The sequence below is a fragment of the Streptomyces yongxingensis genome (assembly GCF_055597465.1).
Genome location: NZ_CM145717.1, coordinates 7,255,860 through 7,313,530, shown reverse-complemented (window position 1 = coordinate 7,313,530; position 57,671 = coordinate 7,255,860). Strand labels below are relative to the sequence as shown.

The 57,671-nt window shown below is 71.0% G+C and carries 46 protein-coding genes and 4 tRNA genes (2 of these 50 cut by a window edge); 7 read left to right on the top strand and 43 right to left on the bottom strand.

The window, feature by feature from the left end:
* The 14 genes from ACZ6TD_RS31050 to ACZ6TD_RS30985 all read right to left on the bottom strand — a co-directional run.
* Nucleotides 1–69 carry the beginning of a ComEA family DNA-binding protein gene (locus ACZ6TD_RS31050; protein WP_471343421.1) on the bottom strand. 1,059 nt of this gene lie to the left of the window's left edge, so only the first 69 of its 1,128 coding nucleotides appear in the window; it begins with the start codon at nt 67–69; its stop codon lies off the left edge, out of view.
* Nucleotides 70–189: 120 nt separating this feature from the next.
* On the bottom strand, nt 190–1,035 hold the full coding sequence (locus ACZ6TD_RS31045) for a DegV family protein (RefSeq protein WP_471343420.1): 846 nt from the start codon (nt 1,033–1,035) through the stop codon (nt 190–192).
* A 146-nt stretch (nt 1,036–1,181) separates the two neighbouring features.
* Nucleotides 1,182–1,916, bottom strand: a complete 735-nt coding sequence (locus ACZ6TD_RS31040) for a hypothetical protein (protein ID WP_471343418.1) — start codon at nt 1,914–1,916, stop codon at nt 1,182–1,184.
* A 117-nt stretch (nt 1,917–2,033) separates the two neighbouring features.
* Nucleotides 2,034–4,910, bottom strand: coding sequence for a leucine--tRNA ligase (leuS, locus tag ACZ6TD_RS31035; protein ID WP_471343416.1), 2,877 nt, complete (start codon nt 4,908–4,910; stop codon nt 2,034–2,036).
* A 277-nt stretch (nt 4,911–5,187) separates the two neighbouring features.
* Nucleotides 5,188–5,260: transfer RNA gene (locus tag ACZ6TD_RS31030), tRNA-Ala, on the bottom strand.
* A gap of 101 nt (nt 5,261–5,361) precedes the next feature.
* Nucleotides 5,362–5,595: a hypothetical protein gene (locus ACZ6TD_RS31025; RefSeq protein WP_030835565.1), complete on the bottom strand. Its 234-nt coding sequence runs from the start codon at nt 5,593–5,595 to the stop codon at nt 5,362–5,364.
* A 242-nt stretch (nt 5,596–5,837) separates the two neighbouring features.
* The gene (locus ACZ6TD_RS31020; RefSeq protein WP_471343414.1) at nt 5,838–6,239 is read right to left on the bottom strand and encodes a hypothetical protein; all 402 of its coding nucleotides are present in this window, start codon (nt 6,237–6,239) and stop codon (nt 5,838–5,840) included.
* Between the two features lie 131 nt (nt 6,240–6,370).
* A tRNA-Ala gene (locus ACZ6TD_RS31015) sits at nt 6,371–6,443 on the bottom strand.
* Between the two features lie 72 nt (nt 6,444–6,515).
* On the bottom strand, nt 6,516–7,169 hold the full coding sequence (locus ACZ6TD_RS31010; RefSeq protein WP_471358202.1) for a histidine phosphatase family protein: 654 nt from the start codon (nt 7,167–7,169) through the stop codon (nt 6,516–6,518).
* Complete coding sequence (gene rsfS, locus ACZ6TD_RS31005; protein WP_471343413.1) at nt 7,166–7,606, bottom strand: ribosome silencing factor; 441 nt, start codon at nt 7,604–7,606, stop codon at nt 7,166–7,168. The genes ACZ6TD_RS31010 and rsfS overlap by 4 nt, the downstream gene beginning before the upstream one ends.
* A gap of 195 nt (nt 7,607–7,801) precedes the next feature.
* Complete coding sequence (locus ACZ6TD_RS31000) at nt 7,802–9,589, bottom strand: LCP family protein (RefSeq protein ID WP_471343411.1); 1,788 nt, start codon at nt 9,587–9,589, stop codon at nt 7,802–7,804.
* 10 nt (nt 9,590–9,599) lie between these two features.
* Complete coding sequence (gene nadD, locus ACZ6TD_RS30995; protein ID WP_060944022.1) at nt 9,600–10,211, bottom strand: nicotinate-nucleotide adenylyltransferase; 612 nt, start codon at nt 10,209–10,211, stop codon at nt 9,600–9,602.
* A 59-nt stretch (nt 10,212–10,270) separates the two neighbouring features.
* Nucleotides 10,271–10,438 (bottom strand): hypothetical protein, encoded by a 168-nt coding sequence (locus ACZ6TD_RS30990; protein ID WP_471343410.1) that lies wholly within the window; start codon nt 10,436–10,438, stop codon nt 10,271–10,273.
* Nucleotides 10,439–10,565: 127 nt separating this feature from the next.
* Entirely contained in the window at nt 10,566–10,718 is a 153-nt protein-coding gene (locus ACZ6TD_RS30985) for a hypothetical protein (protein WP_044575378.1), read from the bottom strand.
* Between the two features lie 103 nt (nt 10,719–10,821).
* On the opposite strand from ACZ6TD_RS30985, the gene ACZ6TD_RS30980 reads away from it, so the two are divergent.
* Entirely contained in the window at nt 10,822–12,078 is a 1,257-nt protein-coding gene (locus tag ACZ6TD_RS30980) for a M48 family metallopeptidase (RefSeq protein ID WP_471343409.1), read from the top strand.
* 97 nt (nt 12,079–12,175) lie between these two features.
* On the opposite strand, the gene ACZ6TD_RS30975 is transcribed toward ACZ6TD_RS30980, so the two are convergent.
* The 5 genes from ACZ6TD_RS30975 to proB all read right to left on the bottom strand — a co-directional run bounded on the left by ACZ6TD_RS30975 (nt 12,176) and on the right by proB (nt 17,383).
* Complete coding sequence (locus ACZ6TD_RS30975; protein WP_471343407.1) at nt 12,176–13,258, bottom strand: SCO2583 family membrane protein; 1,083 nt, start codon at nt 13,256–13,258, stop codon at nt 12,176–12,178.
* Between the two features lie 116 nt (nt 13,259–13,374).
* The gene (locus ACZ6TD_RS30970) at nt 13,375–14,001 is read right to left on the bottom strand and encodes an SCO2584 family spore wall biosynthesis protein (protein WP_471343406.1); all 627 of its coding nucleotides are present in this window, start codon (nt 13,999–14,001) and stop codon (nt 13,375–13,377) included.
* Between the two features lie 106 nt (nt 14,002–14,107).
* Entirely contained in the window at nt 14,108–15,406 is a 1,299-nt protein-coding gene (locus tag ACZ6TD_RS30965; protein WP_471343405.1) for a glutamate-5-semialdehyde dehydrogenase, read from the bottom strand.
* Between the two features lie 91 nt (nt 15,407–15,497).
* Nucleotides 15,498–15,959, bottom strand: a complete 462-nt coding sequence (locus ACZ6TD_RS30960; protein WP_471343404.1) for a hypothetical protein — start codon at nt 15,957–15,959, stop codon at nt 15,498–15,500.
* 272 nt (nt 15,960–16,231) lie between these two features.
* Nucleotides 16,232–17,383 carry a glutamate 5-kinase gene (gene proB, locus ACZ6TD_RS30955; protein ID WP_471358198.1) on the bottom strand — a complete coding sequence of 384 codons (1,152 nt, stop codon included), beginning with the start codon at nt 17,381–17,383 and terminating at the stop codon, nt 16,232–16,234.
* Nucleotides 17,384–17,724: 341 nt separating this feature from the next.
* Between proB and ACZ6TD_RS30950 the strand changes: the two genes are divergently transcribed.
* The gene (locus ACZ6TD_RS30950) at nt 17,725–19,812 is read left to right on the top strand and encodes a hypothetical protein (protein WP_471343403.1); all 2,088 of its coding nucleotides are present in this window, start codon (nt 17,725–17,727) and stop codon (nt 19,810–19,812) included.
* A gap of 197 nt (nt 19,813–20,009) precedes the next feature.
* Here ACZ6TD_RS30950 and obgE read toward each other — a convergent pair whose 3' ends face one another.
* The 17 genes from obgE to ACZ6TD_RS30865 all read right to left on the bottom strand — a co-directional run bounded on the left by obgE (nt 20,010) and on the right by ACZ6TD_RS30865 (nt 44,828).
* Nucleotides 20,010–21,443, bottom strand: a complete 1,434-nt coding sequence (gene obgE / locus ACZ6TD_RS30945; protein ID WP_471343401.1) for a GTPase ObgE — start codon at nt 21,441–21,443, stop codon at nt 20,010–20,012.
* Nucleotides 21,444–21,584: 141 nt separating this feature from the next.
* A complete protein-coding gene (rpmA, locus tag ACZ6TD_RS30940; protein WP_020871349.1) occupies nt 21,585–21,842 on the bottom strand; it encodes a 50S ribosomal protein L27 in 258 nt (85 codons plus the stop codon).
* Between the two features lie 14 nt (nt 21,843–21,856).
* On the bottom strand, nt 21,857–22,177 hold the full coding sequence (gene rplU / locus ACZ6TD_RS30935) for a 50S ribosomal protein L21 (protein ID WP_037945965.1): 321 nt from the start codon (nt 22,175–22,177) through the stop codon (nt 21,857–21,859).
* Between the two features lie 240 nt (nt 22,178–22,417).
* The gene (locus ACZ6TD_RS30930) at nt 22,418–26,605 is read right to left on the bottom strand and encodes an Rne/Rng family ribonuclease (RefSeq protein ID WP_471343399.1); all 4,188 of its coding nucleotides are present in this window, start codon (nt 26,603–26,605) and stop codon (nt 22,418–22,420) included.
* A 222-nt stretch (nt 26,606–26,827) separates the two neighbouring features.
* Nucleotides 26,828–27,604 (bottom strand): TIGR03936 family radical SAM-associated protein, encoded by a 777-nt coding sequence (locus tag ACZ6TD_RS30925; protein ID WP_471358195.1) that lies wholly within the window; start codon nt 27,602–27,604, stop codon nt 26,828–26,830.
* Between the two features lie 212 nt (nt 27,605–27,816).
* Nucleotides 27,817–29,739 carry a TIGR03960 family B12-binding radical SAM protein gene (locus ACZ6TD_RS30920; RefSeq protein WP_471343398.1) on the bottom strand — a complete coding sequence of 641 codons (1,923 nt, stop codon included), beginning with the start codon at nt 29,737–29,739 and terminating at the stop codon, nt 27,817–27,819.
* A 71-nt stretch (nt 29,740–29,810) separates the two neighbouring features.
* The gene (locus tag ACZ6TD_RS30915) at nt 29,811–31,448 is read right to left on the bottom strand and encodes a CYTH and CHAD domain-containing protein (RefSeq protein WP_471343397.1); all 1,638 of its coding nucleotides are present in this window, start codon (nt 31,446–31,448) and stop codon (nt 29,811–29,813) included.
* Nucleotides 31,449–31,518: 70 nt separating this feature from the next.
* Nucleotides 31,519–32,721: a rod shape-determining protein RodA gene (rodA, locus tag ACZ6TD_RS30910; protein WP_471343396.1), complete on the bottom strand. Its 1,203-nt coding sequence runs from the start codon at nt 32,719–32,721 to the stop codon at nt 31,519–31,521.
* Nucleotides 32,718–34,862 carry a penicillin-binding protein 2 gene (gene mrdA, locus ACZ6TD_RS30905; RefSeq protein ID WP_471343394.1) on the bottom strand — a complete coding sequence of 715 codons (2,145 nt, stop codon included), beginning with the start codon at nt 34,860–34,862 and terminating at the stop codon, nt 32,718–32,720. The genes rodA and mrdA overlap by 4 nt, the downstream gene beginning before the upstream one ends.
* Before the next feature lie 114 nt (nt 34,863–34,976).
* Nucleotides 34,977–35,687, bottom strand: coding sequence for a rod shape-determining protein MreD (mreD, locus tag ACZ6TD_RS30900; protein WP_471358193.1), 711 nt, complete (start codon nt 35,685–35,687; stop codon nt 34,977–34,979).
* 6 nt (nt 35,688–35,693) lie between these two features.
* Nucleotides 35,694–36,638 carry a rod shape-determining protein MreC gene (gene mreC, locus ACZ6TD_RS30895; RefSeq protein ID WP_471343393.1) on the bottom strand — a complete coding sequence of 315 codons (945 nt, stop codon included), beginning with the start codon at nt 36,636–36,638 and terminating at the stop codon, nt 35,694–35,696.
* Between the two features lie 143 nt (nt 36,639–36,781).
* Complete coding sequence (locus ACZ6TD_RS30890; protein WP_037946248.1) at nt 36,782–37,801, bottom strand: rod shape-determining protein; 1,020 nt, start codon at nt 37,799–37,801, stop codon at nt 36,782–36,784.
* Nucleotides 37,802–38,122: 321 nt separating this feature from the next.
* Nucleotides 38,123–38,536, bottom strand: a complete 414-nt coding sequence (gene ndk / locus ACZ6TD_RS30885; protein WP_137977951.1) for a nucleoside-diphosphate kinase — start codon at nt 38,534–38,536, stop codon at nt 38,123–38,125.
* 74 nt (nt 38,537–38,610) lie between these two features.
* A complete protein-coding gene (locus ACZ6TD_RS30880; protein ID WP_413809500.1) occupies nt 38,611–38,964 on the bottom strand; it encodes a DUF4233 domain-containing protein in 354 nt (117 codons plus the stop codon).
* A gap of 1 nt (nt 38,965) precedes the next feature.
* Nucleotides 38,966–40,471 carry a bifunctional tetrahydrofolate synthase/dihydrofolate synthase gene (gene folC / locus ACZ6TD_RS30875; RefSeq protein ID WP_471343388.1) on the bottom strand — a complete coding sequence of 502 codons (1,506 nt, stop codon included), beginning with the start codon at nt 40,469–40,471 and terminating at the stop codon, nt 38,966–38,968.
* Between the two features lie 54 nt (nt 40,472–40,525).
* Nucleotides 40,526–41,986, bottom strand: a complete 1,461-nt coding sequence (locus ACZ6TD_RS30870; RefSeq protein WP_471343386.1) for a peptidoglycan D,D-transpeptidase FtsI family protein — start codon at nt 41,984–41,986, stop codon at nt 40,526–40,528.
* Between the two features lie 208 nt (nt 41,987–42,194).
* The gene (locus tag ACZ6TD_RS30865) at nt 42,195–44,828 is read right to left on the bottom strand and encodes a valine--tRNA ligase (RefSeq protein WP_471343383.1); all 2,634 of its coding nucleotides are present in this window, start codon (nt 44,826–44,828) and stop codon (nt 42,195–42,197) included.
* Nucleotides 44,829–44,946: 118 nt separating this feature from the next.
* Here ACZ6TD_RS30865 and ACZ6TD_RS30860 point away from each other — a divergent pair, with 118 nt between their 5' ends.
* The 3 genes from ACZ6TD_RS30860 to ACZ6TD_RS30850 are packed head-to-tail and all read left to right on the top strand — an operon-like array spanning nt 44,947 to nt 47,830.
* Nucleotides 44,947–45,891, top strand: coding sequence for a hypothetical protein (locus ACZ6TD_RS30860; protein ID WP_471343381.1), 945 nt, complete (start codon nt 44,947–44,949; stop codon nt 45,889–45,891).
* 51 nt (nt 45,892–45,942) lie between these two features.
* Nucleotides 45,943–46,932 (top strand): hypothetical protein, encoded by a 990-nt coding sequence (locus ACZ6TD_RS30855; protein ID WP_471343380.1) that lies wholly within the window; start codon nt 45,943–45,945, stop codon nt 46,930–46,932.
* A gap of 58 nt (nt 46,933–46,990) precedes the next feature.
* Nucleotides 46,991–47,830, top strand: a complete 840-nt coding sequence (locus ACZ6TD_RS30850) for a hypothetical protein (RefSeq protein ID WP_471343379.1) — start codon at nt 46,991–46,993, stop codon at nt 47,828–47,830.
* A 106-nt stretch (nt 47,831–47,936) separates the two neighbouring features.
* Here the strand turns inward: ACZ6TD_RS30850 and clpX are convergent, their stop codons facing one another.
* The 5 genes from clpX to ACZ6TD_RS30825 form a co-directional block, all read right to left on the bottom strand.
* Nucleotides 47,937–49,223: an ATP-dependent Clp protease ATP-binding subunit ClpX gene (gene clpX / locus ACZ6TD_RS30845; RefSeq protein WP_037945935.1), complete on the bottom strand. Its 1,287-nt coding sequence runs from the start codon at nt 49,221–49,223 to the stop codon at nt 47,937–47,939.
* A 182-nt stretch (nt 49,224–49,405) separates the two neighbouring features.
* Nucleotides 49,406–50,062, bottom strand: coding sequence for an ATP-dependent Clp protease proteolytic subunit (locus ACZ6TD_RS30840; RefSeq protein WP_471343377.1), 657 nt, complete (start codon nt 50,060–50,062; stop codon nt 49,406–49,408).
* 61 nt (nt 50,063–50,123) lie between these two features.
* Nucleotides 50,124–50,726 (bottom strand): ATP-dependent Clp protease proteolytic subunit, encoded by a 603-nt coding sequence (locus ACZ6TD_RS30835; protein WP_171072767.1) that lies wholly within the window; start codon nt 50,724–50,726, stop codon nt 50,124–50,126.
* 291 nt (nt 50,727–51,017) lie between these two features.
* Nucleotides 51,018–52,457, bottom strand: a complete 1,440-nt coding sequence (tig, locus tag ACZ6TD_RS30830; protein WP_471343376.1) for a trigger factor — start codon at nt 52,455–52,457, stop codon at nt 51,018–51,020.
* A gap of 155 nt (nt 52,458–52,612) precedes the next feature.
* Nucleotides 52,613–52,689 (bottom strand) — tRNA-Pro (locus ACZ6TD_RS30825).
* 178 nt (nt 52,690–52,867) lie between these two features.
* On the opposite strand from ACZ6TD_RS30825, the gene ACZ6TD_RS30820 reads away from it, so the two are divergent.
* Nucleotides 52,868–52,941 (top strand) — tRNA-Gly (locus ACZ6TD_RS30820).
* A gap of 131 nt (nt 52,942–53,072) precedes the next feature.
* On the opposite strand, the gene ACZ6TD_RS30815 is transcribed toward ACZ6TD_RS30820, so the two are convergent.
* Nucleotides 53,073–53,267, bottom strand: a complete 195-nt coding sequence (locus ACZ6TD_RS30815) for a hypothetical protein (protein ID WP_037945927.1) — start codon at nt 53,265–53,267, stop codon at nt 53,073–53,075.
* A 616-nt stretch (nt 53,268–53,883) separates the two neighbouring features.
* On the opposite strand from ACZ6TD_RS30815, the gene ACZ6TD_RS30810 reads away from it, so the two are divergent.
* Entirely contained in the window at nt 53,884–55,065 is a 1,182-nt protein-coding gene (locus ACZ6TD_RS30810; RefSeq protein ID WP_471343375.1) for an acyltransferase family protein, read from the top strand.
* 84 nt (nt 55,066–55,149) lie between these two features.
* On the opposite strand, the gene ACZ6TD_RS30805 is transcribed toward ACZ6TD_RS30810, so the two are convergent.
* Nucleotides 55,150–57,671, bottom strand: partial view of an ABC transporter permease gene (locus tag ACZ6TD_RS30805; protein ID WP_471343374.1) — the 3' portion only. 10 nt of this gene lie beyond the right edge of the window; the window shows 2,522 of its 2,532 coding nt (coding positions 11–2,532); the start codon falls outside the window, past its right edge — the gene reads right to left on this strand; the stop codon is at nt 55,150–55,152.

The window sequence follows — 57,671 nt, the reverse complement described above, 5'->3', positions numbered from 1 at the left end:
GCCCGCCCCGCCGTCGCGGCGGCGGCCGCGCCCCGGGCCCGTGGTTACTGTGCGTGATCGTGACCTCATGCCACCTGACGGTAGGCACATGGAGCCGATCGCGCCGGTCCGCATCAATTTCCGGGGATAACCCCCGCGTTGTGGACAACTCCGTCACCCCGCCGAGTGAAGGGCCGCCCCCACCCTCCGCTACCGCGGAGAGACCACCGCCCCCAGCAGACCCGGCCCGGTGTGCGCCCCGATCACCGCGCCCACCTCGCTCACATACAGCTCCGCGAGCCCCGGCACCCGCTCCCGCAGCCGCTCCGCGAGCGCCGTCGCCCGTTCGCCCGCCGCCAGGTGCTGCACCGCGATGTCCACCGGGCTCCGGCCGGCCCGCTCCACCACGATCTCCTCGAGCCGGGCGATGGCCTTCGAGACGGTGCGGACCTTCTCCCGCAGCTCGATCCGCCCCTCGTCGAGCTGGAGCAGCGGTTTGACCGCGAGCGCCGAGCCGAGCAGGGCCTGGGCCGCGCCGATGCGGCCGCCGCGCCGCAGGTAGTCGAGGGTGTCGACGTAGAAGTAGGCGGCCGTGCCGTCGGCCCGCTTCTCCGCCGCCGCCACGGCCTCGTCCAGCGTGCCGCCGCCCTCCGCCGTCTCGGCCGCCGCCAGCGCGCAGAAGCCGAGCGCCATCGCGACCATTCCGCTGTCCACCACCCGCACCGGAACGGGCGCGTCCTGTGCCGCGAGCACCGCCGCGTCGTAGGTGCCGGAGAACTCGGCCGACAGATGCAGGGAGACGATGCCCGTCGCGCCCTCCTCGGCGGCGGCCCGATAGGCGGCCGCGAACATCTCCGGACTGGGCCGGGACGTCGTCACCGGCTTCCGCTTCTGCAACGCCTGCGCGAGGGACCGGGCCGAGATCTCGGTGCCCTCCTCCAGGGCCCGGTCTCCGAGCACCACCGTCAGCGGCACGGCGGTGATGCGGTGCCGCTCCATCGCATCCTGCGGCAAGTACGCCGTGGAATCGGTCACGATCGCGACATGGCGGGACATGACTGGGAGGTTATCGGGGGATGGCGCCTGCCGACAGCGCGACCCCACCGGATGATCAATTGCCTTGCCGATCATGCCCTGTTCAGACGTGACTCAGATCCTGTTCTCCGACCGGGTTCGTTCCGGGGTTCCGGGGTTCCGGGGTCTCAGGCCGTGTTCTCGGGACGGGGGGACTGCTGCCAGGGCTTCTGCCACGGCTGGGGCTCCGTATTCGACCTCGCCCCGAGCGACGGCCGGGGCGACTCCGGCTCCTGCCCCGCCGCGGGCCCAGGTCGCGCCCCCACGTCGGGTCCAGGTCGTGAACCCGCGTCGGGCGCCGTCCACGGCTCCTCAGGCTCCGCCGCCGTCCAGTGCCGCAGCGCCCCCGCCTCCATCTCGATCTCGCGGCCCAGCGAGTCCAGATCGTCGTGCGCCATCCGATGCGTCCGCTCCTGCACCGCCCAGCGCAGCGAGTCGGCGGAGTGGGTGATCCGCTGCGTACGCTCCCGCATCTCGGGCAGCAGGGCGGCGAGCCGGGACCTGTCGGGCTCCTGCTCCAGCCGCTTCAGATCCGCTTCCAGGTCCAGCGCATGGGCGCTCAGCCGCTGGAACAGGCCCAACGACTCCGACAGGGACCGGTCTTGCGGGGCGGCCGCCTGCAGCGCCTGCCCGGTGGCGCGCATCGAACCGCGCAGGGAGAGCCGCAGCTGGGCGAGCTCACCGGCCGCGCCCGGCTGGGCGAGCTGCCGGGCCCGGAGTCTGGTCTCCTCCACCGTGACGCGCGCCTGGTGCACCGTACGGTCGATACCGCGCTTGGCCGCCCTGACCGCGCGAACAGCCCCGTAGACCCCCGCCAGCATGATCAGAACGAAAAGCGTCAACAGGATCCAGATGGCTTCCATGTGCGCTCCTTGGGGCGGCGGTCACGGCACGGTGGCGGTCGTCCTCTCAGCGTAAACGCGCCGGGCGGGCCAGAGGTTCCGGACGAACCCCCAACCCGCCCACACGGGAAAAGCCGATCAGGCCGGAACGATGTTCACCAGCTTCGGCGCGCGCACGATGACCTTACGGATGCCCGCGCCGTTCAGCGCCGCCACGACCGCCGGGTCGCCCAGCGCCAGCGCCTCCAAGTCCTCGTCCGAGACCGAGGGCGCGACCTCCAGCCGGGCCTTGACCTTGCCCTTGACCTGCACCACACAGGTGACGGTCTCGTCCACGACGTACTCCGGATCGGCGACCGGGAAGGACTCGTGGACGACCGACCCGGAGTGGCCCAGCCTGCGCCACAGCTCCTCGGCGACATGCGGGGCCAGCGGCGAGATCAGCAGCACCAGCCCCTCGGCCACCGAGCGGGGCACCTCGCGCACCTTGGTGACGTGGTTGTTCAGCTCGGTGATCTTGGCGATGGCGGTGTTGAAGCGCAGGCCCTCCATGTCCTGCCGGACGCCGTCGATCGCCTTGTGCAGGGCGCGCAGCGTCGCCTCGTCGGGCTCGGTGTCGACGACGGTGACCTCTCCGGTGCTCTCGTCGACGACATTGCGCCACAGCCGCTGCAGCAGCCGGTACTGGCCGACCACGGCGCGGGTGTCCCAGGGCCGCGAGACGTCCAGCGGGCCCATGGCCATCTCGTACAGCCGCAGCGTGTCGGCCCCGTACTCGGCGCAGATCTCGTCCGGCGTGACGGCGTTCTTCAGGGACTTGCCCATCTTGCCCAGCAGCCGGGTGACCTTCTCACCGTCGTACCAGTAGGCGCCGTCCCGCTCCTCGACCTCGGCGGCCGGGACGGCGATACCGCGGCTGTCCCGGTAGACATACGCCTGGATCATGCCCTGGTTGTACAGCTTGTGGAACGGCTCGACCGAGGAGACGTGCCCCAGGTCGAACAGCACCTTGGACCAGAACCGGGCGTACAGCAGATGCAGCACCGCATGCTCGGCGCCGCCGACGTACAGGTCGACACCGCCGTGCGGCTGCCCCTCGCGCGGCCCCATCCAGTAGCGCTCGGCCTCGGGGTCGACCAGCCGCTCGCTGTTGTGCGGGTCCAGGTAGCGCAGCTCGTACCAGCAGGAGCCGGCCCAGTTGGGCATGGTGTTGGTCTCGCGGCGGAACGGCCGCGGCCCGCGCCCGTCGCCCAGGTCCAGCACCACGTTGACCCACTCCTCGTTCCGGGACAGCGGGGTCTCCGGGGAGGTGTCGGAGTCGTCCGGGTCGAAGGTGCGCGGCGAGTAGTCCTCGACCTCGGGCAGCTCCAGGGGCAGCATCGACTCGGGCAGGGCGTGGGCCACGCCCTCCTCGTCGTAGACGATCGGGAAGGGCTCGCCCCAGTAGCGCTGCCGGCTGAACAGCCAGTCGCGCAGCCGGTAGTTGACGGTGCCCTCGCCGATGGAGCGGGACTCCAGCCACTCGGTGATGCGCGCCTTGGCCTCGACGACGCCCAGCCCGTCCAGCGATACGGACTCCCCCGTCGAGTTGACGATCTTCGCGTCGTACGAGACGAAGGCGTCGTCCCAGGTGGACGGGTCGGTGCCGCGATCGTCCGAGGGCTCGACGACACAGCGCACGGGCAGCTCGAAGGCGCGGGCGAAGGCGAAGTCACGGCTGTCGTGGGCCGGGACGGCCATGATCGCGCCGGTGCCGTAGCCCATCAGGACGTAGTCGGCGATGAAGACCGGCACCCGCTCACCGCTGACCGGGTTGACGGCGTACGCGCCGGTGAAGACGCCGGTCTTCTCCTTGACCTCGGCCTGCCGCTCGACGTCGGACTTGGCCGCGGCCTGCTTGCGGTAGGCGTCGACGGCCTGGGCCGGGGTGGCGTGGCCGCCGGTCCAGACGTCGTGGGTGCCCTCGGGCCAGGCGGCCGGGACGATCTCGTCCACCAGGCCGTGCTCGGGCGCCAGGACCATGTACGTGGCGCCGAACAGGGTGTCCTGGCGGGTGGTGAAGATCGTGATCTTGGCGTCGGGGTGCTCGGCCACCGGGAAGTCGACGCGGGCGCCCTCGCTGCGGCCGATCCAGTTGCGCTGCTGCAGCTTGATGGCCTCGGGCCAGTCCAGCTCGTCCAGGTCGTCCAGCAGCCGGTCGGCGTAGGCGGTGATGCGCATGTTCCACTGGCGCAGCTTGGCCTTGAAGACCGGGAAGTTGCCGCGCTCGGAGCGGCCGTCCGCGGTGACCTCCTCGTTGGCCAGCACGGTGCCCAGGCCGGGGCACCAGTTGACGGGCGCGTCCGAGGCGTAGGCCAGGCGGTAGCCGCCCAGGATGTCGGCGCGCTCGGACTCGGTCAGCTCGGCCCAGGGGCGGCCGTCGGGGGTGGTGCGCTCACCGGAGGCGAACTGCTGGACCAGGGTGTCGATGGGGCGCGCCGTCCTCGCCTCCGGGTCGTACCAGGAGTTGAAGATCTGCAGGAAGATCCACTGGGTCCACTTGTAGTAGTCCGGGTCGATCGTCGCGAACGAGCGGCGCTTGTCGTGGCCCAGGCCCAGCCGGCGCAGCTGGCGCCGCATGTTCTCGATGTTGGCCTCGGTGCTGACCCGCGGGTGGGTGCCGGTCTGCACCGCGTACTGCTCGGCGGGCAGGCCGAAGGCGTCGAAGCCCAGGGTGTGCAGGACGTTGTGGCCCGTCATGCGGTGGTAGCGGGCGAACACATCGGTGGCGATGTAGCCCAGCGGATGGCCCACGTGCAGTCCCGCGCCCGACGGGTACGGGAACATGTCCATGACGAATTTCTTGGGCCGGGCGACGGCCTCGGCGTCGCCGGCCAGGTCGCCGCCCGGGTTGGGCGCCTCATACGTGCCGTGCGCGTCCCAGAAGTCCTGCCAGCGGGCTTCGATGTCGGCGGCCAGGGCGGCCGTGTAGCGGTGCGGCGCGGCCACCTCGGCCGCGGCGTTGGTCTCGCTCATGGTCCTCAAAGCTCCATCGGTCGTCTCTGCCTGCGGCAACGCAGCGGATCCCTGCTTCCGAAACAAAAAGACCCCTCGCACAGGAGGGGACGCCGCGCTGATGCCGACCGGAGCTGTACTCGGTCGGTACTGATCAGCGCGGCCCGCTAAGCAGAAGGCGTACGGCACGCATGGAGCCAGGTTACCGCAGGGCGCGGACGGGCCGCACGGAGGTGATGACCCTCGTCACACGACACGAAAGGCGAGCCGCCCTTACGGACGACCCGCCTCCTTGATGTGGAGCTAAGGAGAATTGAACTCCTGACCTCCTGCATGCCATGCAGGCGCTCTACCAACTGAGCTATAGCCCCAGGTCTCGCTCCGCCCGGTTTCCCCGGCGGCGACGCCTACATTACACGGATGCCCCGGCCTTCCGCCAAATCGATGAGCCGGAGGCCGGAGCAGATCCCCGTTACGCCGTCGCGAACGAGTAGAAACGCTTCAGCGTGCAGTGCTCGTCGAGGAGCCGACCGTAGATCGGCTCCCCTTCGAGCTCACGGTAGGTCTCGATGGGATCGCCCCTGATGATCAGCGCCCGCGCGCACTCCGCACACCAGTACTGGTAGTCGGAGTTGAGCGGCTCCATGTCGCGGACGATCGGTGTGCCGGTGCCGCACCAGTCGCACTTCCGGCTGTGGGCTCCCATCTCACTCAGCTCCAGCTATGGCCGCAGGCCGTACACACGTAGGAAACACCGCCGTTGTCACCGAGGACCTGTGCCACGTGTCCGGAGCCGCAGGACGGGCACACGATGCCCGCTCGTGCCCTGCGGGACGGGTCCTCGATCGCGTCGAGGATGCTGGTCCGCATCCCACCTGCCCTCCCCATCGGACGTGTCGGCCCCATCCCCCTCCGGCCGTCCGATTCTGCCACGGGACGACGCGCAGGTCAGCGGAGATGCCCCACTCGTCTCACCAGACTCATCAGTACTCCGCACAGCGCGGCCCCGGCCAAGGCGACGCAGGTCACCCACAGGGCGTCCGCGGAGGCACCCGCACTGGGCACCGTATCGTCCGCCGCGCCCGGGAACACCGCCCCGAAGACCGCGACCCCGGTGAGCAGGCCGAGTTGAGCCGCCGTCACCAGCACCCCGCTGGCGTCCGCCGAGACGGCCGCCAGCAGGAATCCGCCCGGGACGGTGGCGGCGTGCCAGCGGCCGGGCAGCCGCTGCCAGTTGAGGCCCACGACGCCGAACGCGACCGCCGTGGGGACGAACGTCAGCCCCGCTCCTGCCCGAGCACCAGCGGCACGGTCACCTTCTCGGTCGTGAGCGGCTGAGCCTTGGTTCACCCAGGTGGCATGGCGGCGCAAGGCGCTCTCCGTACTGCGGGAGGAAAGAGCCGCGGCCGAGACACGGGCCGGAAGCGGCGCGGAAAGCAGCGATCCCGCCTCCCTCTGAGGGAGACGGGATCCTGGTCCTGTGGAGCTAAGGAGAATTGAACTCCTGACCTCCTGCATGCCATGCAGGCGCTCTACCAACTGAGCTATAGCCCCGCTCTTCTCCGCGCCGGAGCGCTTCGAACGAGAAGGAGCATAGCCGGTGACCTGCCGGGAAAGGAAATCCGCTCAGTCGTCGTCGCCGAGCACCGGCTCGGGCAGCGATCCGGCGTTGTGCTCCAGGAGCCGCCAGCCCCGCGCGCCCTCGCCCAGAACGGACCAGCAGCAGTTGGACAGGCCGCCCAGCGCCTCCCAGGTCCGGGGCTCCAGACCGAGCAGCCGGCCGATGGTGGTGCGGATCGTGCCGCCGTGGCTGACCACCACGAGCGTGCCGCCGTCCGGCAGCTTGTCGGCGCTCTCGAGCACCACCGGCGCCGCCCGGTCGGCGACCTCGGTCTCCAGCTCACCGCCGCCGCGCCGGATCGGCTCCCCGCGCTTCCACGCCGCGTACTCCTCGCCGAAGCGCTCGATGATCTCCTCGTGGGTCAGCCCCTGCCACTTACCCGCGTAGGTCTCCCTCAGGCCCGCGTCATGCGCGACCGACAGACCCGTGACGGCGGACAGCTCGGAGGCCGTGGCCGCCGCACGCTTCAGATCGGAGGCGACGATCGCGTCCGGCTTCAGGGCGGCCAGCAGCCGGGCCGCGCGGTGCGCCTGCGCGACACCGGTGTCGGTCAGCTCGATGTCCAGGGAGCCCTGGAAACGGCGCTCTATGTTCCAGGCCGTCTGGCCGTGGCGCCACAGGACGATGCGGCGGCCACGGACGCCTTGGGTGCCGTTCAGCTCAGCTCACCGCCCGCGCCGCCGTCCGGGCCCTGCGCCTGCGCGTACTCCTGCGCCTTGCCGCGGGTGGCCTCGGCGTCGGCCGGGAGCTCCAGCTGCGGGCAGTCCTTCCAGAGCCGCTCCAGGGCGTAGAACACCCGCTCCTCGCTGTGCTGGACGTGCACCACGATGTCCACGTAGTCCAGCAGCACCCAGCGGGCCTCGCGGTCGCCCTCGCGACGCACCGGCTTGGCGTCCAGTTCCTTGTTCAGCCGCTCCTCGATCTCGTCGACGATCGACTTGACCTGGCGGTCGTTGGGCGCCGAGGCCAGCAGGAAGGCGTCGGTGATGGAGAGCACATCGCTGACGTCGTACGCGATGATGTCGTGCGCGAGCTTGTCGGCGGCCGCCTGGGCGGCGGCGTTGATGAGCTCGAGGGAGCGGTCCGTGGCGGTCACAGGCAAGGCTTTCGGTCGGTGGTACCTCGAAGGTCTGGCTGCCCCCAGGGTCTCACGCCCCACCGTCACGCCGGGCGGCCGAGGAACGACCGCCCGGAGTGCCCGGGGAGAACGCCGGGAGTACCCCGGGGGAACGCCCGGGGTGCCATGGAGTGGCCTGGGGTGCCCCAGCGCCCCCGCGGCCCGGACTACGCCTCAGCCCGTGGCGTCGTAGTCCGGGCCGAGGAGGACCGTGATGTCCGCGTTGGCCGCGCCCTTGCCCTTCCGCACCGCCGTCTCCGGCAGCCCGAGCGTCTTGGCGACCTCCTTGGCCTGGCCCGCCTGGGCGGCGTCCGCGTAGGTCACCCGCGAGGCCGACTGCGCATCGCCCCCCTCGGTGGCCGTGACGACCGTAAAGCCGCCGTTGACCAGCGCCACCCGCGCGGCGCTCGACGCGTCCTTGGGGCCTCCTGCGTTGGTCACGCTGACCCGGGGCGCGGTGTTCTTGTCGGAGTTCTTGACCGTGCCGCCCAGGATGTCCTTGACCACGTGGTCGGTCGCCTGGCTGCTGAGCGTCCCGTCCGGCTGGACCGGCAGCATCGCGGTGTCGTACGCGCCGCTCTTGGCCTGCCCGGCCAGCTTCGCCAGCGACGCGCCCAGCTGCTGCTCGGACAGCGACGGGTCGGGGATCTGGGCCAGCGACTCCACGGTGCTGGTGGCGCCCTTCGCATCGCTGGAGAGCTTCTTCAGGGCCGCGTGCATGACCTGCCCGAACCGCGCGAGCTGCTTGGACTGTGCCTCGCCGGGCGCGCGGTAGGTGGCGTACGCCACGGCCGCCTGGCCGCTCACGATCTGGTCCTTGCCCCGCTTGACCAGGGGGTCCTCGCCCTTCTGGGGGCTGGGGACGGTCGCGTCGGTGTCGAGGCTGATCCCGCCGATCAGCTCGACCAGGTTCTCCAGATACGGCGTGTCCAGCCGCCAGGTGCCCTGGATCTTCGACCCCAGCAGGGTGCTCAGGGAGTCCCGGGTGGAGTCGGAGCCCTCGTCGGTCACGGACTTGCCGAGCGTGGTCGAGGCGCCGTCCTCGGTGGAGACGGCCAGCGAGTTCGGCAGCAGGACGGTGGTGCCCTTCTTGGTGGTCTCGTTGTCCACCAGCAGGGCCGTGGAGGTGCGGCCGCCCTTGGTCTCGCGCAGATGGACGACGATCACATCGCGCTTCTGCGGACCGCCCGCGGCCGCCTGGTCCTGAGCGTCGTCGGAGAGCCCCGGGAGCTTGCCCGCGTACCAGAGGTAGCCGACCCCGCCCGCCGCGGCGAGGACCAGGACCACGACGAGCGCGACGAGCCGGTTGCGGCCCTTACGGCGGCGTTCGTCACGGCGCTCGGAACGGGTCTCGGCGAACTTCAGCCAGTCGATGACGTCGTCGGATTCCTCGTCCTGCTCCTCGACGAAGGAGAACTGCTCGGTGTGGTACTCCTGCTGATCGGCACCCCCGGGACGCTTCCGCTCAGCGGACCGGGGCCCGGCGGAACGGGCCTCCTCGGCCGGAGGCGCCTCGGACCCGGGGCGCAGCTGCTCCGGGCTCAGCTCCTCGTAGGGGTTGGACTCGGGGCGGGGCTCCTCGCGCTGCGGGGGGACGGTCGGGGCGGCGGCCGCCTGCGGGTAGCCGTAGTCGTAACCCTGCGGTGACTGTTGTTGGTACTGCTGCTGGTGTTGCTGCTGTTGCTGTTGCTGAGCGTACGGGTCGTAGCTCTGCGTCTGGGTGTGCTGCTGCTGGTACTGGTGGTGCTGCGGCTGGCCGTAGGGGTCGTAGCCGTACCCGTCGTGTTGCTGCTGTTGCTCCCCGTACTGCGCCTGCTGCTGCGCGTACGGGTCGTAACTCTGCTGCTCTTCCGCCTGCGGCTGGTAAACCGGACGCCCATAGGCGTCATAGCCGTAGATCTGCGGCTCCTGGCCATACGGGTCCTGTGCGTACGGGTCGTACGGATCCTGCCGGTCGTTCACCGGTACCCCTTCAGCAGTCGTGCCGGTACAGCTCGCGCTTGTCGATGTAGCGCACCACGCCGTCCGGCACCAGGTACCAGACGGGGTCGCCATGAGCGACCCGCGCCCGGCAGTCCGATGACGAGATCGCCAGAGCCGGAACCTCCACCAGCGACACCCCGCCCTCCGGCAGCCCCGGGTCGGCCAGTATGTGCCCGGGTCTGGTCACCCCGATGAAGTGGGCCAGCGAGAAGAGCTCTTCGGCGTCGCGCCAGGTGAGGATCTGGGCGAGTGCGTCGGCCCCGGTGATGAAGAACAGATCGGCGTCACCGTTGAGCGCCCGCAGTTCCCGGAGCGTGTCGGTGGTGTAGGTGGGCCCGCCGCGGTCGATGTCGATACGGCTGACCGAGAACTGCGGATTCGAGGCGGTCGCGATGACCGTCATCAGATAGCGGTCCTCAGCCGGGGAGACCTTCTTGTGACTCTTCTGCCAGGGCTGCCCGGTCGGCACGAACACCACCTCGTCGAGGTGGAACTGCGAGGCCACCTCGCTCGCCGCGACCAGGTGGCCGTGGTGGATCGGGTCGAACGTCCCGCCCATCACACCCAGTCGCCGCTTGCCGGACCCTTTCTGCTCTTCCATGCGTGCAGACCCTACTGGGCCCGGCCCGGAGCCGGGGCCCATAGGGGCAATCGCCCAGGTCAGCGGTCCCGGTTGAAGCGCGTGGTGATCCACAGCAGCAGGAAGAGGATCACCAGGGCCGCACCGCCGGTCATGAAGGGGCTGATGCTCGGGTGGGTGTCGGTGTGCTCACCGCCCTCGGACGCGAGCGTGGTCAGGGCGGCATGTGCGGTGCTGAAAGGGGTCATCGCGGCAGTACCTATCCGGGTCTAGGCGTCACAACACGTCGGCCACATCGTATGCGAGGCGGTTTTCGGTCCCGATGTCCGTCCTGCTGATGGCAGCCCCACTCGTATCAGTCCTGCTCGTATCCGCTCAGTCCTGCTTGTAACCGCGGAGCAGGAACCAGGCGAGCAGGGCGGCGCCCACCACGCCGACCACGATGACGATGCGCAGCAGCGCTCCCGGGCCGTCGTTGCTGTGGGAGGTGGCGGCGAGGGCTTCGGTGAGGCCAGTCATTTCGGGCATGTCTCCACGCTAACCCCCAGGCGCTCAGGGCCTAGGCTGGGGGCCGCCGGACGAGGGCCCTGACCGGGCGCCCCGCCGAGCGGGCAATCAACGAGGGGGCGACATGAGCGACATCCACGAGACCGGTGGTGGAAACGGGACGGGAGACGCCCGGGAGCATGTGCCCGGCCGGGAGCGGCGGCGGTTCCCCGGGATCTCCTCACGGGCGTACGAACATCCGGCGGACCGCTCCGCGCTGGTCGCGCTGCGCAAGCTGACCGGCTTCGACACCGTCTTCAAGGCGATGAGCGGTCTGCTGCCCGAGCGGAGCCTGCGGCTGCTCTACCTGTCCGATTCGGTGCGGGTCAGCGAGCGGCAGTTCGCCCATCTCCACGACATGCTGCGGGACGCCTGCTACATCCTGGACCTGGAGCGGGTCCCGGCCATGTACGTCACCCAGAACCCGCAGCCGACCGCGATGTGCATCGGCATGGACGCGCCGATCATCGTGATCTCCACCGGTCTGGTCGAGCTGCTCGACGAGGAGGAGATGCGGGCGGTCGTCGGCCACGAGGTGGGCCATGCACTGTCGGGGCACTCGGTCTACCGGACGATACTGCTCTTCCTCACCAACCTCGCCATGAAGGTCGCCTGGATTCCGCTCGGCAATGTGGCGGTGCTGGCGCTGGTCACGGCGCTGCGGGAGTGGTTTCGCAAGTCGGAGCTGTCGGCGGACCGGGCCGGGCTGCTGGTCGGGCAGGATCTGCGGGCCTCGATGCGCGGGCTGATGAAGCTCGCGGGCGGCCATCACCTCCACGAGATGAACGTGGACGCCTTCCTGGAGCAGGCGGAGGAGTACGAGTCGAGCGGGGATCTGCGGGACTCCGTCCTCAAGATCATGAACATGCTGCCGCGCAGCCATCCGTTCACCACCGTGCGCGCCGCCGAGCTCAAGAAGTGGGCCGCGACCCGCGACTACCAGCGGCTCATGGACGGCCACTACCCGCGCCGCGACGAGGACGGGGACACCTCGGTCAGCGACTCGTTCCGGGAGTCCGCGAGCCACTACGCGGAGTCGATCCGCAGCAGCAAGGACCCGCTGTTCGCCTTCGTCAGGGACGTGGCGGGCGGCGCCGGGGACCTGGGCAGCAAGCTGCGCGACCGGTTCACGGGTGGCGCGGGCAGGCACGGTGAGACCGCCGAGGAGGGCACACCGCCCCGGGAGGAGCCTCAGGAGGAGCCCCGGGAGGAGCCCCGGGAGGAGCCCCGGGAGGAGCCCCGGGGCGGGGCTCAGGACGCGGCTGAGGACCAGCGGCCCGGAGACGGGCCGGAGGAGCGGCCGGGGAACGACGAGCCCGGGGACACCCCACCGCGGCGCTGAGACGGCCACTGAGGGCCTCCCTGCAGACCCTCAGAGGCTCTGGTTGCCCCCGGATGCCCCGGCAGGCCCTCTGGAGGCCCCAGGCCCCTGGCGCCCCTCAGGACTGCCCGTTGACCGCGGGCTGGGTCCCGGGGGCCATGACGCCGCACAGCGAGACCGTGGGCCGGCCCGTGGTGTACGGGTCGGTGCCCGTCGGGGCGTCGCCCTTGGCGCTCTGACCGGCGAGCATCGGCCGCAGATAGCCGGAGGCGTTCGCGGCGCATGCCTGCGGGCCCGCCAGCACGGTGCTCTGCACCAGCTCCAGGTGGTGGTCCCGCAGATCGTCCCGGTCGAAGCGGAACCGCGTCTCACGGCGCACGGTGAACAGCGAGGCGTGGTCCGGTCCGCGCTCATGGGCCGGCTGGAGCGCGTAGACGAAGACGTGGTCGGCGGCGACCTCCAGGGTCGCGGCGCTGCGCTCGATGACCGTAAGGGTGCCGCGGACCCGCACCGGGGTGTCGGCCAGGGTCACCTCGGCCGGGTTGAAGCGGTTCAGCCAGCCGGTGGCCGCATGCCGTCCGTCGTCGACCGGGTGTCGGAAGCTCTGGTCGAACTGGACCTGCTGGGCGGGATCCAGCAGCAGCCTTACGGCCTGCACCGGGCCGCCGGTGAGCACACCCGGGTCGATGGCGGACTTGACCAGGTAGTCCTTGGCGGTGGTGAGCGCCGTCATCACCTGGCTCTCGGAGAAGCTCTGGGTGCGGCGGGCGCCGGGCACGGTGACCCCTTCGGCGCCGGTGCGGAACTCGGCGGCCGGGCTGGTGCGGAACAGCCGGTCCGGCGGCCCTCCGGGCACCTCACCGCGCGGCGCCAGCGGCACCACGCTGCTGTGCAGGGGCTCCACGGTCTGCGGCTGCGGCGTCTGGTACGGGTGGCGCACCCCCATGTAGACGGCCGCGGCGAAGGCGATGGCGATCAGCAGGACGAGCGCGACGGCCTGGCGGGACGCCCCGGCCCTGGCCCAGGCGTGCCGGCTGCGCACCGCCCGCGCGTGCTCGCCCATGCGCTCGTCGGCGGAGAACTCCTGGAGCCGGGCAGCACGGACGAAGGACTCGTCGAATACGACGGAGCGGTACTCGTCCTCACCACCTCCCGGGACGCCCTCGGGTGTCCCCTCGGGAGGGTCTCCACGCCCGGCCATATCTCAAGAGTAGGTCGCCAGGGGCGACGGTAAACGCGGTGGTGCTCCACAACTTGGGAGGCGAGTACGGAGGAAACGCCCCATAGGCCGCGACGTGCTAGCGATGTGCGAGGACGTCACCGCGACGGCGGTACGGCGGAGGCGGTCGAGCCCTTGGCCCCGGTCGGTTCCGGGGCCGACTCCGACCCCGAGGGCTCCAAGCGCGGCTGTCCCGAGGGCGAGCCGTCGACACCGCTGGTGGCGGGCGGCGGGGCGGGGTCCTGGCGGTTGCCCGAGGCGCCCCGGTAGACCGCCGTGAAGGCCAGGGCGACCACGCCGATGCCCATCAGGACGGCCAGCAGCCAGGCCACCGGGCGGTGCCAGCGGGCATGGCCGCGGTAAGGGCGCCCCGCGCTGCCGTAACGCCCATAAGGGCCGTAGTCGTCGTCCCCGTCCCGCCCGGGGCCGGAGCGCCCGTCGGGGTCGTCCGCGCCGTAGAAGTCGGCCTCCGCGCCGTACCCGTCCTCGAAGAGCTCGTCCTCGGGAGGGACACCGGCCCTGCGGCGCCGGGACGCCTCGGCCTCGGCGCGGGCCTCCGCGGCGGCCAGCATCCGCTCGATGGCGGTGGGCTCATGGATCGGGGCCGACCGTACGAAGTCCTCGTCGAAGACCACGGCGGCGAACTCGTCGTTCGTCTCGCCGTGGCTGCGGTCGTCGGGCTCGTCGCCGTCCGGGAACGGCTTGCCCCCCACGTCGTCCGGCACCCATTCAGAGTAGACCGGACGGGTCAATTTGGGCAGGGTGAAATGGTATTCGGGGGAAGATCCACCCCAGCGGTGCCGGGAATCGGGTATCCCCCGAACGGGTGAGTCAGCGGGTGTGGCCGTCGCCGGTGACGATGTACTTCGTCGAGGTCAGCTCGGGCAGCGCCATGGGACCCCGGGCGTGCAGCTTCTGGGTGGAGATGCCGATCTCGGCGCCGAAACCGAACTGCCCGCCGTCGGTGAACCGCGTGGAGGCGTTCACGGCGACCGTGGTGGAGTCCACGAGCTGGGTGAAGCGGCGGGCGGCCTGCTGGGACGTCGTGACGATGGCCTCGGTGTGCCCGGAGGACCACAGGCGGATGTGGCTCACCGCGGCCTCCAGGGAGTCCACGACGCCCGCCGCGATGTCGTACGAGAGGTACTCGGTCTCCCAGTCCTCGACCACCGCCGGGACCACCGTGGCCTTGGAGCCCTCCGCGAGCGCCATCACCCGCTCGTCCGCGTGGACCGTGACCCCGGCCTCGGCCAGCGCGTCCAGGGCGCGGGGCAGGAACCGGGCGGCGATGTCCTGGTGCACCAGCAGCGTCTCCGCGGCGTTGCACACGCTCGGCCGCTGGGCCTTGGAGTTCACCAGGATGTCGACCGCCATGTCGAGGTCGGCCTCGGCGTCCACGTACACATGGCAGTTGCCGGTGCCGGTCTCGATGACCGGGACCGTGGACTCCTCGACGACCGTACGGATGAGGGACGCGCCGCCGCGCGGGATCAGCACGTCCACCAGGCCGCGGGCGCGCATCAGCTCGCGCACCGGCTCCCGGCCCTCGCCCGGCACCAGTTGCACCGCGTCCGCGGGCAGCCCCGACCCGCCGACGGCGTCGCGCAGGACCTTCACCAGCGCGGCGTTGGAGTGGGACGCCGACGAGGAGCCACGCAGCAGCACCGCGTTGCCCGACTTCAGGCAGAGTGCCGCGGCGTCCACCGTCACATTCGGCCGGGCCTCGTAGATGATCCCGACGACGCCGAGCGGAACGCGCACCTGGCGCAGGTCGATGCCGTTGGGCAGCGTGGACCCGCGCACCACCTCGCCGACCGGGTCGGGCAGCGCGATCACGTCGCGGACGTCGGAGGCGATGGCCCGCACCCGCTCGGGGGTGAGCGTCAGCCGGTCCACGATGGCGTCGCTGGTGCCGGCCTCGCGGGCCCGCTCCACATCGGCCGCGTTGGCCTCCACGATCTCCTTGGTGCGCACCTCCAGCGCGTCGGCCATCGCGAGCAGCGCGTCGTCCTTGACGGCGCGCGGCAGTGGCGCGAGATCGGCGGCCGCGACCTGGGCCCGGTAGGCGGCCTGGAGGACCGGGGACTTCGGCCAGGGGTCGGTGAGCGGCGACGTGGGTGCGCTGGTCATGCTGGCAGCGTACTGAGCCGGGAGCGGAGATCCACGCACTATTCCGCAGTTCGAGATGGCGTTCTCACATCTCGGTGCCGCACATCCGTCCTCAGAACGGGTGCACGCCCACCGGGGAGGCGGGTGGCGGCCCGTACCCCTCCGCGACCCGCTGGTGATACGTGTCACGGTCGATGACCTCGAGCCCCACGATCTCCCAGGGCGGCAGCTTGGCCGAGGCCCGGTGCTCGCCCCACAGCCGCAGCGCGACCGCCGCGGCGTCGTGCAGATCGCGGGCCTCTTCCCAGTAGCGGATCTCGGCGTGATCGTTGGCATAGCGGCTGGTCAGCAGGAACGGATGGTCATGGGCCAGCTGCTCGAGCGCCCTGCGGACCTCCGGCAGCGGCGCCTCGCGCCCCGAGACGCTGAGGGTGATGTGCCACAGCCGGGACGCCTCGCCACGCCCGGCATCGTGCGCCACGGCGTCGCCGGACCCGGCGCCGCCCGCTCCGACACTGGTCAGGGTGCGCTCCGCCGCCCCTCTGGGCGACGCCCCCGGGCGCCCTCGTCTCACCGACGGCCTCCTGTAACTCGCTGCTCCGCTCACGCGCGGGCGGAGCATCTCGTGACGGTGCCATGGCCACGGCCTTCCGCTCGGAATCCGCCGCGTCTCCCACAGCCGGCGCGCTGCCCCGCGCGACCCCGTTGAACAAAGTTGACCAGCCCACGCCCGCCCGCGGGGCGCTTTTGAGGTTTTTCGGAGGGGGGTTATTTTCTGGCGGCTCGGTTCTCCCCGGCTACCGCTGGGAGGTGCCCCCGCCGGGGCGCCCGTGCCGCCGGAGCGGCTCAGTCCAGGACGACGAGGTCGTCGCGGTGGACCACCTCGCGTTCATAGGCCGGGCCGAGCTCGCGGGCCAGGTCCCTGGTCGAGCGGCCGATCAGCTGCGGGATCTCCTTGGCGTCGAAGTTGACCAGGCCACGGGCCACGGGGCGGCCCCCGGTGTCCCTCAGCTCGACCGGGTCACCGGCGGCGAATTCGCCCTCCACGGCCGCGATCCCGGCGGGCAGCAGCGAGGTGCGGCGCTCCACGACGGCCCGTACCGCGCCGTCGTCCAGGGTGAGGGCGCCACGTGGCGCGGAGGCGTGGGCGAGCCAGAGCAGCCGGTTCGCCGAGCGGCGGCCGGTGCGGTGGAAGAACGTGCCCGTATGGCGGCCGAGCAGGGCGTCCCCGGCCCGGCTGGCGGAGGTGAGCACCACCGGGACCCCGGCCGCGGTGGCGATCCGGGCCGCCTCGACCTTGGTGACCATGCCACCGGTGCCCACCCCGGAGCGGCCCGCGCTGCCGATGGAGACGCCGTCCAGGTCGCGGGGGCCCCGGACCTCGTCGATCCGGGAGGTGCCGGGGGTCCTGGGGTCCCCGTCGTACAGGCCGTCCACATCGGAGAGCAGCACCAGCAGATCCGCCCGGACAAGATGGGCGACCAGGGCCGCGAGCCGGTCGTTGTCGCCGAACCGGATCTCGTCCGTGGCCACCGTGTCGTTCTCGTTGACGATCGGCAGCGCGCCCATGGCCAGCAGCTGGTCCAGAGTGCGGGTGGCGTTGCGGTAGTGGGCGCGGCGGCTGGTGTCGTCCGTGGTGAGCAGCACCTGCCCGACCCGGCGCCCGTAGCGCGCGAAGGAGGCCGTGTAGCGGGCCACCAGGAGCCCCTGCCCGACGCTCGCGGCCGCCTGCTGGCGGGCGAGGTCGCGGGGGCGCCGGTCCAGGCCCAGCGGCGCCAGCCCGGCGGCGATGGCCCCGGAGGAGACCAGGACTATCTCCTTGCCGTTCGCGCCACCCTTACCGTCGCCGTCCCTGCCGCCTTCGCCCTTACCGTCGCCGTCGAGCACCTTGGCGAGTACGTCGACCAGCGCGTCCACGCGGTCCGCGTCCAGGCCCCCCGCCGCGGTGGTGAGGGAGGACGAGCCGACCTTGACCACGATCCTGCGGGCGGCGGCCACCTCGTCCCGTACCGCCGACCCGTCCTGCTCCGCCACGCCGCTCCCTCGCTCGTCCCCGGCTCACCACACGCCCCGAAGAAACGCATGCCCTGCACACTCATCATGACAAGGGGGCAATCTACGACAGACGAGCCCCGCCCGCCTCGGCATTTCAGCCTCCGGACACCGCCCGCGCACACCGCCTCACCCACCGCCATGAGCTCCCGCGGCCACCCTCCGGGGCCCCTTTGACACCGATTGCGACCGGTTGGCACCGGCGCGGATTGTCACCGGGCGGGGCGTCGGCATACGGTCAGGGGTCCCCCCATCAGTCCGTCGCCCTCCTGCCAGGAGCCCACCCCGTGCCCTCTGCCGGAATCGCCCCACGCCGGGTCGTACAGCTGACGGCGCTGCTCGCGATGCTCGTGTTCTTCGCAACACAGCTCGTCGGCGCCGTGCTTCCGAACGTACCGCTTTTCATCGCCGCCTCGGCGTGCGGTCTCGCGCTCGATCTCTTCCTGCAGCACAAGCAGCCCGGCCTGCTGTCGCTGCTGGGGAAGATCCGCCTCGACGTCACGGTGCGCCAGCTGTTCCGCGACATGCTCATCATGGTCGGGCTGCTGCGCATCGAGGGCATCAATCCCCTGCACGAGCAGGCGCCCCTGACCGCGGGGCTGCTGCTCTTCTACCTGGTGCACTTCGCCTGCCAGGCGGCGGCCATACTGGTCCGCCGGAGCCGCCAGCTGCCGTTCGTCACGCGCAACATCGACGCGTCCGCGCTGCGCCTGAGCGACGCCCCGCCGCGGCTGTTCGCCCGCCAGCACGGACGCCGTCTGCTGCGGCTGGCCGCGCCGGTCACCGCCGGTCTGCTGGTCACCGCCGCCACCAAGGACGCCGTCTGGGGCGGCGTCGGCCTGACGATCGCGCTGCTGATCGGCGTCGGCGGCACGGCCCACCTCGCCACCTGGCTGCTGCCGCGCAAGCGGGTGGCGAACGAGGCCACCGCCCTGCGCTGGCTGGACCAGTGGCTGGCCGACTACCAGCCGACCGTGGGCATGTACTTCTCCGGCGGCAACTCCTCGGCGTACCAGGCGAACATGTGGCTCTCCACGCTCGCCGCGCTCGACGGCAAGCCGATCATCGTGCTCCGTGAGCGGTTCATGGTGCAGAAGGTGGAGGCGACGGACGTGCCGATCGTCTGCCTCCCCAAGGTCGCGCATCTGATGCGTCTCGAGCACTCGACGCTCAAGGTGCTGCTGCACCCGGCGAACTCCGGCAAGACCTCGCAGGTGCTGCGCATCCCCTCGATCAAGCACGCGTTCATCAACCACGGCGAGAGCGACAAGCTCTCCAGTTGCAACCCGTACGCCAAGGCGTACGACGAGGTGTGGGTCGCGGGCCCGGCGGCGCGCGAGCGCTACCAGCTCGCCGACATCGGCGTCGAGGACAAGGACGTCGTGGAGGTCGGCCGGCCGCAGCTGGCCCCCATCCGCCCCTACGCGGGCGTGCCCACCGGTGAGTTGACGACGGTGCTGTACGCGCCGACGTGGGAGGGCTGGGACGGGAACCCCGGCAACACCTCGGTGATCCTGGCCGGTGAGAACATCGTCCGCGAGCTGCTCGCCGACCCCGAGGTGCGCCTGCTGTACAAGCCGCACCCGATGACCGGCTCCGTGGACCCGCGCGCGGGCCGTGCCAACGACCGCATCAAGGCGATGATCGCCGAGGCGAACACCAAGCGCACCGGCGACCGCCCCGGCCCGGAGGCCGCCGCCGAGCTGGCCCGGTGCGCCGATGAGCTCAACCGGCTCACCAGCGCCTCCTTCCGCCCCAGCGCGGACGAGACCGAGCGCATGAAGCTCCAGGGCGCCCCGGACGGCGACCGCGCGGCGGCCGTCGCCGCGGCCACGGCCGCCTGGGAGAGCGCCTACTGGGCCTCGCTGCCGGCCTGGGAGCACCAGATCATCACCGGCCCGCGTCCGGCGATCTTCACCTGCTTCAACCAGGCCGACGTGCTGATCAGCGATGTCTCCAGCGTGGTCTCGGACTACCTGACGAGCGAGAAGCCGTACGCGGTGGCGAACACCAGCGGGATGACGGAGGAGGAGTTCCGGGCGGGCTTCCCGACGGTGCGCGCCGCCACGATCCTCACGCCGGAAGCCACGGGCGTGGCCGGGCTGCTGGAAGCGGTCCGCGACCCCGGGAAGGACACCCTCGCGGGCGCCCGCGCCGAGCTGAAGGTGCATCTGCTCGGCCCGTCCGACCCACCGTCGCTGGTGCGCTTCAACCAGGCCACGCAGGACCTGTGCCGCAAGGCCGACGAGCGCCGGGCCCGGATGGCCACCCGGCTCACCGACGAGATCCCCTCGCAGCGCGAGGCCCGGGACGCGGCGGAGGAGATGGAGCTGGAGTCCGGCTCGCCGGAGCCGGAGGAGACCGCGACGGTCTGACCTCCGACGGTCCGAGCCGACGGCAGGCGACGACGGCATGACGAAGGGCCCGGGAGATCCCTCCCGGGCCCTTCGTCATGCCACCCGCCGGACGGCGCCGACAAGCCCGCCAGAGCCCGCGCAGGGGCGCCGGAGCGGGCCGGGGCGCTCAGGGGTGCGCTCAGCACCCAGGGGCGCCCGCTACGGCCGCGCGGCCCTCAGAACGGCTTGAACGTGTCGAACTCCTGGTCCGCCTCGTCGCGCTCGGCACCCCGGTCGCGCCGCCGCTGCGCGGCCGGGCGCGGGGTGTCGAAGCGGTGGTCCTCGCCACGGCGGCCCAGCATCTCCGCGCCGGTCGCGAGGCTCGGCTCCCAGTCGAAGACGACGGCGTCGTCCTCGGGGCCGATGACGACCTCGTCGCCCGAGTGGGCGCCCGCCTTCATCAGCTCCTCCTCGACACCGAGGCGCGCCAGGCGGTCGGCGAGGTAGCCCACGGCCTCGTCGTTGGCGAAGTCGGTCTGACGGACCCAGCGTTCGGGCTTCTCGCCCAGCACGCGGTAGAAGCCCTCCTCGGCGACGACCGTGAAGCCCGCGTCGTCCACGGCCTTCGGCCGGATGACGATCCGGGTCGCCTCCTCCTTCGGCTTCGCCTCCCGCGCCTCCGCGACGATCTTCGCCAGGGCGAAGGACAGCTCCTTGAGGCCGAGATGGGCGACCGCCGAGACCTCGAAGACCTGGTAGCCGCGGGCCTCCAGATCGGGGCGGATGATGTCGGCGAGGTCCTTGCCGTCGGGGATGTCGACCTTGTTGAGCACGACGACCCGCGGCCGGTCGTCCAGACCGCCGTACTGGGCCAGCTCCGCCTCGATGACATCGAGGTCGGTCAGCGGATCGCGCTCGGACTCCAGCGCCGCGGTGTCCAGCACGTGCACCAGCACCGAGCAGCGCTCGACATGGCGCAGGAACTCCAGGCCGAGGCCCTTGCCCTGGCTGGCGCCGGGGATCAGGCCGGGGACGTCGGCGATGGTGTAGACGGTCGAACCGGCCGTGACCACACCGAGGTTGGGCACCAGCGTGGTGAACGGATAGTCGGCGATCTTCGGCTTGGCCGCCGAAAGCACCGAGATCAGCGAGGACTTGCCGGCGCTCGGGTAGCCGACGAGGGCCACGTCCGCGACGGTCTTGAGCTCCAGGATGACGTCCCCGGAGTGACCCGGCTCGCCCAGCAGCGCGAAGCCGGGGGCCTTGCGGCGGGCCGAGGCGAGCGCGGCGTTGCCGAGGCCGCCACGGCCGCCCTGGGCGGCGATGTAGGTGGTGCCCTGCCCGATCAGATCGGCCAGGACGTTGCCCCGCTTGTCGAGGACGACGGTGCCGTCCGGGACCGGCAGGACCAGGTCGGTGCCGTCCTTGCCGGAGCGGTTGCCGCCCTCGCCGGGCTTGCCGTTGGTGGCCTTGCGGTGGGGGCTGTGGTGGTAGTCGAGCAGGGTGGTGACGGACTGGTCCACGACCAGGATCACATCGCCGCCCCGGCCGCCGTTGCCACCGTCCGGCCCTCCGAGCGGCTTGAACTTCTCGCGGTGCACGGAGGCGCAGCCGTGGCCTCCGTTACCCGCGGCGACATGCAGTTCGACGCGGTCCACGAAGGTGGTCATGACGGGTGCCTCCAGTTACATACGGGTTCGGGGGTGTTCTGATGTGCCTCACGCTCGTAACGCGCCGAGGGCGGACCCGCTTCCCGTCACGGGAAGAGCGGTCCGCCCTCGGAAGAGGCTGTGCGATATCGCCCGGGCTGATTACTCAGCGACCGGAACGATGTTCACGACCTTGCGGCCACGGCTGGTGCCGAACTGCACCGCACCGGCGGCCAGCGCGAACAGCGTGTCATCGCCGCCGCGGCCGACACCCGTGCCCGGGTGGAAGTGCGTGCCGCGCTGGCGGACCAGGATCTCACCCGCGTTGACGACCTGGCCGCCGAAGCGCTTGACGCCGAGCCGCTGGGCGTTGGAGTCGCGACCGTTCCGAGTGGACGATGCGCCCTTCTTGTGTGCCATCTCTCCTCAGTCCCTTACTTCGCAGCCGAGTCGATGCCGGTGATCTTCAGCGCGGTGTGCAGCTGGCGGTGGCCGATCCGCTTCCGGTAACCGGTCTTGTTCTTGTACTTCAGGATGTCGATCTTGCCACCCTTGTGGTGGTCGACGACCTCGGCGTGAACCTTCACACCGGCCAGGACCCACGGGTCGCTGGTGACGGCATCGCCGTCGACAACGAGCAGAGTGGAAAGCTCGACGGTGTCGCCGACCTTGTTGCTGGCCAGACGGTCGACCTCGATGACATCGCCCACGGCCACCTTCTGCTGGCGGCCGCCGGTGCGCACGATTGCGTACACGCGGTTCTCACTCTCTCGCTAGAAAACGGACCTCTGATGCCAGCCGCCCAACACGACCCACGAGGGTCGTGACAACCGAGTGATCATGCGATTCACCATCGGCCGAACGGCCTCTTCCGGCGAAGCGGAAGGGATGTGCTCAGGGGTTTGGCGTACAGACGCCGAGGGTCAAGGCTACCAGAGCCCGAAGGGCACACTGTCACGTGACAGTGTGCCCTCCCGGTCGGCCGGGCGGCCGTGTCAGTCGTCGGCGGCGGCCGAGACCGACTGCGGAGTCTGCTGCTCCGCCGCCGCGGTCTTCTTCGCCGCCGTCTTCTTGGCGGTCGTCTTCTTGGCGGGAGCCTTCTTGGCCGTGGTCTTCTTGGCGGCCGTCTTCTTCGCCGCCGTCTTCTTCTCGGCGGTCTTCTTGGCCGCCGTCTTCTTGGCGGGAGCCTTCTTGGCCGCCTTACGGGCGGTCTTCTTCGCCGGCGCCGCGGCCTCGGCCTCGCCCTCGGCGGACGCGCTCTCGGGCGCCGCCTCCGGCTCGGGCTCCGGCTTCGACTCCGGCTCCGGCTCTGCGGAAGACCCGCTCACGACCACCACGGCCGCCTCCTCGGAGCCCGTCGGCGAGCCCGCGGGGGCGCTCACCTTACGGGTCGCACGGCGACGCGTACGCGGCGCGGGAACGCCCTCGAGCGGGGCCGGCTCCTCGGCGGGGGCGGCGGGGGCCTCGGCGGCCGCCTCCGGCTCCGCCGGGGCCGCCTCCCTCGGCTCGTCGGCCACCACGACCACCACGCCCTCGGGCTCCTTGGCGGCCTTCGGGGCGCCCGCCGGGGCGGACACCTTACGGGTGGCACGGCGGCGCGTACGCCCACGGGTCGCGGCGGCCTCGGCCTCCGCGGCGCTGCTGTACAGCTCCTCGTCGGCCGCGAAGACCGGCTCGGGCAGCGGCTTGGGCTGGGTGGCCTCCGCCGCGATCTCGGCCGCCGCCTCGGTGACGTCCTCGGACTCCGCCTCGGCTTCAGCCTCCGCCTCGGCCGCGGCCGCGGCGGCCCGCTCCTGCTGCTGAGCGGCACCGGCAGCGGACTTCTTCTTCTTGCGCTTGCCGCCACCGCCGCCGGCGGACGACGCCTGGTCCATGTGGACGATCACGCCGCGGCCGTTGCAGTGCACACAGGACTCGGAGAAGGACTCCAGCAGCCCCTGGCCGACCCGCTTACGGGTCATCTGGACCAGGCCGAGCGAGGTGACCTCCGCCACCTGGTGCTTCGTACGGTCCCGGCCCAGGCACTCCAGCAGCCGCCGCAGCACCAGATCGCGGTTGGACTCCAGCACCATGTCGATGAAGTCGATCACGATGATGCCGCCGAGGTCGCGCAGCCGCAGCTGGCGCACGATCTCCTCGGCCGCCTCCAGGTTGTTCCTGGTGACCGTCTCCTCGAGGTTGCCGCCCTGGCCGGTGAACTTGCCGGTGTTGACGTCGATGACGACCATCGCCTCGGTCCGGTCGATCACCAGCGAACCGCCGCTGGGCAGCCAGACCTTGCGGTCCAGCGCCTTCATCAGCTGCTCGTCGATCCGGTAGGTGGCGAAGACGTCGACGTCCGAGGTCCACTTCTGGAGCCGGTCCGCGAGGTCGGGCGCCACGTGCGAGACATAGCCGTGGATGGTCTCCCAGGCGTCGTCACCGCTGACGATGACCTTGGAGAAGTCCTCGTTGAAGATGTCGCGGACGACCCGGACGGTCATGTCGGGCTCGCCGTAGAGCAGCGACGGGGCGGCACCGCTCTTCGCCTTCTTCTTGATCTCCTCCCACTGCGCCTGCAGCCGGGCGACGTCGCGGGACAGCTCATCCTCGCTCGCGCCCTCGGCGGCGGTGCGGACGATCACGCCCGCGTCCTCGGGGACGATCTTCTTGAGGATCTGCTTCAGCCGGGCCCGCTCGGTGTCGGGCAGCTTGCGGCTGATGCCCGTCATGGAGCCCTCGGGCACGTACACCAGGTAGCGGCCGGGCAGGGAGACCTGGCTGGTCAGCCGGGCGCCCTTGTGGCCGATCGGGTCCTTGGTGACCTGCACCAGCACGGACTGGCCGGACTTCAGGGCGGTCTCGATGCGACGCGGCCCGCCTGTGAGCCCCAGCGCCTCGAAGTTCACCTCGCCCGCGTACAGCACGGCGTTGCGGCCCTTGCCGATGTCGACGAAGGCGGCCTCCATGGACGGCAGCACGTTCTGGACCTTGCCCAGGTAGACGTTGCCGACGTAGCTGGTGGCCTGCTCCTTGTTGACGAAGTGCTCGACGAGGACGTTGTCCTCCAGCACGCCGATCTGGGTGCGATCGCCGTTCTGCCGGACGACCATGACCCGCTCGACCGCCTCGCGGCGGGCCAGGAACTCGGCCTCGGTGATGATCGGCACGCGGCGGCGGCCCTGCTCGCGGCCCTCGCGACGGCGCTGCTTCTTGGCCTCCAGACGCGTCGATCCCTTGATCGACTGCACCTCGTCGGCGCCGGACTCGGCTTCCTTGGCGCGCCGCTCCCGGGGCTCGCGGACCTTGACGACCGTGCGCTCCGGGTCGTCACCGGTCGCCTCGGGCTCGACGGCGTCGCCGCTGCGACGGCGGCGACGACGGCGACGACGGCTGCTGCTGCTGGAGCCACCGGGCTCACCGGCGTCGGCGTCCGACTCGTCCCGGCCCTCGCCCTGCTCTTCGGCGCCCTCGCCCTCGGCGGCCGGCTCGTCCTCGTACCGCTCACCGGTCTCGGAACGCCCCTCGGCGCCCTCGCCCTCGGCGGTCTCGCCCCGGCGGCGACGCCGTCCGCCGCGGCGGCGGCGACGGGCCGGACGGTCGCCCGACTCCTCGTCGCCGGACTCGCCCTCGGGCTGACCGGCCTCGGCCTCGGTCTCGGTCTCCTCGGCGGCCTCGGGCTCCTCGGCCTCCGGCTGCTCCTCGGCGGGCGGGGCGCCACGGCGGCGGCGCCGACGGCGGCCGGCGGGCGCCTCCGCCTCGGGCTCGACGACCTCGGCCGTCGGCTGCTCCTCGTCCTCCTCCTCGGGCTCCTCCAGCGCGGCGGCGGCCTCGGCGGCCGCGCTCTCCGGCGTCTGGAAGACCGGCTCGGTGAAGACCGGCGGCTGGAACACGGCCGTCGGGGGGCGGACCGCCCGGCGCCGCGAACGGGGCGCGGGCTCCGGCTCGGAAGCGGCCTCGGCGACCGGGGCCTCGGCCTCGGCGGTCTGCGGCTCCTGAGCGCCGCTCGGCTCCGCGGCGGGGGCGGTACTCCGGGCGGCACGGCGGCGGGTGCGGGCGCGCGGCGCCTCGTCCTCGGCCCGCGTACCGGCGCTCTCGCCGCGCTCCTCGGCGGCGGGCTCCTCGGCGGCCTCCTCGGCCTCCGCGGGCGCTCCGGCGGGGGCGGCGGCCTTACGGGTCGCACGGCGACGGGTACGGGCGGGGGCCGGGGGCACGGTCTCGGCCTCGGCCTCCACAGCCGCCGCGGACTCCTCGGCCTCTTCGGTCTCCTCCGCCGCCTCCGGCTCGTTCGGCGGCACGGCCTCCGACTCCGCGGGGGCACCGGCCGGAGCGGTCGCCTTACGGGCCGCACGGCGGCGCGTACGGGTACGCGGGGCCTCGTCGGCCGGGGCATCGGCTGCGACTGCGGCTGGGGCCGTGACCTCGTCACCACCGCCACCAGCGGCCGCCGCAGACGACGCGTCCGCGTCGGCGGCCTCCGCCTGCGGCGCGCCCGCAGGGGCGGTGGCCTTACGGGTCGCACGACGGCGCGTACGGGCGGGGGCCGGGGGCACGGTCTCGGCCTCGGCCTCCACAGCCGCCGCGGACTCCTCGGCCTCTTCGGTCTCCTCCGCCGCCTCCGGCTCGTTCGGCGGCACGGCCTCCGACTCCGCGGGGGCACCGGCCGGAGCGGTCGCCTTACGGGTGGCACGACGGCGCGTACGGACGGGCGGAGCGGCCTCGGCGGCGGCCTCCACCACGGGCTCCGCCACCGGCTCGGCGGCGGCGTCGGTCTCCTCGCCGCCGCGCCCGGCGTCGGCCGGGACCACGGTCTCCGCGGCCTCCGGCGAGCCCGCCGGGGCCGTCGCCTTGCGGGCGACCCGGCGCCGCGGACGGGCGGGCGGAGCGGCGGATTCGGTGTCGGACCCGGATACGGATCCACTCGCGGTGGCCATGGCGGCACCGGCCGCGACGGGCTCGGAAGCAGCCTCGGAGGCGGCGGCACCGGTCCGCTCAGCGGCTATGGCCGGTACCGAGGGCGCGGTGACCTCGGCCTCGCCCACCGCGCCGGGCGGCGGACCGGCCGGGCGGGAGGCCGCGCGGCGGCGGCGCGGCGGCAGCGTGTCGCTGGGCGTGTTCTCGATGGATTCCCCGGGCACCGCCGCACGCGGCGCGGATGACCCGAGGGGCTGGACAGGTTGGGTCGGCTCAATAGGTTCGAGCATGCGGGCGTTTCTCCCGTCACGCTCCCGGGCGCCGCGCCTGCTTCCGGCCGGCCGCCCGCGCACTGTGCGCGGGTGCCGCCGTCCGGGGCGCGGGCGCCGCACGGGAGCTGTCGTCTCGCTCGCCGGGACCGGATCTGCCGGGACCGGCGAAAGTCTTCTGGTCAGTGCGCCAGCCGGACCCGGGTGGCTCCCAAGTGCATCGGCGGCGCATCGACGGCGGCCCTACGCGGGACCTTCCGGCGCCATCGCGGCGGTCAGCTTGGCGGCCGTGGATGGAGCGGCCTGAGCTGCCTCGCGATCGGGCGCGAGCGGGTCGGTCACCGTGCCGGACTCCTCATCGAGCAGCCCCTGCGCCAGCCTGGTCACCGCTGCGGGGACCGGCGGCGCCAGGTCGGCCGTAGCGCGGAGACCGGACAGGACGTCGTCGGGTCGCACGGCAGGTGTCAGATGCCGTACCACCAGCCGCAGTATCGCACAGCCACCGTCGCCGGGCCTATCGGCCCGAGCCGGAAGCGTCTCCAGCCGGGCCACCGCGGCACGGGCGTCGAAGGTTCGCAACCCGTTTTTCGTTCGGCGTTCCACCTCGACCGTGTCGGCCTCCAGGAAGGCAGCGGCGGCACGCTCGGCGTCCGCCGGGGCGACCTGGTCGAGCCGGATCTCCCATACGGACGCCTGAAGGCGGTCGGCGAGCCCCGAGGTGCGGGCCTCCACGGACTCGATCACATCGAGACCCGCGGGCAGCGACTCGTCGAGGACCGCCCGCAGCTTCTCGGGGTCGCGCGCCTCGGTCAGCTGGATCTCCAGGTACTCCGCCTCGCTGCCGGTGCCGGTGGGTGCGGCATTGGCGTAGGACACCTTCGGATGCGGGGTGAAGCCCGCCGAGTACGCCATCGGCACCTCGGCGCGGCGCAACGCCCGCTCGAAGGCGCGCTGGAAGTCGCGGTGGCTGGTGAACCGGAGGCGGCCGCGCTTGGTGTAACGCAAACGGATGCGCTGCACCGCGGGTGCGGGCGGCGGGCCTTCGGGCTGTCGCTTGCCCAGGGGACTGTCTCCTTGTACTTCCTTGCGGTCGAACACCAGGGCCACGCGGGCCCCGGTCTCTTCCAGCCTACTTTGTGGGCGCCGCGGGCGGCCCGGTGACGGAGGGCCGCCGGACCGCTACGTCGCCGGGCCGCGCGGCGGCGCCGGGCGGCTACGTCACCGCCGGTCGGCTATTTCACCGACAGCGGCAGCAGCTTCCGGCCGGTGGGGCCGATCTGGATCTCGGTCTGCATCTGCGGGCAGACGCCGCAGTCGAAGCAGGGGGTCCAGCGGCAGTCGTCGACCTCGGTCTCGTCGAGGGAGTCCTGCCAGTCCTCCCACAGCCAGTCCTTGTCGAGGCCCGAGTCGAGGTGGTCCCAGGGCAGGACCTCCTCGTAGCCGCGCTCGCGGGTGGTGTACCAGTCGACGTCGAGGCCGAAGTCGGGCAGGGTCCGCTCGGCACACTCCATCCACCGGTCGTAGCTGAAGTGCTCGCGCCAGCCGTCGAAGCGGCCGCCGTCCTCGTAGACGGCCCGGATGACCGCGCCCACCCGGCGGTCGCCGCGCGAGAGCAGGCCCTCGACGATGCCGGGCTTGCCGTCGTGGTAGCGGAAGCCGATCGAGCGGCCGTACTTCTTGTCGCCGCGGATCTTCTCGCGCAGCTTCTCCAGCCGGGCGTCGGTCTCCTCGGCGCTCAGCTGCGGGGCCCACTGGAAGGGCGTGTGCGGCTTGGGGACGAAGCCGCCGATGGAGACCGTGCAGCGGATGTCGTTCTTACCGGACACCTCGCGGCCCTTGGCGATGACCTTGGTGGCCATGTCGGCGATCTGGAGCACGTCGTCGTCGGTCTCGGTGGGCAGACCGCACATGAAGTACAGCTTCACCTGCCGCCAGCCGTTGCCGTACGCGGTGGCCACCGTACGGATGAGGTCCTCTTCCGAGACCATCTTGTTGATGACCTTACGGATGCGCTCACTGCCGCCCTCGGGAGCGAAGGTGAGGCCCGAGCGGCGCCCGTTGCGGGTCAGCTCGTTGGCGAGGTCGATGTTGAAGGCGTCCACCCGGGTCGACGGGAGGGACAGGCCGATCTTGTCCTCCTCGTACCGGTCGGCGAGGCCCTTGGCGATGTCGCCGATCTCGGTGTGGTCGGCGGAGGACAGCGACAGCAGGCCGACCTCCTCGAAACCGGTGGCCTTCAGCCCCTTGTCGACCATCTCGCCGATCCCGGTGATCGACCGCTCGCGCACCGGGCGGGTGATCATGCCCGCCTGGCAGAAGCGGCAGCCCCGGGTGCAGCCGCGGAAGATCTCCACCGACATCCGCTCATGGACGGTCTCGGCCAGCGGCACCAGCGGCTGCTTGGGGTAGGGCCACTCGTCGAGGTCCATGACGGTGTGCTTGGAGACCCGCCACGGCACGCCCGAGCGGTTCGGCACCACGCGCGAGATCCGCCCGTCGGCCAGGTACTCCACGTCGTAGAACTTCGGGACGTAGACGCTGCCGGTGCGGGCGAGGCGGAAGAGCAGCTCATCGCGGCCGCCCGGACGGCCCTCGGCCTTCCAGGCGCGGAGGATCCCGGTCATGTCGAGCACGGCCTGCTCACCGTCGCCGATCACCGCGCAGTCGATGAAGTCGGCGATCGGCTCGGGGTTGAACGCGGCGTGGCCGCCCGCGACCACCACGGGGTGGTCCTCGGTGCGGTCCACGGCGTCCAGGGGGATGCCGGCGAGGTCCAGCGCGGTGAGCAGGTTGGTGTACCCCAGCTCGGTGGAGAAGGAGACGCCCAGGAAGTCGAACGCGGACACCGGGCGATGCGAATCCACGGTGAACTGCGGCACCTTGTGCTCGCGCATCAGCTCCTCGAGGTCCGGCCACACGCTGTAGGTGCGCTCGGCGAGCACGCCCTCGCGCTCGTTGAGGACCTCGTAGAGGATCATGACGCCCTGGTTGGGGAGCCCGACCTCGTAGGCGTCCGGGTACATGAGCGACCAGCGGACGTCGCAGGAGTCCCAGTCCTTGACGGTGGAATTGAGCTCACCGCCTACGTACTGGATGGGCTTCTGCACATGCGGCAGCAGGGCCTCGAGCTGTGGGAAGACCGACTCGACAGACATCGCGGACTTTCGTGAAGCTGACAGGGGTGACCCTCTAGCGTACCTGCCCCGCCGGGCGCCCTCGCCACGGATCAAGCCTCCAGGTCCGCGCGGTGCTTCTTGCGCGAGACCTCGGCCCACAGGCCCGGCAGCTCACGCTCGCGGGCGGCCGCCCGCGCCTCCTCCCTGCCGTACAGCAGCCCGAAGGTGAAGTCGCTCTCCCCCGCGACGTGGGCCTGGGTGGCCAGCTGTCGCAGCGCCTCGCGGGCGACGACGCTGTCCTGGTGGTCGCCGAGCACGTCCTGCACGGCCCGCATACGGCGGGCGAACCGCTTGGCGGGCTTGCCGAGCGCGGGCCGGGCCGTCTCGGCGGCGTAGCGCACGCGCTTGGCGGCCTTGCGGGCCTGGTGCACGGCGACGTCGCGGTCCGGGCCCGGGGGCGTCTCCAGGGCGGTGGCCATACGCCCGGCCAGCCGCTCGTAGTCGCGCAGCACGGCCTTGGCGACCACCGGCGCGGCGGGCTTCGCGGCGGCGCGGCGCAGCGGCGGATCGGCCACCAGGGCGTCGAGGGTGTCCAGGAGCGTCAGACAGCGCTCGCTGTCCAGCGCGCCCAGGACGGTGGCGCGGGCGCCGTCGCGCCGCCCGTGCGACCAGTGGTGCAGCCGTTCCCCCACCGGGCCGCGCCGGAGCTCCTCCGGCAGCTCGGCGAGCCGCCCCTCGAGCCGCTCGGTGAGCACCTCGCGGTCGCGTTCCACGCCGAGCTCACCGGCCAGCCACTTCAGCTCGTCGCCGATCGGGTCGGTCACCGAACGGTCCAGGACCTCGCGATAAGAGCGGAACGCGCTGCGCAGCCGGCGGGTGGCGACCCGCATCCGGTGCACCGCGTCCGGCACGTCCCGGCGCACGGCGGGGTCGAGCCGCACCAGGGCCTCGATCTGACGGCGTATGTAGTCCAGGACGACATCGTCGGCACCGAGCGGCCGCCGGGGCTCCGGCGCGGCCTGTGCGACCTGACGGGCGGTCTTCGCGGGCTTGCCCGGCTTGGCGGGCTTGCCGGGCCCGCCTCCGCCGCTCTCGACCGCGACCGCCGCCCTCTCCGTCTCGGCCAGGGCCTTGGCGAGCTTGGAGGGGGTGTCGGCGCGGTGCAGACCGCCGTCGCGCAGCCGCACCTCGACCGCGTCGAGCAGCCGCTGATCGTGGCCCCGGTCCTCGGCGAGCTCGACCTCGACCTCCGTCCACCGCACGGGCTCGCTCTCCTCGGGGGCCAGCCGCCGGGCCGTCACGCGGTCGACGGACACCTCGGCGAGCACGGTGCCGTCGGCGTCCACCAGGTCCTTGCGGTCCCGCTCGGTGTGCAGATGGGCGAGCGGGCGCAGCGGATCGTGACGGACCCGCGAGCGCAGTAGCGTGGCCATCTCGGCGGGCACCTCGCCGCCGAGCGGCGCGTGCAGCTCCTCCCGGGTGTCCGGGCCGACGGGCAGCTTCAGGTGCCAGCCCTCGTCGTCACCGCCGGTGCGGTGGCGCAAGGTGATGCCGTCGGCCAACAGCCGTCGCCCGGGGGTGTCGTAGTAGGTGGCCTCCAGGGTGGCGACTCCCCGGCTCACCACGGTCGCGACCGGCCCCGCTCCGGTCAGCTCGGGCAGGCCCGGCAGGTCGGGCCGCCCGGACGGACCGGCTTCCTCGGCGGTGGCCTCGTACTTCCGCTCTATCTCCTGCTTCGTGTCCACCATATGAGTCACGTACCCGAAACCGGGCGTATCAGCCCCAAGCGGAGACGCGACGCCAAGCGGATGGGCGCCGTTATGCCGAGACGGGCCGCTGCACCCGGATGGACTGCAGCAGCCCGATCGCGATCCATACGGCGAACATCGAGGATCCGCCGTAGGAGACGAACGGCAGCGGCAGACCGGCCACCGGCATGATGCCCAGCGTCATCCCGATGTTCTCGAACGACTGGAAGGCGAACCAGGCGATGATCCCGGCCGCGACGACGGTCCCGTACAGCTCCGTGGTGTCGCGCGCGATCCGGCAGGCGCGCCACAGCACGACCCCCAGCAGCACGATGATCAGGCCCGCGCCGAGGAAGCCCAGTTCCTCCCCCGCGACCGTGAAGACGAAGTCGGTCTGCTGCTCGGGGACGAACTGACCGGTGGTCTGGGTGCCGTGGAAGAGCCCCTTACCGGTGAGCCCGCCCGAGCCGATCGCGATCCGCGCCTGGTTGGTGTTGTAGCCGACCCCGGCCGGGTCGAGCGCGGGGTTGGCGAAGGCGGCGAAGCGGTCGATCTGGTACTGGTCGAGGACGTGCAACTGCCAGACGAGCAGCGCGCCCACCACGGCCGTGAGGATGAGCCCCGCGATCCAGCGGTTGGACGCGCCGGAGGAGAGCAGCACGGCGAGCACGATCATCGCCATGACCATCACCGAGCCGAGGTCCGGCATCAGCAGCACGATCGCGATGGGCAGCGCGGCCAGACCGAGCGCCTGGACGACGGTGCGGTGGTCGGGGTTGAGCCGGTCGCCCGCGTCCACGCGCGCGGCCAGCAGCATGGCCATGCCCAGGATGATCGTGATCTTGGCGAACTCACCCGGTTGCAGGGAGAATCCGCCGCCGATCACGATCCACGCGTGGGCGCCGTTGATCGTCGAGCCCAGCGGGGTGAGTACGGCGAGGACGAGGACGACGGACAGCCCGTAGAGGACCGGGACCGCGCCGCGCAGGGTGCGATGGCCCAGCCAGATGGTGCCGATGGCGAGCAGCAGCCCGATACCGGTGTTGAGGGCGTGCCGGACCAGGAAGTAGTACGGGTCGCCCTGGTTCAGCTCGGTGCGGTTGCGGGTGGCGGAGTAGACGAGCGCCCCGCCGATCGCGGACAGGGTCAGCGCGGTGAGCAGCAGCACCCAGTCGAGGCGGCGGACGACCGAGTCGCGCGCCATGAGCTTGCTCCAGGCGCCGCGCTCCGGGGTGAAGCGGCGGACGGAGTACCCATGCGTGGACGCGCTCATGAATCAGCTCCCCGCCGCCGCTCCCGCGACGTCGCCTCGAACTGCTTGCCGAGCGGCTGGGCCTCGATGGAGCCGTCCGACGAGATCTTCGGCAGGTTGGCCTGCGGCCGGGGCAGCAGCGCCTTCTTCTTGTCGATGCCGCCCTTGGCGTCGACCCCGTACAGCGCGTTGTAGATCTTGCGCACGGCGGGGCCGGAGGCGCCGGAGCCGGTGCCACCCTGGGAGATCGTCATGACGACCGTGTAGTCCTTGGTGTACGTGGCGAACCACGAGGTGGTCTGCTTGCCGTAGACCTCCGCGGTACCGGTCTTGGCGTGCATCGGGATCTTGTTCTGCGGCCAGCCCTGGAACCGCCAGGCGGCGGTGCCCCGGGTGGCCACGCCCGCGAGCGCGCTGTCGATCTTCTTGTGCAGTGCGGCGCTGATCGGCAGCTTGCCGTGCGCCTTCGGCTTGATCTCCTGGATGTCCTTGCCGTCGGGGCTGACGATCGCCTTGCCGACGGTCGGGTCGTGGAGCGTGCCGCCGTTGCTGATGGCCGCGTAGATGGTGGCCATCTGGATCGGGGTGACGAGGGTGTCGCCCTGGCCGATGGAGTAGTTCACGGAGTCACCGGCGCGCATCTTCATGCCCTCGAGGCAGTTCTCGTAGGCGATCCGCTGGCCGTAGGACCCGTCCTTCTTGCCGGTCCTGCACCAGGCGTCCTTGTTGGCCTTCCAGTAGTCCTTCTTCCACTGGCGGTCCGGGACCCGGCCGGTGACCTCGTTGGGGAGGTCGATCCCGGTCTCCTTACCGAGGCCGAACTGGTGGGCGGTCTTGTAGAACCAGTCCCCCGGCTTCTTCTTGGGCTTGTTGCCGCCGTCCTTCTTCCACTCGTCGTAGGCGATCCGGTAGAAGACGGTGTCGCAGGAGACCTCCAGCGCGCGGCCGAGGCTGATCCCGCCGTAGTTCTCGGACTCGAAGTTCTTGAAGACCTGGCTGCCGATGTTGAACGAGCTGGTGCAGGCGTAGGGGCCGTTGAAGTCGTAGCCGGCGTTGACCGCGGCGGTCGTCGGGATCACCTTGAAGATCGAGCCGGGAGCCGCCTGGCCCTGGATCGCCCGGTTGAGCAGCGGGTAGTTGGACTTCTTGCCGGTGAGCTGCTTGTAGTCCTTGCCGGAGATGCCACCGACCCAGGCGTTGGGGTCGTACGTCGGATTGGACGCCATGGCCACCACCCGGCCGGTCTTGGCCTCCATGACCACGACCGCGCCGGAGTCCGCCTTGTAGTTGGTGCCGGTGTTGCGGTCGTGCTGCTTGCGGGCGTCCCGCATCGCCTGGTCCAGCTCCTTCTCGGCGACGGCCTGGACCCGTGAGTCGATGCTGGTGACGACGTTCGCGCCGGGGCGGGCCTTCTGGCTCTCCCGCTGGCCGATGACCCGGCCGAGGTTGTCGACCTCGTAGCGGGTCACTCCCGCCTTGCCGCGCAGCTCGCTGTCGTACTGGCGCTCGAGGCCGTTGCTGCCGACCTGGTCGGAGCGGAGCAGGGGCGACTTGGTGTGCTCGGCCTCCTTCACCTGCTCATCGGTGACCGGGGAGAGATAGCCGAGCACCTGGGCGGCGTTGGAGCCGGCGGGCGCGGCGTAGCGGCGCACGGCGGTGGGCTCGGCGCTGATGCCTGGGAATTCCTCTTCGCGCTCGCGGATCTGGAGCGCCTGCTTGGCGCTGGCCTCGTCGGTGATCGGGATGGGCTGGTACGGGGAGCCGTTCCAGCAGGGCTGCGGGGTCTTGGCGTCGCACAGCCGGACCTTGTCCATGACGTCCTTGGGCTTCATGCCCAGGACGTCGGCGAGGCGGGTGAGGACGGCCTCGCCGTCGTCCGGCATCTTCATCAGCTCGGTACGGCTGGCGGAGACCACCAGACGGGTCTGGTTGTCGGCCAGCGGCACCCCGCGGGCGTCCAGTATGGAACCGCGCACGGCGGGGTGGACGACCTGCTGGACGTGGTTGTTGGCGGCTTCGGCGGTGTACTCGTCGCCGTTGCGGATCTGCAGGTACCACAGGCGCCCGCCGAGGGTCAGCAGCAGCGAGAAGACCAGGATCTGGAGGCCGACGAGCCGGATGGTGACCCGGGGGGTCCGTCCGGTCTCAGGAATATTACTCATGGCATCCCCTGAGGACGGCGGCGGGAGACGGGCGGGCGGAGGGGGGCGAGAGGGCAGAGGGAGACGCGAGGGCGGAGGGGGACGTGAGGGCGGAGGGGGACGCGAGGGCGTTGCTCACAGGCGCTTGACCCCCTTGATGCGTGCCGTCCTGTTCTTCCCCGTGCGGGCCAGCAGCCCGCCGCGCTGGCTGCCGATCCGGGCCGCCCGGCCCGGGCGCCTGAGCCGGCTCATCCGGCCGATCCGGCCGGTGCTGACGCCGCCCGCCGTGCTGATCCAGCGGGACGGGCTCTCACCGCCGCCGCCCGCGCTGTCGGCCATCGGATCGTTCTCACTCCGTCTGGCCAGCCCCATGATCAGCGGCACCGTGAAGGGGGCCAGCAGCAGGTCGTAGAGGGCCGCGGTGAACAGCAGCTTGCCCAGGCCCACCTGACGGGCCGCGTCGTCGCCGACGAGGATGCCGACCCCGGCGTACAGCAGCGTGGCGCCGATGGCCGCCGCCACGACCACCAGCATCGGCCCGGTGGCCGACCTGAGCTGGCCGGTCTCCGGCTTGGCGAGCCCGGCCAGATAGCCGATGACGCACAGCACCAGGGCGTACCGGCCCGCGGCGTGGTCGGCCGGCGGGGCGAAGTCGGCGAGCAGCCCCGCGCCGAAGCCGATGAGCGCGCCACCGGTGTGGCCGTAGACGAGCGCGAGGCCGAGCACGACGAGCAGCAGCAGGTCCGGCACGGCGCCGGGCAGTTGGAGGCGGGCCAGTACGCAGATCTGGACGACGAGGGCGAAGACCACCAGGCAGGTCGACAGGACGATCCGGTTGAGGTGCAGCATCGGTCAGCTCCTGTTGGCGGCCGGGCTGGTGGCGGTGGCGGAGGGGTTGGCCGTGACGGTGACCGTGGGCGTCGGCTTGGGCTTCGCGGGCTTGGGCGGGAGCACGGTGTCCCGCGGGTTGACGCGCGGCGGCTGCACGACGACCCCGACGATGTCCAGCTTGCTGAACCGGACGTACGGGCGCACCTGGAGCGTGCGGGTGAGGTCGCCCCCGGTGGGATCGACGCGGACGACCTTGCCGACCGGGACCCCGGGGACGAACGGCTTGTCCGCCTGGGAGCCGAAGGTGACCATCCGGTCGCCCTTCTTGATCCGGGCCTTGCCGTTGAGGAGCTGCACATGGAGCGAGCGGTCGCCGCGCCCGGTGGCGAAACCGAGCTCGCCCGATCCCTCCATACGGGTGCCGACGGTGAAGTCCGGGTCGATGGCGAGCAGCACGGTGGCCGTCGAGGAGCCGACGGTGGTGACCCGGCCGACCAGCCCGTCGCCGTTGATGACGGTCATGTCGCGGCGGATGCCGTCGCTGCTGCCCATGTCGATGGTGACGGTCCAGGAGAAGCCCTGGGCGGCGCCGATGCCGATGACCTGGGCACCCTTGATGCCGTACTGACCGGTGCCGGCGGTCTTGAGCAGCTTGTCGAGCTCGGCGGATCGGGCGCGGTCGCGGGTGTTGTTGCCGAGCCGCTGCTTGAGCTTGGTGTTCTCCTCCTCCAGCCGGCGGACCCGGTCGTGCCGGTCACCGGATTCCCGTACGGCGGCCACCGCGTTGCCGACCGGGTCCACGGCGGACGCGACGCCGTCCTCCACGGGCCCGAAGACGGAAGCGGCGGCGTGCCGGGCGCCGTCGAGGGGTGAGTCCTCGCCGCCGCGGATATCCACCGTGATCAGCGCGAACGCGATGGCGACCAGCAGCACCAGGAGCAGCCGGCTCTCTCGTGTGTCCCTCACGTGCGGCGACGTGCCTTCCTCGTCGAAGTCGGACCGGTGCCGGGGATGAAAGTGACCGGTCGGTCCTGGGGAGCCTTATGCCTGTATATCAGCGTTCCGCCGCACGGGCGGCCAACCACCCGTACGGCCGGTCCGCCGGGTTGTCATCTGCGGGGCTGGGCGTCCAGCACCTGCTGGAGCGCCTCGAACTCCTCCACGCACTTGCCGGACCCCAGTGCGACGGAGTCCAGCGGGTCCTCGGCGATGTGGATCGGCATCCCGGTCTCGCGGCGCAGCCGCTCGTCCAGGCCGCGCAGCAGCGCGCCGCCGCCGGTGAGCACGATGCCGCGGTCCATGACGTCGCCGGAGAGCTCCGGGGGGCACTTGTCGAGGGTGGTCTTGACCGCGTCGACGATCGAGTTGACCGGCTCCTCCATGGCCTTGCGGACCTCGGCGGCGGAGATCACCACGGTCTTGGGGAGGCCGCTGACGAGGTCACGGCCGCGGATCTCGGTGTGCTCCTCCTCGTCGCCCTCGTACGCCGAGCCGATGGTGATCTTGATGTTCTCGGCCGTGCGCTCGCCGAGCAGCAGGCTGTACTCCTTCTTGATGTGCTGGATGATCGCGTTGTCCAGCTCATCGCCCGCCACCCGGATGGACTGCGCGGTGACGATGCCGCCCAGCGAGATGACGGCGACCTCGGTGGTGCCGCCCCCGATGTCCACGACCATGTTGCCGGTGGCCTCGTGGACCGGAAGGCCGGACCCGATGGCCGCCGCCATGGGTTCCTCGATGATGTGCACCTGACGGGCGCCCGCCTGGGTGGACGCCTCGATGACGGCACGACGCTCGACGCCGGTGATACCGGACGGCACACAGACGACCACTCGGGGCCGGGCGAGATAGCGTCGCTTATGGATCTTCAGGATGAAGTACCGCAACATCCGCTCGGTGATCTCGAAGTCGGCGATAACGCCGTCCTTGAGCGGACGCACAGCGACGATGTTGCCAGGGGTGCGGCCGATCATCTTCTTCGCCTCGGCGCCCACGGCGAGAATTCCGCCGGTGTTGGTGTTGATGGCGACGACGGATGGCTCGTTGAGGACGATCCCGCGGCCCCTGACGTACACCAGCGTGTTGGCGGTCCCGAGGTCGACAGCCATGTCACGGCCGATGAACGACATGTTGTTCCCCATGAGGATACGTCAGGCCTTCCCTGCTGGAGCGATTGCTTGCTTGAGGTCGGCAGGATGGGTGTGCGCTGCGAGGCGCGGAGGCTTCATCGTAGTCACGCCCGCTCGAACACGCTGCGGGGGTCCTCCGCCATTGTCAGCAGAACACGACCCCGCCTCCTCTAATGGTGACGTCGTGTCGCGGAGATGCGTTCCCCCGATCGGCTCGCATATGCCGAAGGGCGGCCGGGTAATTCGACCGCCCCCAGGTCAGCAGGGGTGTGGCAAACCGATGATCAAACTGATGGCCGATCAGTCACGATCGGATCGGGATCAGGCGAGCCCGGGAAAGAAAATCTTGATTTCCCGTTCGGCGGACTCCGCCGAGTCGGAGGCGTGGATCAGATTTTCCCGAACGATGGTGCCGAAATCGCCACGGATGGAGCCCGGCGCCGCGGCGATCGGGTCGGTCGGCCCGGCCAGCGCCCGGACACCCTCGATCACCCGCTCGCCCTCGACCACCAGCGCCACGGCCGGACCCGAGGCCATGAACTCCACCAGCGGCTCGTAGAACGGCTTGCCGACATGCTCGGCGTAGTGCTGCTCCAGGACCTCACGGTCCAGCTGACGCAGCTCGAGGGCGCTGATCGTCCAGCCCGCCTTCTTCTCGATCCGCCCCAGAATCTCGCCCACCAGTCCGCGTCGGACGGCGTCGGGCTTGAGCAGGACGAGCGTGCGCTGGCTCACGGTGCGGGCTCCTTTGGGAAAAGACATGAGGTGGGGCTGTGAGGCAGAGGCTACATGGGGGAACGAGCGCCACGTCACGCAGTGTCAGGTGAGGCCGCCGAGGACGCGGCGAACCGCGCCTTGGCCTCGTCGACCTTGCGGCCGAAGTGCACCGAGGCCCACCACAGCGCGGCGAAGACCGCCCCGAGGAAGAACATGGTGGGCACCACGAAACCGCTCAGCACCAGGCCGATCTGCAGGGCCCAGCCGATCTGCACCGCACCCGGACGGCTCAGCAGCCCGCACAGCAGCACGCACAGCCCCATGGCGATTCCGCTGACCGTCCAGACGGTGCCCATGGACAGCCCGGACGTCTTCATCGCGACCAGCCCGGCGAAGCCGATCACGAAGAACTCACCGATGAGGGTGGAAGCGCACAGCGTTCGCATATCAGCCCTTTCCCAGGAGGAGCCGGGCCTCGCCGACCGTGATCACCGACCCGGTCACCAGCACGCCCGCTCCGGCGTATTCGCCCTCTTCCTCCGCCAGGGTGATGGCGGCCTCCAGGGCGTCGTCCAGCCGCGGCTCGACCTGGACCCGGTCGGAGCCGAAGACCTCGACGGCGATCGCGGCCAGCTCGTCCGGGTCCATGGCGCGGTGGCTGGAATTGCCGGTCACCACGACCTCGGCGAAGATCGGCTCGAAGGCTTCCAGCAGACCGCGGACGTCCTTGCCGTCGCTCGCCCCGACCACGCCGATCAGCCGGCTGAAGTCGAAGGACTCGGTGACCGCCGCGGCGGCGGCGCGGGCGCCCGCGGGGTTGTGCGCGGCGTCCAGCACCACGGTGGGGCTGCGGCGCACGACCTCCATCCGGCCGGGCGAGGTCACGGAGGCGAAGGCGGAGCGGATGGTGTCGATGTCGAGCGGGCGGGCGTGCTGGGAGCCGACGCCGAAGAACGCCTCCACGGCCGCCAGCGCCATCGCCGCGTTGTGCGCCTGGTGGGCGCCGTGCAGCGGGTGGAAGACATCGGTGTACTCCCCGCCGAGGCCGCGCAGGGTCAGCAGCTGACCGCCGACCGCCACCTCCCGGGACAACACACCGAACTCCATGCCCTCACGGGCGACCGTGGCATCCACCTCGACCGCGCGCTTGAGCACCACCGACGCGGCCTCCACCGGCTGCTGCGCGAGCACCACGGTGGCGTCCTGCTTCACTATGCCGGCCTTCTCGACGGCGATCTGCTCCGGAGTGGTGCCGAGCCGGTCGGTGTGGTCCAGCGAGATCGGCATGATCACCGCGACGCCGGCGTCGATCACATTGGTGGCGTCCCAGGAGCCGCCCATGCCGACCTCGACCACCGCGATGTCCACCGGCGCGTCCGCGAAGGCCGCGTACGCCATGCCGGTGAGCACCTCGAAGAAGGACAGCCGGTGCTCCTGCTGGGCGTCGACCATCTCGATGTACGGCCGGATGTCCTGGTACGTCTCGATGAACCGCTCGGCGGAGATCGGCGCCCCGTCCAGGCTGATCCGCTCGGTGATCGACTGGACATGGGGGCTGGTGTAGCGGCCGGTGCGCAGCTCGAAGGCGCCCAGCAGCGACTCGATCATGCGGGCGGTGCTGGTCTTGCCGTTCGTACCGGTGATGTGGATCGAGGGATAGGCCCGCTGCGGCGAGCCCAGGATGTCCATCAGCGACTCGATCCGCACCAGCGACGGGTCCAGCTTGGTCTCCGGCCAGCGCCTGGCCAGCTCGCCCTCCACCTCACGCAGGGCGCGGTCGACCTCGGGGTCGGCCGGGCGGGCCGGAATGCCGTCCCCCTGCGGTGGCCCGGACTGCGCACGCAGCGTCCGGCTGCCGGCCTCGATCACCGCCAGATCGGGGTCACGGTCGGTCTCGGCGCCGACGATCTCTTCGAACTCGTCGGACTCGTTCTGGGGACGCTCCTCGCTCACGCCGACCAGTCTACGAGGGAGGGGTGACAACCCGGCCCAGCGCCATCCGCCCGGTCACGAGCCGGTATCAGCGAGCGCCGCCTTCATCATGGACTTGGCGATCGGCCCCGCCAGTCCGCCGCCGGAGATGTCGGCACGGGCCGCGTCGCTGTCCTCGACCACCACCGCGACCGCGACCTTGTGGCCGCCGCCGGCGTCCGCGTAACTGATGAACCACGCGTACGGATTGGCGCTGTTGTTCTCACCGTGCTGGGCGGTGCCGGTCTTGCCGCCCACCGTCACTCCGGGGATCTTCGCGTTGGTCCCGGTGCCCTGGTCCACGACCGTCCGCATCGCGGACTGCAGCTCGGACGCGGTGTGCCGGGACATCGCCTGGCTGTAGGTCTTGGCCTGGTGGCGGTCCAGGGCGGACGCGCTGCCGTCCGTGGTGCGGTCGACCTCGTGCGGGGTCATCAGCTTGCCGTCGTTCGCGATGGCCGAGGAGACCATCGCCATCTGCAGCGGAGTGGCCGTCACATCGAACTGCCCCATACCGGTCAGGGCCGTCTGCGAGTCGTCCATCCCGCTCGGGTAGGTGCTCTTCGCGGCGCGCACCGGGATGTCCAGCTCGGCATCGTCGAAGCCCAGCTTCTTGGCCTCCGCCGCCACCTTGGACTGGCCGAGGTCCACGGCCATCTTCGCGAAGACCGTATTGCACGAGTACTCCAGGGCGGTGCGTATCGTCGCGTTCTCACAGGGCGCCGACCTGTTCTCGTTGTGCATATCGGTGACCGTGCCCGGCAGCCGGTACGGATCCGGGCTCTTGGTCGGCTCGTCCACCGACGAGTACAGCCCGTTCTCCAGCGCCGCGGCGGCGACCAGGACCTTGAAGGTCGAGCCCGGCGGGTAGGTCTGGCGCAGGGCGCGGTTCAGCATCGGCTGCTTGTCGTCCTTCTGGAGCGCGGTCCACGCCTTCTGGTCCGCCGAGGAGGAGCCCGCGAAGGTGCCGGGGTCGTACGAGGGCGTGCTGGCCAGGCCCAGGACGGCGCCGGTGGCGGGGTCGATCGCCACGGCCGCGCCGGTCTTGTTCCCCAGCCCCTCGTAGGCGGCCTTCTGCGCGGCCGGGTTGATCGTGGTGACCACATCGCCGGGCTTGGACCGCTCCCGCGTCACCGCCTCGAGCGGGTTCTTCAGCCGGCTGTCGGAGCCGTCGAGCACCTGCCGCTCCAGGGCCTCCACCTGAGTGCTGCCGTAGGACTGGGAGGCGTAGCCGGTGATCGGCGCCCAGAGCTTCCCGTCCGTGTAGGTGCGCTTGTACTTCAGGTCCCCCTTGGTGGCGGCCGAGCCGGTGACCGGCTTGCCGCCGGCGATGATGTCGCCCAGCGGCCCGGCGTACTCGGAGATGGCCACCCGGGCGTTGCGCGGGTCTTCCCGGAGACTCTCGCCTCTCGCCAACTGCACATAGGTGGTCCAGGCGAGCAGGGCCAGGACGAGCAGCAGCGAGAACACCGATGCCCTTCTCAGCGGCTTGTTCATGGAGGGGGAGCTCCTTCCGGGACGTACGGCCGGATAACTCCCTGAAGGCAGTGTTTGGTTCCCGGTGGGGCATTGCTGTGCGGTGCCTGTGAGGCGTCTGTGGGGCTTTTCCGGGGCGTCTGTGGCACATCGCACACGCCTCACGCACCGCAGCGCCCCCGCCGGATTCCGGCGGGGGCGCTGCGGTGCGATCGGTGCTCCTCGGTGGTCAGCCCTTGGGGAGGGCCGCCAACTGGGCGGTGATCCGGGCGATATCGGCCTCGGCGGTCGCCTGCCGGGTGCGGATCTTCTCCACGACATGGTCCGGGGCCTTGGCCAGGAAGCCCTCGTTGGACAGCTTCGCGGTCGTCTGCGCCTTGTCCTTCTCGGCCGCCGCGAGGTCCTTGGCCAGCCGCTTGCGCTCGGCCTCGACGTCGATCGCGCCGGACAGGTCCAGCGCCACGGTCGCGCCCGCGACCGGCAGCGAGGCGGTGGCCGTGAAGTCCTCACCGGCCGGCTGGAGGCGCAGCAGGGACCGCATCGCGTCCTCGTGGGCGGCCAGCGAGGTGCCGGACAGCTCCAGCCGGGCCGGGACCCGCTGACCGGGCTGGAGGCCCTGGTCGGCGCGGAACCGGCGGACCTCGGTGACCACCTGCTGGAGGTTCTCGATCTCCCGCTCGGCCGCCTCGTCCCGGAAGCCGCTGTCGCCCGGCCAGTCCGCGATGACGACGGACTCCTGGCCGGTCAGCGAGGTCCACAGCTTCTCGGTGACGAACGGGACCACCGGGTGCAGCAGCCGCAGCGTGACGTCCAGGACCTCGCCGAGGACGCGCCGCGCGGCGTCGGCCTCCGCGCCGCCCTTGGCGAAGGTGGTCTTGGACAGCTCGACGTACCAGTCGAAGACCTCGTCCCACGCGAAGTGGTAGAGGACGTCGGAGAGCTTGGCGAACTGGTAGTCCTCGTAGTACGCGTCGACCTCGGCGACCACCGCGTTCAGCCGGGACAGGATCCAGCGGTCGGTGGCCGACAGCCGCTCGGGGGCGGGCAGTTCGCCCTCGACCGTGGCGCCGTTCATCAGCGCGAAGCGGGTCGCGTTCCAGATCTTGTTGGCGAAGTTGCGGGACGCCTGGACCCAGTCCTCGCCGATCGGGACGTCCACGCCGGGGTTGGCGCCCCGGGCCAGCGTGAAGCGGACCGCGTCCGATCCATAGGTGTCCATCCAGTCCAGCGGATTGACCGCGTTCCCAAAGGACTTGGACATCTTCTTGCCGAACTGGTCACGGACCATGCCGTGCAGCGCGATGGTGTGGAACGGCGGGGTGCCGTCCATCGCGTACAGGCCGAACATCATCATCCGGGCGACCCAGAAGAAGAGGATGTCGTAGCCGGTGACCAGGACCGAGTTCGGATAGAACTTCTCCAGGCTCTCGGTCCGCTCGGGCCAGCCGAGCGTGGAGAACGGCCACAGACCGGAGGAGAACCAGGTGTCCAGGACGTCGCTGTCCTGGTGCCAGCCCTCGCCGCTCGGCGGCTGCTCGTCCGGTCCGACGCAGACGACCTCGCCGTTCGGCCCGTACCAGACCGGGATCCGGTGACCCCACCACAGCTGGCGCGAGATGCACCAGTCGTGGAGGTTGTCGACCCAGTCGAAGTAGCGCTTCGACATGTCCTCCGGGTGGATCTTCACCCGGCCGTCGCGGACCGCGTCGCCCGCGGCCTTGGCCAGCGGGCCAACCTTGACCCACCACTGCATGGACAGCCGCGGCTCGATGGTGGTCTTGCAGCGCGAGCAGTGGCCCACGGAGTGGGTGTACGGGCGCTTCTCGGCCACGATCCGGCCCTCGGCGCGCAGGGCGCCGACGACGGCGCTGCGCGCCTCCAGCCGGTCCAGGCCCTGGAAGGGGCCGTGGGCGGTGATGACCGCGTGCTCGTCCATGACGGTCAGGTTCGGCAGGCCGTGCCGCTGCCCGATCTCGAAGTCGTTCGGGTCGTGGGCCGGGGTGACCTTGACCGCGCCGGTGCCGAACTCGGGGTCGACGTGCTCGTCGGCGACGATCGGGATCCGGCGGCCGGTGAGCGGCAGCTCGATCTCGGTGCCGACCAGATGGCGGTAGCGCTCGTCGTCGGGGTGGACGGCGACCGCGGTGTCGCCCAGCATCGTCTCGGCGCGGGTCGTCGCGACGACGATCGCGGTGTCGCCCTCGCCGTACCGGATCGAGACGAGCTCGCCGTCATCGTCGTCGTACTCCACCTCGATGTCCGAGATGGCCGTAAGGCAGCGCGGGCACCAGTTGATGATGCGCTCGGCGCGGTAGATCAGCTCGTCCTCGTAGAGCCGCTTGAAGATCGTCTGGACGGCCTTGGAGAGCCCCTCGTCCATGGTGAAGCGCTCGCGGTTCCAGGCGACGCCGTCGCCCAGGCGCCGCATCTGGCCGGAGATCTGCCCGCCGGACTCGCTCTTCCACTGCCAGACGCGCTCGACGAACGCCTCGCGGCCCAGGTCGTGGCGGGAGACGCCCTCCTTGGCCAGCTCGCGCTCGACCACGTTCTGCGTGGCGATACCGGCGTGGTCCATCCCCGGCTGCCAGAGCGTCTCAAAGCCCTGCATTCGCTTGCGCCGGGTGAGCGCATCGATGATCGTGTGCTCGAAGGCATGGCCGAGGTGGAGCGAGCCGGTCACATTGGGGGGCGGGATGACGATGGTGTAGGGCTCTTTGTCGCTCTTCGCGTCCGCCTCGAAGTAACCGCGCTCTACCCAGCGCTCGTACAGCGGCCCCTCTACATCGGCCGGCGCGTACTGGGTCGGCAGTTCGGGGTGGCTGTTCGGCCCGCTCGTGGGGCGCTGCGAAGAGTTCTCGGTCACGCCCGCAGTGTAAAGGGCCGCGGCCTTCCGTTACGAACCCGTTGTGGCCCCGGCGCCAAGGCGCCCGAGGGCGTCGGGAAGGATGTTTGGAACCTGTCATGCGCATAAGGAGAGGCACATGAGCCATCAGCAGCCGCCGCCGCAGCCCGGCCCCTACGGGGGCCAGCCAGGGCCGTACGGCGCCGGTCAGCCTCCCGTGCCGAATCCGTACGCGCAGCAGCCCGGTCCCTACGGACAGCCTCCGCAGCCGCCCCAGCAGGGCTACGGCTACCCCGGACACCCGCAGGGCCAACCCGGCCCGTATGGACAGCCCGCGAACCCTTACGGTCAGCCGCCGCAGCCGCCCCAGCAGGGCCCCGCGCCCCAGCAGGGCCCGGGCTACTACGGCGGGCCCCAGACGCCGCCGCCTCCGGGACCGGCGTCCGGTGGCTCCGGTAAGGGCAGGAAGGCAGGGCTCGCGATCGGCGCGGTGGTCGTCGTGGCGGCGCTGGGGGCGGGGGCGTTCGCGCTGTTCGGCGGCGGCAGCGGCGGTCCGTACAAGCTGACCACGCCCGAGACCGTGGCCGCGGACTACCAGCGCCAGGGCTCGGGCACGGACGACAGCGATCTGTCCGCGGCGGGCCGGAAGGACCTCCAGCAGGTGCCGGTCGTGAAGGACCCGCATCTGGTGGCGGCCGACTACCAGACCTCCGGTAAGGAGATGCTGAAGTTCACCGGCGTCTGGGGCGATGTGACCGACCCGGAGCGGGGCGCGGACCTCGCGCTGGCGGTCATCGTCAAGACGCTGCAGGACAACGGCACCGCGCAGGCCAAGGGCAGCCCCCAGTCGTTCTCGCCGGACGGCTTCGACGGGGACGTCCTGAAGTGCCAGTCCATGAAGTTCACCTCGGATCAGGGATCCATGGAGGCCCCCGCGTGCGTCTGGGGCGACAAGGACACCCTGGGCGTCACGGTCATGGCGGATCCGGCGGCCGCGGTGCTCGGTGGTGGCATGTCCCTTGAGGACGCCGCCGGCATCACGGCCAAGGTGCGCGAGGACGCGCGCGTCGAGATCGACGGCTAGCCCGCGGCCGGCGCACAGCAACAAACAGCACGTTTCTAACGAGGGATACAGATGAGCTACAACCAGCCGGGCCCCTACGGCCAGCAGCCCCAACAGCCGGGTCCCTACGGACAGGGTGGAGCGGCCGGCCAGCCCGGCTACGGCTACCCGCAGCAGCCGGGTCAGCCGGGTCCCTACGGCCAGCCGCAGCAGCCGCCCCAGCAGGGCTACGGCTACCCCGGGCAGCCGCAGGGCCAGCCGGGCCCCTACGGCCAGCAGCCGAACCCGTACGCCCAGCAGCAGCCGTACGGCCAGCCGGGCATGCCGGGCCCGTACCAGCCGGGCCCGGGCCAGGGCGGCGGCAAGAACAAGGGCCTGGCGATCGCGATCGGCGCGGTGGTCGCGGTGGCCGCGGTCGTCGGCGGTGTCCTGGTCTTCAAGGGCGGGGACGACAGCGGTGGCGGCGGTAAGGTCGCCGACGACGGCAAGCGGTACAAGCTCACCACCCCCGCGACGGTGGCCGGGGACTACACCAAGAGCTCCTCCGGCGGGGGCGGGCTCACCGACTCGGACGCGGGCGACTTCGAGAAGTTCGGCGTCACCAACCCCAAGACCGAGAGCGCGGAGTACAAGTCCGGCGAGGGCATGAGCGCCAAGCAGTTGCAGCTCAACGGCGTCTGGGGCGAGGTGAAGGACCCCGAGGCGGTCGTCGACGGCGCCTTCTCGAAGATCGCGCAAGAGGCCGAGAAAGACCCCTCCACCAATGGCGGGATGAAGGCCGAGCTCGTGGGCAGCCCGGAGACCGTGACGCCCAGCGGCTTCGAGAACGCCGTGATGAAGTGCCAGAACACCAAGTTCACCCCGACCGGGGACTCCGGCTCCAGCGGCATACCCACCAAGGGCTTCTCGATCCCGATCTGCATGTGGGGCGACCACAGCACGGTGGCCTATGTGGTCGTCTCCGACGCGGCCGCGGCGCTCTCCGGCAAGAGCATGTCGCTCGACGAGGCCGGTGACATCACCGCGAAGGTCCGCAACGACGCGCGCGTGGAGATCAAGTAGCCGAGCGGGCCGCGCGGTTCACAGGCCACAGCCGATCCGGAGGGGGACCCCCACAGCCATGAGCCACAACCAGCCACCGCCGGGGCCCTACGGCGGCGGACCCGGCCCGTACGGGGGCGCCCAGCCCAACCCGTACGGCGGGGGGCAGCAGCAGCCCGCAGAGCCCAACCCGTACGCGCAGTCGCCGGGGTACGGCTATCCGCAGGCGCGGCCCCCGCAGGGCTACGGCTACCCGCAGCAGGCGGGTCCCTACGGCCAGCCGCCCTACCCCGCGCCGCCCGCGGCCTGCGGGGGAGGCAACCGCACCAAGATCATCGCGGTGACGGTGGCCGGGATCGTGGTGGTGGGCGCGATCGTCACCGGCGCCGTGGTGCTGTCCGGCGGTGACGACGGCCCGAAGGCGATGAAGCTGGTCACCCCCAAGACGCTCGACGACGGCACCTACACGCTGGACAAGGGCACGGACGACCTCGACAACGAGGGCACCAGCGTGCAGGGCGGCATGCCCGAGGGCGCGACCTCGGTGCTGGCCCAGTACAAGCGGTCGGACGACGACAATTCGGGGCTCGCCTTCTCCGGTATGTACGGCGACATCAGCGACCCGGACACGGTCCGCGACGAGATGTTCAAGGGCTTCGCGGGCGGCGACGGCTCCCCCACGGTCGAGCGAAAGCGCAAGCGGTTCCAGCCGAAGGGCGCTGACGGCCCGTCGGTGGAGTGCGAGGTGGTCAAGCTCTACGACCGGATCTACGCCCCGGCCTGCGTCTGGGCCGAAGAGACGGACGCGGCGATGGTGCTCGACGTCAACGCGGAGAACACCTCGGTGTCCGACGCCGACATGGAGTCCTTCGCCAAGGTGACCGCGGGCATCTACCAGGACGCCCGCAAGCCCGCCTGAACCGCCCGTAAAGCGGCCACAGGGCGCGTACGACACGAAGAGGGCCCCGGGAGACCGGGGCCCTCTTCGTACGCTCTCAGCGGGGCGGCTACGCGTGCCGGGGCGGCTACGCGCTCTTCTCGTGCCGCTCGCCCGGCTCGGTGCCGCGGGTGCGGGGCACCAGCGTGGGGTTCACATTGGAGTGCACGACGTCCTCGGTGATGACGACGCGGGCCACGTCCTTGCGGGAGGGCACCTCGTACATCGCCGACATCAGCACCTCCTCGATGATCGCGCGCAGGCCCCGGGCCCCGGTGCCGCGCAGGATCGCCTGGTCGGCGATGGCCTCCAGGGCCGGGCGGTCGAAGTCCAGCTCCACCCCGTCGAGTTCGAACAGCCGCTGGTACTGCTTCACCAGGGCGTTCCGCGGCTCGACGAGGATCTGGAGCAGCGCCTCGCGGTCGAGGTTGTGGACGGAGGTGATGACCGGGAGACGGCCGATGAATTCCGGGATCATTCCGAACTTCACCAGGTCCTCGGGCATGACCTCCTGGAACTGGTCGCTCGCCTCGATCTCGCGCTTGGAGCGGATCGTGGCGCCGAATCCGATGCCCTTGGCACCCGCCCGCGCCTCGATGATCTTCTCCAGACCGGCGAAGGCGCCGCCCACGATGAACAGCACGTTCGTGGTGTCGATCTGGATGAACTCCTGGTGCGGGTGTTTCCGGCCGCCCTGCGGCGGCACCGACGCCGTGGTCCCTTCCAGGATCTTCAGCAGCGCCTGCTGGACGCCCTCGCCGGACACATCACGGGTGATCGAGGGGTTCTCGCTCTTGCGGGCCACCTTGTCGATCTCGTCGATGTAGATGATGCCCGTCTCGGCCTTCTTGACGTCGTAGTCGGCGGCCTGGATCAGCTTGAGGAGGATGTTCTCCACGTCCTCGCCGACATAGCCCGCCTCGGTGAGCGCGGTGGCGTCGGCGATGGCGAAGGGGACGTTGAGCATCCGGGCGAGGGTCTGCGCGAGCAGGGTCTTGCCGGAGCCGGTGGGGCCGAGCAGCAGGATGTTGGACTTGGCCAACTCGATGCCGTCGTCGCGGTTGTGGCCGCCGTTCTCGCCCGCCTGGACCCGCTTGTAGTGGTTGTAGACGGCGACCGAGAGGGCCTTCTTGGCGGCCTCCTGGCCGACCACGTAGCCCTCGAGGAATTCATAGATCTCGCGCGGCTTGGGGAGTTCCTCCCAGCGCACTTCGGAGGTCTCGGCGAGCTCCTCCTCGATGATCTCGTTGCAGAGATCGATGCATTCATCGCAGATGTACACACCCGGGCCCGCGATGAGCTTCTTCACCTGCTTCTGGCTCTTCCCGCAGAACGAGCACTTGAGCAGGTCGCCGCCGTCACCGATGCGTGCCACGAGGTGCTTCCCCTTCGCCTTGGATCCGCTTTGCTCCGCGGAACCGGGTGCTTGCGCTGCGCTTTCTGCTTCTTTTCCCGTGGGCCGGGGCCCCGAGCCCTCTACGACGGTACCTTGCCGGGCCCCCGGTTCGGGCCCCCCTTGGACCTACTCGGTCCAAGGGGGGTGTTTCCACCGAAGGTTCAGCCGAGACCGACCGAGGTCTTACGGGTGGAGACGATCTGGTCGATAAGACCGTACGACAGGGACTCCTCGGCCGTGAGGATCTTGTCCCGCTCGATGTCGTCGCGGATCTTCTCGATGGGCGTCGTGGAGTGCTTGGCCAGCATCTCCTCGAGCTGCGAGCGCATCCGCAGGATCTCGTTGGCCGCGATCTCCAGGTCGGAGACCTGACCGCGCCCGGTCTCACTGTACGGCTGGTGGATCAGGATCCGGGCATTGGGCAGGGCCATCCGCTTGCCCGGCGTCCCGGCGGCGAGCAGCACGGCCGCGGCGGACGCCGCCTGGCCCATGCACACTGTCTGGATGTCGGGCTTGACGAACTGCATCGTGTCGTAGATGGCGGTCAGCGCGGTGAACGAGCCGCCGGGAGAGTTGATGTAGACCGAGATGTCACGGTCCGGGTCCATCGACTCCAGGCACAGCAGCTGCGCCATGACGTCGTTGGCCGAGGCGTCGTCGATCTGGACGCCCAGGAAGATCACGCGCTCTTCGAAGAGCTTGGCGTACGGGTCGTACTCGCGGATGCCCTGGGAGGTGCGCTCGACGAAACGCGGAACGACATAGCGGGATTCGGCCATCGGGCCGGTGTACAGGCCGCTGCCGGGGAAGTTGCTCATCTGGGTCTTCACCATCCTGTGGCGATCTGGGGGCTGGAGGTCGGCTACGGGACGGCGGGCCTCAGGCCCCGGTGCCGCCCCCGCCCGGAACGCTGGAGGCGGACGTCATGACGTCGTCGACCAGGCCGTACTCCTTGGCCTCATCGGCGGAGAACCAGCGGTCGCGGTCGGAGTCACGAACGATCTGCTCAACCGTCTGACCGGTGTGGAAGGCGGTCAGCTCGGCCATGCGCTTCTTGGTGTGCAGCAGCCGCTCGGCGTGGATCTTGATGTCCGAGGCGGAACCCGCCAGACCCGCGGAGGGCTGGTGGATCAGGATCTCGGCGTTGGGGAGGGCGAAGCGCTTGCCCGGGGTGCCCGCGCTCAGCAGGAACTGGCCCATCGAGGCGGCGAGGCCCATGGCGATGGTGACCACGTCGTTCTGGATGTACTGCATGGTGTCGTAGATCGCCATGCCGGCCGAGATCGAGCCGCCCGGGGAGTTGATGTAGAGGTAAATGTCCTTTTCCGGATCGGCGGCGAGCAGGAGCAGCTGAGCCGTGATCTTGTTGGCGATGTCGTCGTCGACCGGCTGGCCGAGGAAGATGATCCGCTCACCGAGCAGCCGGTTGTAGACCTGGTCGCCGAGGCCACCGACGGTCGGCTCGCCGGCGGCGGAAGGCATCGTATTCGTCACGTATCCACCTGCTCGTCTCTGACGGCTGACTGGCCGTCTCAGCGTCTTCTTCTGGGGTGTGGGGACCTGGCCGCCGGTGTGGCCCCGGCGGGCTCGCGAGACTCCCCTGCCCTCGTATCTACGGACCCTAACGCGCTGGTCGGCGGGCGCCATCCCGCATCAGGAACTGTTCGCTCTGAGCGCATGTCCCGGCGCCGGACCGGCGTCGCGGAACACGAACGGGCCCGGACGCGCGCAGACGTTCGGGCCCGTTCGTACGGGCTGTGGAGCGGACCGGGATCAGCTCTCGGCCTTGTCCTGCTTCTCCTCGGACTCCGCGGGCGCCTCGGCGGCCTCCGTCCCGGCCTCCGCGGCGGGCTCCTCGGCGGTCTCGGAGGTGGCCTCGACCGTCTCGCCGGTCTCGTCCTCCTCGTCGTCCAGGTCGACGGTCTCGCCCTTGTCGTCGACGACCTTGGCGGCCTCGACCACCACGGCCAGCGCCTTGCCGCGGGCGACCTCGCCCACGAGCATCGGCACCTGGCCGCCCTCGACGACGGCCTGGGCGAACTGGTCCGGGCTCATGCCGGAGGACTGCGCACGGCGCATGAGGTGCTCGGTGAGCTCCTCCTGGCCGACGGACAGCTGCTCCTTGTTGACCAGCTCGTCGAGGACGAACTGGGTCCGGATGCCCTTCTCGGCCTGCTCCTTGAGCTCGGCGTCGAACTCCTCGGCGGTCTTGTCCTGCATCTGCAGGTACGAGTCGAGGTTCAGACCCATCTGGCCGAGCTGGTGGTGCTCGAGGTTGTGCTTACGGGTGTTGATCTCGTCCTGGAGGAGCTTCTCCGGGATCGGCACCTCGACCAGCTCCAGCAGGGCGTCCAGCACCTTCTCCTGGGCCTGGGTGGCCTGCTCGAACTTCTTCGACCGCTCCAGGCGCTTACGGCTGTCGGCGCGCAGCTCCTCGAGGGTGTCGAACTCGCTGGCCAGCTGGGCGAAGTCGTCGTCGAGCTCGGGCAGCTCACGGGCCTTGACCTCGGAGACCTTCACCGAGACCTCGGCCTCCTTGCCCTGGGCGGAGCCGCCCTTGAGCTCGGAGGTGAAGGTGGCCTCGCCGCCCGCCTCCAGGCCGGTCACGGCCTCGTCGATGCCGTCCAGCAGCTCGCCCGAGCCGATGGTGTAGGTGACGCCGGTGGCGACACCGTCCTCCAGGACCTCGCCGTCGACCTTGGCCTCGAGGTCGATCACGACGATGTCGCCCTCGGCGGCGGCGCGCTCCACCGGGCTGGTGGTGGCGAAGCGCTCCCGGAGCTGCTCGACGGACTTGTCGATGTCCTCGTCCGAGACCTCGACGGAGTCGACGGTGACCTCGATGCCGGAGTAGTCCGGGATCTCGATCGCCGGGCGGATGTCCACCTCGGCGGTGAAGGTCAGCAGCTCGTTGTCCTTGAGCTCGGTGATGTCGACCTCGGGCTGGCCGAGCGGGTTCAGCTCACCCTCGTTGACCGCGTCGGTGTAGAACTTCGGGAGCGCCTCGTTGACGGCCTCCTCGAGCACGGCGCCACGACCGAACCGCTGGTCGATGATGCGGGCCGGGATCTTGCCCTTGCGGAACCCAGGCACCGTGACCTGCTGGTTGATCTTCTTGTACGCCGCGTCGAGGCTGGGCTTGAGCTCCTCGAAGGGCACCTCGACAGTGAGCCGAACCCGGGTCGGGTTCAGGTTCTCCACGGCGCTCTTCACGGTTCGGTCTCCTTGGGGGCTGACGTGTGGTGTTCAGCTGCGGTGCGCTGTCGCGTCGCAGCGGATTCGCGTCCGGTTAAAAAGACACAGACGCGCAGCTTGCATAGTAACCGCAAGCATGACGGGCCCCACAACGCGATCTTGACGCCTGTGGATGGTCGGGGTGGCCGGATTCGAACCGACGACCTTCCGCTCCCAAAGCGGACGCGCTACCAAGCTGCGCCACACCCCGTCGGTGCGACACGTAGGGTACATGCCCGAGGACGCCCCGGCTGCCGGTTATTCGACTGGTGGGCAAGGGTGTGCGGGGAACGGTCGGGAACCGCTACGATGCATGCCGTGCCGCGATCCGGGGATCATGCCTGGGCGGAGGTGTCCGGGAGACCGGTGCATCCGTGTACGCGGCGTGCGCGGGCGTAGCTCAATGGTAGAGCCCCAGTCTTCCAAACTGGCTACGCGGGTTCGATTCCCGTCGCCCGCTCCACGGCTTTCGGCCCGGCCCGGGGAGTTCCCCGGGCCGGGCCGTTCGCTTTTGCGCACACTCACACGTCCGGGCACCCGCTCCCCGGAACGCGGGGGCGGATGCTCTCGGGAGTCGATGCCAGGGGTTGGCGATCAGGGGTTGATGTCGGCGATGGCCTCGGCGGCCGAGTCGAGGAACTTCTGGATGTCCGGCGCGACATTGGACGAGGCGAGCAGGAACCCGAAGAGGATCGCGACCAGGGCCGGCCCCCACTTGACCCGGCCATTGCGGATCATGAACACCAGGATGATGCCCACCAGCAGCACCAATGACAGGGAAATGGCCACAACATCCCACCCTCGGTCGCACACGTCTCACAGGCCCCGGAAGCACGCGACCCCGCACACCCCCGCAGCCACCATCGTGCCATCAACTCCCGCCGCTCAGCAGTGGGGTGGAGCGATAAACGGTCACATGTGCACACGACACCCGCCCCTCCGGTACCCGTCCGGTAACCGTTCATTCAAAGGGTTACGGGTGATGCTCCCCACAACATCGCGAGCCGCCCGACTGGTGAATTCCGATCACCCCGGATGACCTCGGGCAGGAATTCGGAATTCACTCGGCGACCACTCGACGGGGTGACAAAACATCAATGAATCAGACATTCCGCCAGAGCCTCCTGCGGGGCATATGCCCCAATTAAGCGGGATGAAAGCCATCAGAACGGACAGTCTGCGCACGGATATCGAATGATCGCATCGCTTTGTCGACTCCCCGGTCGACTTACCGGGGCCGACTATCGGCCGCGGTGCGAAGACCATGAACGGAAAGCAAACTGAACGAGGTTTTACGCAATACAGGTTTCAGCGCTATCGTGCCTCAGATGTTTCACGCTGCCATGACTCCCCCACGCGCAGTGAGGTCCCGGGTGCTCTCCCCCAGTTCCTGGTGGGAGGGCCTGTGACCAACTCCCTGCGCCCGCACGGTTATCAGCGGACCCCGCTCCCCCAGGAGGCGGCGCCCACTCCCCCCTCGCCGCGGGCCGACGAACCAGGGCAGCAGGCGACCACCCCGCCCGCCGCCTCCCCCGCCGGGCAGAAGCCCAAACAGCGGGACGCGTTCTTCGACAACGCGAAGTACCTCGCGATCGTGCTGGTCGCGATGGCCCACTCCTGGGAGCCGCTCACCGACAGCAGCCGCACCGCGGAAGCGCTGTACATGGTCGTGTACACCTTCCACATGCCGGCCTTCATCCTGATCTCCGGCTACTTCTCGCGCAGCTTCGACATGCGGCCGGACCGGCTCAAGCGGCTGATCACCGGCATCGCGGTGCCCTATCTGATCTTCGAGGTCGCGTACACGCTGTTCAAGCGCTGGGCGGACGACGACCCGACGTACGACTTCAGCCTGCTGGACCCCTGGTACCTCACCTGGTTCCTGGTCGCGCTGTTCGTATGGCGGCTGACCACTCCGATCTGGAAGCTGGTGCGCTGGCCGCTCCCGCTCGCGCTCGCCGTCGCCACGCTCGCGGCGGTCTCGCCCGACATCGGCGACGACCTGGACATGCAGCGGCTGCTGCAGTTCCTGCCGTTCTTCGTCCTCGGCCTGTGCATGAAGCCCGAGCACTTCCAGATGATCCGCCGCCGCTCGGTGCGGATCGCGTCGGTGCCGATCTTCGCGTGTGCCCTCGTGTTCGCCTACTGGGCGGCGCCGCGGATGAGCTCGGCGTGGTTCTACCACCGCGACAGCGTCCAGGAGCTGGGTGCCCCGCCGTGGACCGGCCCGGTGATGACGCTCGCCCTCTTCGGCTGCTCGGTCGTGCTCGTCGGCTGCTTCTTCGCCTGGGTGCCGCGGCGCCACATGTGGTTCACGGTGCTGGGCGCCGGGACGCTGTACGGCTATCTGCTGCACGGCTTCCTGGCCAAGGGCTCCCGGTTCTGGGGCTGGTTCGACGAGTACGAGTGGCTGCACAAGCCGCTGGGGGAGATCGCGGTCACGATCATCGCCGCCACCGTGGTCACCGTGCTGTGCACGCCTCCCGTCCAGCGCGCCTTCCGCTTCGCCATGGAGCCGAAGATGGCCTGGGCCTTCCGTAAGGACCCCGCCGAACAGGCCCGCAGCCGTACGACGACGGCGGCCTAGCGCGCCTGACGGTCACGCCGAGAAGGGCCGGCCCGCGGATCCCGCGGACCGGCCCTTCTCGGCTCTTCTCGGCTCTTCCAAGGCTCACGGCTTCGGCGTCGTGCGGCGCAGCGCCGCACGGGCCGGGAGCGCCGTCGCCGCGAGCCCCAGCGCCACGGCGGTGCCCGCGAAGCCCGCGTAGGTCAGCGGCGGGACGTACGGGTTCTCGCCGGTCAGACCGCGCATCATCGGCACGAGTGTGGCCAGGGCGATCGCCGTGCCCAGGCCGATGCCCGCCGTGGCCACCAGCAGCGCCTCCCAGCGCACCATCCCGAGCACCTGCCGCCGGGTGCTGCCGATCAGCCGCAGCATGCCCAGCTCGCGGCGGCGGTCCAGCACGGTCATCACCAGGGTGTTGACGGCGGCGACGGCCGCGAAGCCGCCGAGGACGCCCGCCATGACGGTGTTGGCCCAGGTGTTCAGCTTCCGCTCCTCGTCCTGGGCCGCCGCATAGCCGTCCCGGTCGGTGACGTCCTCGCCGAGCCGCCGGCCGAGCGCCGCGGCGACGGCCTTACGGTCGGCGCCTTCGGCGTCCCGCACCAGCACATCGCTGTCGAACGACGACGTCACATGGCCGGACAGGGCCGTGCGGGGAAGCGTGAGCTCGGCGATCCCCAGCCCTCGCCCGTAGATCGCGACCACGGTGGGCGAGATCGTCGTACCGTCCGGGAGGTGGAGGGCGAGCCGGTGGCCGACCCTGGCATGCGCCGCCTTCGCCAGCAGCCCGTCCACGGCCACCCGGCCCGGTCCCAGGGCGTCCAGGCGCCCCTTGCGGACGTCCAGGTCCTGTACGGCCGCCAGGTCGCGGCCGCCCCCGGAGACACCCTGCGCCGACGCGGCCCGCAGCCAGCGGCCGTCGCCCGAGCCCACCGGGACCAGCACCCCGGTGCGCAGCAGCCCCACGGACGCGGCCACGCCCCGTACGGAAGCGGCGCGGGCCGCCGTACCGGACGGCAGCCCGTCCGGGGCGGAGATCACCTGGTCGGCCACGATGCCCGCCCGCCGCTGTCGGGCGCCCGTGTGGTCCTCGCTGGTGTGCATGAAGACCAGGGTCGAGGCGAAGGCCATGGCCAGCACGATCGGGGTGATCGCCGAGGCCAGGCGGCGGGCGTTGGCCCGGCTGTTGGCCGAGGCCAGATGGGCCGGCGCCGGTCCGGCGCGCAGCGGCAGGCCGATCAGCCAGGCGCACAGGCGGGCGATGACCGGGCCGAGCAGGGCCACGGCGAGCATGAAGAGCATCACGACCCCGAGGGCGGCGTTGGCCGCGTCGTCTCCGGAGGCCGAGGCGGCGACGCCGGTCATGATGACGCCCCCGACCAGGGCCGCGACGCCGAGGACCGTACGGATCACACCGGGCCGCAGCCGCTCCACGGCCGCCTCGCCGAGCGCCCGGCCCGGCGGGATCCGCGCCGGGCGGCGGGCGGCCATCAGGCCCGCCAGGAGCGAGGTGAGGAGGCCCGCGCCAACGGCGACGAGGAGCGGGATCCAGGAGATGGCGAGCTCCACGGGCCCGGGGATGGCGCCCTTCTCCTTGAGCTGCCCGAACCACCAGCGGGCGAGCGCGCATCCGGGCAGCAGGCCGACCGCGCCCGCCAGCGGGGCGACCAGCAGCGCCTCGGCCGCGACCGAACGGCGGATCTGGCGCGGGGTGGCGCCGATCGCCCGCAGCAGGGCCATCTCGCGGCCGCGCTGGCCCACGGAGAGGGCGACGGTGCCCGCGGTGGTGAAGACGGCGACGGCGGTCGCGATGCCGCCGAAGGAGCCGCCGAGCGCGGTGAGCATCTCCTTGGCGTTGGCGAGCGAGGGCTCCTCGATCGCGCCGCGCCCGCCGCCGGTGTGCACCCGGGGGGAGTGCGCCGCGCCCTTCACGGTCCGCTCCAGGTGTCCGGCCAGCCGGTCGGGGCTGGTGCCGGAGCGGGGGCGGACGAGGACGGCGTCCACGGTGGTGGGGTGACCGCTCAGCGCACGGGCCCGGCGGTCGGTGAACCAGGCCGTAGGGCCGTCACCGTCGGCGCCGCCCGCCTTACGGGTCACACCGGAGACCCGGAAGGTGTGGCGCCCGTCCGGCGCGGTCACCGTGATCCGGCCGCCGACGCCGGTGCCCGCCGCACGGGCGGCCCCGGGGCTGAGCACCGCCTCGCCCTCACGGGGCGCGGCGCCCGAGGCGAGCGCCACCCCCGTGAAGGGCGCCGCGCCCCAGCCGTGGCCGGTGAACGCCCCATGGGCGGTGCGCAGGGGGAAGGTCACGTCCGGTGCCGCGGCCGCGGCACCGGGGGCGTGGGCGGCGGTGGCCACCAGGGAGGCGTCGAGCCGGGCGCGGTCGGGGACCTGCTCGGACTCCTCCGAGCGGCCGTCGCCGTGGCCGATGACGTAGCGCACCCGCTGGTCGGCGGCGATCACGACCGGGGCGCTCGCGTAGCGCTGCGGCGGTACGGAGGCCCGTAGCCCGGTCTCCAGCAGGATGCCGCACGCGGACACGATCGCCGCGGCCATGGCCAGGGCGACGAAGGTGCCCGCGCAGGCGGATGGCTTGAAACGGACGGCGGCGCGGGCCAGCCCGTTGGTGA

Bases quoted from the DNA above. Each gene is read 5' to 3' on its own strand.
- ACZ6TD_RS30985 (WP_044575378.1), bottom strand. From the start codon at position 10,718: ATGCCCGAAATGACTGGCCTCACCGAAGCCCTCGCCGCCACCTCCCAC.
- ACZ6TD_RS31025 (WP_030835565.1), bottom strand. From the start codon at position 5,595: ATGGGAGCCCACAGCCGGAAGTGCGACTGGTGCGGCACCGGCACACCG.
- ACZ6TD_RS30975 (WP_471343407.1), bottom strand. From the start codon at position 13,258: ATGGCCGGGCGTGGAGACCCTCCCGAGGGGACACCCGAGGGCGTCCCG.
- mrdA (WP_471343394.1), bottom strand. From the start codon at position 34,862: ATGAGTAATATTCCTGAGACCGGACGGACCCCCCGGGTCACCATCCGG.
- ACZ6TD_RS30990 (WP_471343410.1), bottom strand. From the start codon at position 10,438: ATGACCCCTTTCAGCACCGCACATGCCGCCCTGACCACGCTCGCGTCC.
- rodA (WP_471343396.1), bottom strand. From the start codon at position 32,721: ATGAGCGCGTCCACGCATGGGTACTCCGTCCGCCGCTTCACCCCGGAG.
- ACZ6TD_RS30855 (WP_471343380.1), top strand. From the start codon at position 45,943: ATGAGCTACAACCAGCCGGGCCCCTACGGCCAGCAGCCCCAACAGCCG.
- ACZ6TD_RS30965 (WP_471343405.1), bottom strand. From the start codon at position 15,406: ATGACCAGCGCACCCACGTCGCCGCTCACCGACCCCTGGCCGAAGTCC.
- ACZ6TD_RS30880 (WP_413809500.1), bottom strand. From the start codon at position 38,964: ATGCGAACGCTGTGCGCTTCCACCCTCATCGGTGAGTTCTTCGTGATC.
- ACZ6TD_RS30930 (WP_471343399.1), bottom strand. From the start codon at position 26,605: ATGCTCGAACCTATTGAGCCGACCCAACCTGTCCAGCCCCTCGGGTCA.
- ACZ6TD_RS30915 (WP_471343397.1), bottom strand. From the start codon at position 31,448: ATGGTGGACACGAAGCAGGAGATAGAGCGGAAGTACGAGGCCACCGCC.
- ACZ6TD_RS30835 (WP_171072767.1), bottom strand. From the start codon at position 50,726: ATGCCTTCCGCCGCCGGCGAGCCGACCGTCGGTGGCCTCGGCGACCAG.
- leuS (WP_471343416.1), bottom strand. From the start codon at position 4,910: ATGAGCGAGACCAACGCCGCGGCCGAGGTGGCCGCGCCGCACCGCTAC.
- rpmA (WP_020871349.1), bottom strand. From the start codon at position 21,842: ATGGCACACAAGAAGGGCGCATCGTCCACTCGGAACGGTCGCGACTCC.
- ACZ6TD_RS30850 (WP_471343379.1), top strand. From the start codon at position 46,991: ATGAGCCACAACCAGCCACCGCCGGGGCCCTACGGCGGCGGACCCGGC.
- ACZ6TD_RS30870 (WP_471343386.1), bottom strand. From the start codon at position 41,986: ATGAACAAGCCGCTGAGAAGGGCATCGGTGTTCTCGCTGCTGCTCGTC.
- ACZ6TD_RS30840 (WP_471343377.1), bottom strand. From the start codon at position 50,062: ATGAGCAACTTCCCCGGCAGCGGCCTGTACACCGGCCCGATGGCCGAA.
- ACZ6TD_RS30890 (WP_037946248.1), bottom strand. From the start codon at position 37,801: ATGTCGTTCATCGGCCGTGACATGGCTGTCGACCTCGGGACCGCCAAC.
- nadD (WP_060944022.1), bottom strand. From the start codon at position 10,211: ATGGAAGAGCAGAAAGGGTCCGGCAAGCGGCGACTGGGTGTGATGGGC.
- ACZ6TD_RS30980 (WP_471343409.1), top strand. From the start codon at position 10,822: ATGAGCGACATCCACGAGACCGGTGGTGGAAACGGGACGGGAGACGCC.
- ACZ6TD_RS30860 (WP_471343381.1), top strand. From the start codon at position 44,947: ATGAGCCATCAGCAGCCGCCGCCGCAGCCCGGCCCCTACGGGGGCCAG.
- ACZ6TD_RS31040 (WP_471343418.1), bottom strand. From the start codon at position 1,916: ATGGAAGCCATCTGGATCCTGTTGACGCTTTTCGTTCTGATCATGCTG.
- ACZ6TD_RS31045 (WP_471343420.1), bottom strand. From the start codon at position 1,035: ATGTCCCGCCATGTCGCGATCGTGACCGATTCCACGGCGTACTTGCCG.
- obgE (WP_471343401.1), bottom strand. From the start codon at position 21,443: ATGACCACCTTCGTGGACCGCGTCGAACTGCATGTCGCCGCGGGTAAC.
- ACZ6TD_RS30920 (WP_471343398.1), bottom strand. From the start codon at position 29,739: ATGTCTGTCGAGTCGGTCTTCCCACAGCTCGAGGCCCTGCTGCCGCAT.